This is a genomic window from Pseudomonas fluorescens, from assembly GCF_902497895.1.
In the GTDB taxonomy this organism is placed as follows: Bacteria; Pseudomonadota; Gammaproteobacteria; order Pseudomonadales; family Pseudomonadaceae; genus Aquipseudomonas; species Aquipseudomonas fluorescens_BP.
Genome location: NZ_CABVHQ010000021.1, coordinates 1 through 56,154, shown reverse-complemented (window position 1 = coordinate 56,154; position 56,154 = coordinate 1). Strand labels below are relative to the sequence as shown.

Annotated in this window: 51 protein-coding genes, 1 tRNA gene and 5 pseudogenes (1 of these 57 only partly in view); 30 read left to right on the top strand and 27 right to left on the bottom strand. The window is 56.0% G+C overall.

What is annotated here, in order from left to right; genetic code table 11:
• Window positions 1-2,505, bottom strand: the 5' portion of a protein-coding gene (locus F8N21_RS13020) for a cellulase family glycosylhydrolase (RefSeq protein ID WP_191624304.1). The gene continues 180 nt to the left of window position 1, outside the view; the window shows 2,505 of its 2,685 coding nt (coding positions 1-2,505); the start codon lies at window positions 2,503-2,505; the stop codon falls past the left edge of the window.
• Window positions 2,506-2,510: 5 nt separating this feature from the next.
• The gene (locus F8N21_RS13015; protein WP_150642527.1) at window positions 2,511-4,037 is read right to left on the bottom strand and encodes an O-antigen ligase family protein; all 1,527 of its coding nucleotides are present in this window, start codon (window positions 4,035-4,037) and stop codon (window positions 2,511-2,513) included.
• A gap of 92 nt (window positions 4,038-4,129) precedes the next feature.
• Here F8N21_RS13015 and F8N21_RS13010 point away from each other — a divergent pair, with 92 nt between their 5' ends.
• The 10 genes from F8N21_RS13010 to F8N21_RS12955 all read left to right on the top strand — a co-directional run bounded on the left by F8N21_RS13010 (window position 4,130) and on the right by F8N21_RS12955 (window position 15,244).
• Window positions 4,130-5,506 (top strand): oligosaccharide flippase family protein, encoded by a 1,377-nt coding sequence (locus tag F8N21_RS13010; RefSeq protein WP_150642526.1) that lies wholly within the window; start codon window positions 4,130-4,132, stop codon window positions 5,504-5,506.
• A 233-nt stretch (window positions 5,507-5,739) separates the two neighbouring features.
• Window positions 5,740-7,185: an FAD-dependent oxidoreductase gene (locus F8N21_RS13000; protein WP_150642524.1), complete on the top strand. Its 1,446-nt coding sequence runs from the start codon at window positions 5,740-5,742 to the stop codon at window positions 7,183-7,185.
• 119 nt (window positions 7,186-7,304) lie between these two features.
• Complete coding sequence (locus F8N21_RS12995) at window positions 7,305-8,396, top strand: glycosyltransferase family 4 protein (RefSeq protein WP_150642523.1); 1,092 nt, start codon at window positions 7,305-7,307, stop codon at window positions 8,394-8,396.
• A 93-nt stretch (window positions 8,397-8,489) separates the two neighbouring features.
• Window positions 8,490-9,446, top strand: coding sequence for a glycosyltransferase family 2 protein (locus F8N21_RS12990; protein ID WP_150642522.1), 957 nt, complete (start codon window positions 8,490-8,492; stop codon window positions 9,444-9,446).
• Between the two features lie 8 nt (window positions 9,447-9,454).
• Window positions 9,455-9,979 (top strand): serine O-acetyltransferase, encoded by a 525-nt coding sequence (locus F8N21_RS12985; protein WP_150642521.1) that lies wholly within the window; start codon window positions 9,455-9,457, stop codon window positions 9,977-9,979.
• Window positions 9,976-10,962: a glycosyltransferase family 2 protein gene (locus tag F8N21_RS12980; RefSeq protein ID WP_150642520.1), complete on the top strand. Its 987-nt coding sequence runs from the start codon at window positions 9,976-9,978 to the stop codon at window positions 10,960-10,962. The genes F8N21_RS12985 and F8N21_RS12980 overlap by 4 nt, the downstream gene beginning before the upstream one ends.
• A 7-nt stretch (window positions 10,963-10,969) precedes the next feature.
• Window positions 10,970-11,917: a DUF535 family protein gene (locus F8N21_RS12975; RefSeq protein WP_150642519.1), complete on the top strand. Its 948-nt coding sequence runs from the start codon at window positions 10,970-10,972 to the stop codon at window positions 11,915-11,917.
• 200 nt (window positions 11,918-12,117) lie between these two features.
• Window positions 12,118-13,320 (top strand): glycosyltransferase family 4 protein, encoded by a 1,203-nt coding sequence (locus F8N21_RS12965; protein ID WP_150642518.1) that lies wholly within the window; start codon window positions 12,118-12,120, stop codon window positions 13,318-13,320.
• On the top strand, window positions 13,317-14,504 hold the full coding sequence (locus F8N21_RS12960) for a glycosyltransferase family 2 protein (protein ID WP_150642517.1): 1,188 nt from the start codon (window positions 13,317-13,319) through the stop codon (window positions 14,502-14,504). The genes F8N21_RS12965 and F8N21_RS12960 overlap by 4 nt, the downstream gene beginning before the upstream one ends.
• Complete coding sequence (locus F8N21_RS12955) at window positions 14,504-15,244, top strand: WecB/TagA/CpsF family glycosyltransferase (protein WP_150642516.1); 741 nt, start codon at window positions 14,504-14,506, stop codon at window positions 15,242-15,244. Before F8N21_RS12960 ends, F8N21_RS12955 begins: the two co-directional genes overlap by 1 nt.
• A gap of 118 nt (window positions 15,245-15,362) precedes the next feature.
• Here F8N21_RS12955 and F8N21_RS12950 read toward each other — a convergent pair whose 3' ends face one another.
• Window positions 15,363-15,851 carry a hypothetical protein gene (locus tag F8N21_RS12950; RefSeq protein ID WP_150642515.1) on the bottom strand — a complete coding sequence of 163 codons (489 nt, stop codon included), beginning with the start codon at window positions 15,849-15,851 and terminating at the stop codon, window positions 15,363-15,365.
• A 529-nt stretch (window positions 15,852-16,380) separates the two neighbouring features.
• Between F8N21_RS12950 and F8N21_RS30865 the strand changes: the two are divergent.
• The 3 genes and pseudogenes from F8N21_RS30865 to F8N21_RS12940 form a co-directional block, all read left to right on the top strand.
• Window positions 16,381-16,584, top strand: a pseudogene (locus F8N21_RS30865) (IS3 family transposase); the annotation flags it as partial.
• A gap of 295 nt (window positions 16,585-16,879) precedes the next feature.
• On the top strand, window positions 16,880-18,022 hold the full coding sequence (locus F8N21_RS12945; protein ID WP_150642514.1) for a hypothetical protein: 1,143 nt from the start codon (window positions 16,880-16,882) through the stop codon (window positions 18,020-18,022).
• Window positions 18,023-18,099: 77 nt separating this feature from the next.
• Window positions 18,100-18,396: pseudogene (locus F8N21_RS12940) on the top strand (hypothetical protein); the annotation flags it as partial.
• 262 nt (window positions 18,397-18,658) lie between these two features.
• On the opposite strand, the gene F8N21_RS12935 reads toward F8N21_RS12940, so the two are convergent.
• The 3 genes and pseudogenes from F8N21_RS12935 to F8N21_RS12925 form a co-directional block, all read right to left on the bottom strand.
• Window positions 18,659-20,083, bottom strand: a complete 1,425-nt coding sequence (locus F8N21_RS12935) for an undecaprenyl-phosphate glucose phosphotransferase (protein ID WP_150642513.1) — start codon at window positions 20,081-20,083, stop codon at window positions 18,659-18,661.
• 113 nt (window positions 20,084-20,196) lie between these two features.
• Window positions 20,197-20,826 (bottom strand): tetratricopeptide repeat protein, encoded by a 630-nt coding sequence (locus tag F8N21_RS12930; RefSeq protein WP_150642512.1) that lies wholly within the window; start codon window positions 20,824-20,826, stop codon window positions 20,197-20,199.
• Window positions 20,827-21,042: 216 nt separating this feature from the next.
• Window positions 21,043-21,257, bottom strand: a pseudogene (locus F8N21_RS12925) (IS3 family transposase); the annotation flags it as partial.
• Window positions 21,258-21,743: 486 nt separating this feature from the next.
• Here F8N21_RS12925 and F8N21_RS12920 point away from each other — a divergent pair.
• Both F8N21_RS12920 and F8N21_RS12915 read left to right on the top strand, forming a co-directional pair.
• The gene (locus tag F8N21_RS12920; RefSeq protein WP_150642511.1) at window positions 21,744-24,575 is read left to right on the top strand and encodes an amino acid adenylation domain-containing protein; all 2,832 of its coding nucleotides are present in this window, start codon (window positions 21,744-21,746) and stop codon (window positions 24,573-24,575) included.
• Between the two features lie 51 nt (window positions 24,576-24,626).
• Window positions 24,627-25,739: an acyltransferase family protein gene (locus F8N21_RS12915; protein ID WP_150642510.1), complete on the top strand. Its 1,113-nt coding sequence runs from the start codon at window positions 24,627-24,629 to the stop codon at window positions 25,737-25,739.
• 206 nt (window positions 25,740-25,945) lie between these two features.
• Here the strand turns inward: F8N21_RS12915 and ychF are convergent.
• From ychF to F8N21_RS12875, 8 genes and pseudogenes are all read right to left on the bottom strand, one after another.
• Window positions 25,946-27,045 (bottom strand): annotated as a pseudogene (gene ychF, locus F8N21_RS12910) (redox-regulated ATPase YchF).
• A gap of 23 nt (window positions 27,046-27,068) precedes the next feature.
• On the bottom strand, window positions 27,069-27,653 hold the full coding sequence (gene pth, locus F8N21_RS12905; protein ID WP_150642509.1) for an aminoacyl-tRNA hydrolase: 585 nt from the start codon (window positions 27,651-27,653) through the stop codon (window positions 27,069-27,071).
• Window positions 27,654-27,822: 169 nt separating this feature from the next.
• Entirely contained in the window at window positions 27,823-28,428 is a 606-nt protein-coding gene (locus F8N21_RS12900) for a 50S ribosomal protein L25/general stress protein Ctc (RefSeq protein ID WP_150642508.1), read from the bottom strand.
• Between the two features lie 138 nt (window positions 28,429-28,566).
• Window positions 28,567-29,508, bottom strand: a complete 942-nt coding sequence (locus F8N21_RS12895; protein ID WP_003208392.1) for a ribose-phosphate pyrophosphokinase — start codon at window positions 29,506-29,508, stop codon at window positions 28,567-28,569.
• Between the two features lie 46 nt (window positions 29,509-29,554).
• Window positions 29,555-29,629 (bottom strand) — tRNA-Gln (locus F8N21_RS12890).
• A 37-nt stretch (window positions 29,630-29,666) separates the two neighbouring features.
• Window positions 29,667-30,518 carry a 4-(cytidine 5'-diphospho)-2-C-methyl-D-erythritol kinase gene (gene ispE, locus F8N21_RS12885; RefSeq protein WP_150642507.1) on the bottom strand — a complete coding sequence of 284 codons (852 nt, stop codon included), beginning with the start codon at window positions 30,516-30,518 and terminating at the stop codon, window positions 29,667-29,669.
• A complete protein-coding gene (gene lolB / locus F8N21_RS12880; RefSeq protein ID WP_150642506.1) occupies window positions 30,515-31,147 on the bottom strand; it encodes a lipoprotein insertase outer membrane protein LolB in 633 nt (210 codons plus the stop codon). Before lolB ends, ispE begins: the two co-directional genes overlap by 4 nt.
• Window positions 31,148-31,151: 4 nt before the next feature.
• Window positions 31,152-32,876: a tetratricopeptide repeat protein gene (locus F8N21_RS12875; RefSeq protein WP_150642505.1), complete on the bottom strand. Its 1,725-nt coding sequence runs from the start codon at window positions 32,874-32,876 to the stop codon at window positions 31,152-31,154.
• A 280-nt stretch (window positions 32,877-33,156) separates the two neighbouring features.
• Between F8N21_RS12875 and hemA the strand changes: the two genes are divergently transcribed.
• From hemA to F8N21_RS12845, 6 genes are all read left to right on the top strand, one after another.
• Window positions 33,157-34,446: a glutamyl-tRNA reductase gene (gene hemA / locus F8N21_RS12870; protein WP_150642504.1), complete on the top strand. Its 1,290-nt coding sequence runs from the start codon at window positions 33,157-33,159 to the stop codon at window positions 34,444-34,446.
• Complete coding sequence (gene prfA, locus F8N21_RS12865; RefSeq protein WP_150642503.1) at window positions 34,443-35,525, top strand: peptide chain release factor 1; 1,083 nt, start codon at window positions 34,443-34,445, stop codon at window positions 35,523-35,525. The genes hemA and prfA overlap by 4 nt, the downstream gene beginning before the upstream one ends.
• Window positions 35,526-36,356 carry a peptide chain release factor N(5)-glutamine methyltransferase gene (gene prmC, locus F8N21_RS12860; protein WP_150642502.1) on the top strand — a complete coding sequence of 277 codons (831 nt, stop codon included), beginning with the start codon at window positions 35,526-35,528 and terminating at the stop codon, window positions 36,354-36,356.
• Complete coding sequence (locus tag F8N21_RS12855) at window positions 36,350-37,105, top strand: molybdopterin-synthase adenylyltransferase MoeB (RefSeq protein WP_150642501.1); 756 nt, start codon at window positions 36,350-36,352, stop codon at window positions 37,103-37,105. Before prmC ends, F8N21_RS12855 begins: the two co-directional genes overlap by 7 nt.
• Window positions 37,098-37,889 carry a glutamate racemase gene (gene murI, locus F8N21_RS12850; RefSeq protein WP_150642500.1) on the top strand — a complete coding sequence of 264 codons (792 nt, stop codon included), beginning with the start codon at window positions 37,098-37,100 and terminating at the stop codon, window positions 37,887-37,889. Before F8N21_RS12855 ends, murI begins: the two co-directional genes overlap by 8 nt.
• Window positions 37,890-38,007: 118 nt before the next feature.
• Window positions 38,008-38,526, top strand: a complete 519-nt coding sequence (locus F8N21_RS12845) for an acyloxyacyl hydrolase (protein ID WP_150642499.1) — start codon at window positions 38,008-38,010, stop codon at window positions 38,524-38,526.
• 120 nt (window positions 38,527-38,646) lie between these two features.
• On the opposite strand, the gene F8N21_RS12840 is transcribed toward F8N21_RS12845, so the two are convergent.
• The 7 genes and pseudogenes from F8N21_RS12840 to F8N21_RS12810 all read right to left on the bottom strand — a co-directional run bounded on the left by F8N21_RS12840 (window position 38,647) and on the right by F8N21_RS12810 (window position 44,366).
• Entirely contained in the window at window positions 38,647-38,952 is a 306-nt protein-coding gene (locus F8N21_RS12840) for a YkgJ family cysteine cluster protein (RefSeq protein WP_150642498.1), read from the bottom strand.
• Between the two features lie 90 nt (window positions 38,953-39,042).
• The gene (locus tag F8N21_RS12835) at window positions 39,043-39,753 is read right to left on the bottom strand and encodes an SDR family NAD(P)-dependent oxidoreductase (RefSeq protein WP_150642497.1); all 711 of its coding nucleotides are present in this window, start codon (window positions 39,751-39,753) and stop codon (window positions 39,043-39,045) included.
• A gap of 18 nt (window positions 39,754-39,771) precedes the next feature.
• The gene (gene phrB, locus F8N21_RS12830; RefSeq protein ID WP_150642496.1) at window positions 39,772-41,217 is read right to left on the bottom strand and encodes a deoxyribodipyrimidine photo-lyase; all 1,446 of its coding nucleotides are present in this window, start codon (window positions 41,215-41,217) and stop codon (window positions 39,772-39,774) included.
• A gap of 18 nt (window positions 41,218-41,235) precedes the next feature.
• Window positions 41,236-42,174 carry a MerR family transcriptional regulator gene (locus F8N21_RS12825; RefSeq protein ID WP_150642495.1) on the bottom strand — a complete coding sequence of 313 codons (939 nt, stop codon included), beginning with the start codon at window positions 42,172-42,174 and terminating at the stop codon, window positions 41,236-41,238.
• A gap of 3 nt (window positions 42,175-42,177) precedes the next feature.
• On the bottom strand, window positions 42,178-43,143 hold the full coding sequence (locus tag F8N21_RS12820) for a YbgA family protein (protein ID WP_150642494.1): 966 nt from the start codon (window positions 43,141-43,143) through the stop codon (window positions 42,178-42,180).
• A gap of 113 nt (window positions 43,144-43,256) precedes the next feature.
• Window positions 43,257-43,383, bottom strand: a pseudogene (locus F8N21_RS30860) (TIGR02450 family Trp-rich protein); the annotation flags it as partial.
• Window positions 43,380-44,366, bottom strand: a complete 987-nt coding sequence (locus F8N21_RS12810; RefSeq protein ID WP_150642493.1) for an NAD(P)/FAD-dependent oxidoreductase — start codon at window positions 44,364-44,366, stop codon at window positions 43,380-43,382. The gene F8N21_RS12810 and the pseudogene F8N21_RS30860, both read right to left, overlap by 4 nt.
• A 209-nt stretch (window positions 44,367-44,575) precedes the next feature.
• Between F8N21_RS12810 and F8N21_RS12805 the strand changes: the two genes are divergently transcribed.
• Window positions 44,576-45,478, top strand: coding sequence for a TIGR01777 family oxidoreductase (locus F8N21_RS12805; RefSeq protein WP_150642492.1), 903 nt, complete (start codon window positions 44,576-44,578; stop codon window positions 45,476-45,478).
• An 11-nt stretch (window positions 45,479-45,489) separates the two neighbouring features.
• Window positions 45,490-46,512 carry a ferrochelatase gene (gene hemH, locus F8N21_RS12800; protein WP_150642491.1) on the top strand — a complete coding sequence of 341 codons (1,023 nt, stop codon included), beginning with the start codon at window positions 45,490-45,492 and terminating at the stop codon, window positions 46,510-46,512.
• 195 nt (window positions 46,513-46,707) lie between these two features.
• Here hemH and F8N21_RS12795 read toward each other — a convergent pair whose 3' ends face one another.
• Window positions 46,708-47,982, bottom strand: coding sequence for a uracil-xanthine permease family protein (locus F8N21_RS12795; RefSeq protein ID WP_150642490.1), 1,275 nt, complete (start codon window positions 47,980-47,982; stop codon window positions 46,708-46,710).
• A gap of 2 nt (window positions 47,983-47,984) precedes the next feature.
• Window positions 47,985-48,623 (bottom strand): uracil phosphoribosyltransferase, encoded by a 639-nt coding sequence (upp, locus tag F8N21_RS12790; protein ID WP_150642489.1) that lies wholly within the window; start codon window positions 48,621-48,623, stop codon window positions 47,985-47,987.
• Window positions 48,624-48,789: 166 nt separating this feature from the next.
• Between upp and F8N21_RS12785 the strand changes: the two genes are divergently transcribed.
• From F8N21_RS12785 to F8N21_RS12770, 4 genes are all read left to right on the top strand, one after another.
• Window positions 48,790-49,347, top strand: coding sequence for a hypoxanthine-guanine phosphoribosyltransferase (locus F8N21_RS12785; protein ID WP_150642488.1), 558 nt, complete (start codon window positions 48,790-48,792; stop codon window positions 49,345-49,347).
• 3 nt (window positions 49,348-49,350) lie between these two features.
• On the top strand, window positions 49,351-49,824 hold the full coding sequence (locus F8N21_RS12780; RefSeq protein ID WP_150642487.1) for a WbuC family cupin fold metalloprotein: 474 nt from the start codon (window positions 49,351-49,353) through the stop codon (window positions 49,822-49,824).
• Between the two features lie 53 nt (window positions 49,825-49,877).
• Window positions 49,878-50,363, top strand: coding sequence for a hypothetical protein (locus F8N21_RS12775; RefSeq protein WP_150642486.1), 486 nt, complete (start codon window positions 49,878-49,880; stop codon window positions 50,361-50,363).
• A 63-nt stretch (window positions 50,364-50,426) separates the two neighbouring features.
• The gene (locus F8N21_RS12770) at window positions 50,427-50,714 is read left to right on the top strand and encodes a PA4642 family protein (protein WP_150642485.1); all 288 of its coding nucleotides are present in this window, start codon (window positions 50,427-50,429) and stop codon (window positions 50,712-50,714) included.
• A gap of 190 nt (window positions 50,715-50,904) precedes the next feature.
• On the opposite strand, the gene mqo is transcribed toward F8N21_RS12770, so the two are convergent.
• Window positions 50,905-52,413 carry a malate dehydrogenase (quinone) gene (gene mqo / locus F8N21_RS12765; RefSeq protein ID WP_150642484.1) on the bottom strand — a complete coding sequence of 503 codons (1,509 nt, stop codon included), beginning with the start codon at window positions 52,411-52,413 and terminating at the stop codon, window positions 50,905-50,907.
• 740 nt (window positions 52,414-53,153) lie between these two features.
• Window positions 53,154-53,387 (bottom strand): hypothetical protein, encoded by a 234-nt coding sequence (locus tag F8N21_RS12760; RefSeq protein ID WP_150642483.1) that lies wholly within the window; start codon window positions 53,385-53,387, stop codon window positions 53,154-53,156.
• Window positions 53,388-53,748: 361 nt separating this feature from the next.
• On the opposite strand from F8N21_RS12760, the gene F8N21_RS12755 reads away from it, so the two are divergent.
• Window positions 53,749-54,333 carry a YajG family lipoprotein gene (locus F8N21_RS12755; RefSeq protein ID WP_150642482.1) on the top strand — a complete coding sequence of 195 codons (585 nt, stop codon included), beginning with the start codon at window positions 53,749-53,751 and terminating at the stop codon, window positions 54,331-54,333.
• Here F8N21_RS12755 and F8N21_RS31290 read toward each other — a convergent pair.
• Window positions 54,323-54,454: a hypothetical protein gene (locus F8N21_RS31290; RefSeq protein ID WP_263597299.1), complete on the bottom strand. Its 132-nt coding sequence runs from the start codon at window positions 54,452-54,454 to the stop codon at window positions 54,323-54,325. The genes F8N21_RS12755 and F8N21_RS31290 overlap by 11 nt on opposite strands.
• 12 nt (window positions 54,455-54,466) lie before the next feature.
• Window positions 54,467-54,673, bottom strand: coding sequence for a hypothetical protein (locus tag F8N21_RS12750; RefSeq protein ID WP_150642481.1), 207 nt, complete (start codon window positions 54,671-54,673; stop codon window positions 54,467-54,469).
• Between the two features lie 195 nt (window positions 54,674-54,868).
• Between F8N21_RS12750 and F8N21_RS12745 the strand changes: the two genes are divergently transcribed.
• Both F8N21_RS12745 and F8N21_RS12740 read left to right on the top strand, forming a co-directional pair.
• Window positions 54,869-55,156, top strand: a complete 288-nt coding sequence (locus F8N21_RS12745; RefSeq protein WP_191624302.1) for a hypothetical protein — start codon at window positions 54,869-54,871, stop codon at window positions 55,154-55,156.
• 349 nt (window positions 55,157-55,505) lie between these two features.
• Window positions 55,506-55,874 (top strand): DUF6124 family protein, encoded by a 369-nt coding sequence (locus F8N21_RS12740; RefSeq protein WP_150642479.1) that lies wholly within the window; start codon window positions 55,506-55,508, stop codon window positions 55,872-55,874.
• Window positions 55,875-56,154: the final 280 nt, after the last annotated feature.

Below are 56,154 nucleotides of genomic sequence, written 5' to 3'. Positions count from 1 at the left end.
AAGGGTGCCGTGGGTGAAAAGTGTCAAGCCTTGCGGTGCCTGGATTGTTAGCGTGCCTTCGAGGGGCTCAACATAAAAAGGTATTTTGTCGTCGTCTTTGGGGATGGCGCGGGTGCCCAGTGAAATCAGTAAATCCTGCGATCGGCCGACAGGCGCGTCGTCCAGACTTTGTACCACCACACTGGCATTGGCGGTCTTCACTTGAACCTGGATGTTGCCAAGACTGATCGACTCGCCGCCGATCCAGCCGGTTGCTGCCTGGGTGTGCGGCGTATCAATGGTGTAGATGCCTTGTTTCCAGTTGCGCTTTAGCTCTCCAGTGTCTGTCGTGGACTCGCTGGCATTGGCGTCCAGCAGCGACTGGTCAGGGTCCTGAAACACCTGAGCATTGCTCGAGATAATGCCCTGTTGCAACCAAGGCAGTTCCGGCGTCTGTGGCATGGCGATTTGCAGCTTGCCTTTCTCCATGGCTGTGCGCAGTAGAGCAGCGTTGGCCGGTGTTATAAGTTGGTTGAATAGAGTGCTTGGCGTCGGCGCGAAGACATAGGTCGTGTTTGCTTCGCGAACGTCTGCGCGGCGATAAAGCAAGGCGGCGGCAGGCAGGGTGGCCAGCATTGCAGGGTCGTTATAGGCGTGCCAGTTGTCGGCATTTATCCATCCGCCGGTTAGCGGCTCCTGGCTGTAGGCATATTGCATCAGCGCATCCCAGCCTTGGTGGCTGGCGGTGCCGGCCATGTAGAGTGGCAGCGAGTGGCGGTCGGGTGTCGGAAAGGGTTCAATGTTCCACTCGGTGACGGTCAGGGGTTTGCCTGCGACTTGGCCGGCAGCAATCCAGTTCAGTAAACCGTCGCTGGTAAGCGGGTTTTTCTCTAGCTGCCCAAGGCCCCCGTAGCTATGGACATCGATCAGGTCGCCGGCGGTAAGGGCCGGCAGGGAGCTTAGGCCATCGCCGCCCCAGCTACTGGTCGTGGCGATGGGTACCCTCACGCCTAATTTACGTAGGTGCTGAATCATGTCTACGTTGAAACGTCGCTCCAGATCGTTAAGGAACAGCTTGGCGGGGCCAGGCTCCCAAGAGCGCCAGGTTTGGCTTGTGGATAGATTGTGCTGTCTGGCAAAGGCCTCGGCCTCGGCCATGTAGACCTGGTTGTGCTTTGACACTTGTTTGTCTGGCAATAGGACGTTGCCAAAGTGCTGGGTGACGTCGTTTTCGTTGGTGATCAGTACGGCGGCGATCGCCGGATCGTCTTTATAGGCGAGGCCGGTATAGGTGTTTACATGGGTCAAATAGGCTTCGGTAAAGCGCTTCATCGCCTGCTGAATGGTGATATTTACATACGCATAGCCCTTGAGGTCGGCGTTGTTATGGTCATTTTTTGGCATTTCATCGAAGCCATAGATGTTGTCGTTTGCAGTGAGGGCTCGCTCGACGTGCATATCGAGCCATACGTAAATGCCCTCGTCTTTCAGGCACTTGATCCACCAGTCAATTTTTTTCAGCGAATCCGGGCTTAGTTGCTGGGTGTTATGTGTGAGGTTGCTGTCGCGAAAGATGTTTGGGCTCACCCATGGGGAGTCATGGTGGTGCAGTCGTACGAGATTGAAACCGAGTGCCGACAGGCGTTTCGCCTGCTGCTTGATGACATCGTCTGGCGTGCGGAACAGCGTATAGGACGTCAGGTTGGTGCCCCAGAAGCGCGCCGGGGTGTTGTCCGCGAATAGCAATTGCTCGCCGGATGCTTTGACGAAGCCGCGCTTGCCGGCTGGTCTTTCGTGAGCGTTAAGAAAGGACAGATCGACCGGCGAAGTATTCCAGTCGAGCTTGTCACTCGGCCAGCTCTTCGGGTCCACCAGCCCGAAGCGCTCGGTAGTGGTTGGGCCGAGCTCCACATCGCCAGACACGCTCAAGGTGGCTTTGAAATTTTGGCGGCCGGGTTTGATCGTGTTTTTGTAGAAAAAAGCACGCACTTCAGATCTATCACCTGGTTCAAAGTACACTCTCGCCAGTGCAGGCTCAAAACGCATTTCGAGGCGTCTCCCTTGTGCATTCCCCCACGACCAGCCGCGGTTGTCGGGTAGCAAAACCGGCTCACCCATTTCTCCAGCGAAAAGGGCAGGATCGAACTTGAAAACGATGCCCCCGCCCATCACGCCCGGCTTCATGCTGTGTGCATCCAGGGCAAAGTTCCAAGTCAACTTCTGCTGGTCTTCCTTCTGAACCTGCGCAGTCAAGTCGAAATCCAGCGGTTTGTTCTGGCCTGTCAGGGAGTAACTATAGGGGGTGTTCACTTTGAATGCGGTCGGAAAAGGCGTCCACGCCCAGTCGCTTCCCCAAAAGGTGAATGAAGAAGAAACTACAGGGCTGCCGCCGCGCACCAGCATTGGCAGGCCGCTGTGCTCATCCACGCTGGCGACCCAGTCCGACGCCCAGGTACTAAAAGGCCAAATAGCAAGGGACAGGAGAGCCAAGAGCAGCATCTGGGTGCGGCGAAAAAAAGTGGCCATGAGCATTACCGGGGTTGAAGGTTGACACTCGCAATGCTTGCAGTCTCAGTGTGCCTGAGCCTGCGCGCCATCTGAGCATAGGCCACGCCCAGTCCAGCCACCGACCAATACACCACGGGGATTACCGTGATACTGCTAACGGTAAAGATGATCACCAGTATCCCGGCCAGTGTCGCGAACAGCGCACGTCCGAGTCGGCGTGCCTCATCGTCTTTGTTGGGGAACGAACGCATCGCCGTGCGGATGCCGAGCAGCACAGTGGCGAAAAAACCCACGAATAGCGTCAATCCGATCAGGCCGATATTCAGCGCCAAGCCGATATAGGTATTCACGATATCGATGATGCCCTGGCCCTGAATCATGGACTGCATTTCAGGCGTGTTGCGGTAATCGAAAGAACCCAGCCAGGGGTTGCGCTGGATGACGATCACTGCATTGTCAATCAAGCGCTGCCGGTACGTGATGTTCTCTGTTTCCAGCGTGCCGATGAACGGCAGCAGCTCAAGCACTTTTTGCCCGCCGGGCACGATGGCCAGCAAGGGAAGGGCGAGCACTCCGGCGAGCGCCAGCAGTATCAGGCGTTTGAAGGCGCTACGGCCGGTGGCGATGAACACGGCGATGATGGTGGCAGCACCGATCCAGGGGCCACGCGACAGCGGTGCAAACAGGCCGGCGGCCAGCAAGAGGGCGCCGAGGCGTCGCTGCAGTCGGCTGCGTACACTCTCGCGCAGGAACAGATAAAAGCCGATGGCCACGCTGATGACGTAACCCAGTGCAATTGCCTGGCCGGTGGTGACGCTGGCGCGTAGTGAGCCACCACGGCTCAAGTAGCCGGACATTTCCCAGTTCATGCCCAGGGCGCTGATCAGCGCGCTGTACAGCAGCCAATGGTGGGCAAATTCGACGAGACCAATAAGCGCCAGCACCATGGCGGCGAGTACAAAGCCCAACAGAGCGTCCTTGAAGTCGCTGAGTTCCTTCAGTGCCCGGCTGGCGACGTAGTAAGGCAAAAAAACGTCGATGAACAGGTAGAGCGTCTGGCGCAAAGTGTCGGTCAGCGTGGTTTCGCGCAGGTAAAGCACGCTCGCCAGCAAGAGGTAGGCCGCTAGCAGTTTGTCAGGCCAGGAGCGTCCGAACGTCAGTGTGCTTGCTCGCCTGCATAGCGTGAAAAAAACCGGTAACAACACACACAATGTGAGCAGGCGAATATGGTCAAGTGCAAAAAAATAGTTCATCAGGCCGAAGCCGGGAATCTGCGCCGGGGCCGGTGGGATGAGAAACAGCAGAAGGAAAAACAGCGCCATGGGGTTGCGTTCGCGTTGTCGTGCGACGGTCAAAATGATAGCGGTAATGCCCGCATACACCCAGAAACTGTGCGAGACAAAGGCCAGTAGCGTCAATGCGAACCACAGATCGCGGCGGCGAGTGAAGTCGCTGGACGGGATCAGGTCTGCTGCTGGGCGGCGTGCAAAGGCAAAAACGACGCCGGCAAGAACCAGAATGACGATTAACGCGCGAAAGTGCTCAGGCATGGGTTGTTCTTATTCATTGGTGAGTGACGGCTAGTGGCATTTCCAATTGAGGCTATAGTCACTTGCATGCCATGGAGTCAGGGGTCGATGTTATGCCTTCAATTGAATTATCGCCATCGTTGAGCCTTCGCAGGCGAGCGATATTTGCTGTGGCATGGAATCTGAGTGCCCTTGTTGCGTCTCAAGCAATTCGCTTGGGCGGCAACCTGATAATGGCCCGCCTGCTGATGCCGGAAATGTTCGGCATCATGGTCATCGCCACCACCGTTTCGGTGGTTCTCCACTTGCTTTCCGATGTCGGTTTGCGCCAGAACATTATCCAGAGCCCGCGTGGCGACGATCCGGTGTTTCTCAATACTGCCTGGACGGTGCAGATCCTGCGTGGCGTTGTCCTTTTTGCTTCGACGCTTCTGATCGCGGGCTCCGCCTGGTTTGCGCAAGTCATCAATCTGTGGTCGGCCAGTTCCACCTATGCCGCACCGGAGTTGCCGCTCGTGTTGGCCTTTACCGGTTTCTCCGCGATCATCTATGGTTTCCAGTCGACTAAAATCGACGTGGCAGTTCGCGCTTTCCAGCAAAAGAAAGTGGTGCTCGCCGAGTTTGCGGCCCAGCTTGCCGGCCTGCTGGTGATGCTCGGCATCGGTTACTTCACCAGGTCTATCTGGTCGCTGGTGGCTGCAGGTCTGGTCTCGGCTATGGTCGGTACTGTTCTTGGGCATCTCTGGTTTCAGGGCCCGCCCAACCGTCTACAGTGGGACCGCGCTGCGCTCAAAGAGTTAGTCGTCTTCGGCCGTTGGATACTGTTGTCTTCGGCAGTGGGAGTATTGGCCATGTATGGTGATCGCATCTGGTTCGGCGGCAGCATGTCGGCCACCGAACTGGGGGTCTACTCCATTGCCGTACTGATTCTGGGGGCTGTTCAAACCGGAGTGCAAAAGTTGGCCGGGGCCGTGGCCCTGCCGGCCTTCAGCGAGGCCGCAAGGAGTAATGACACCGCGCGGCTCCGCGCTTTGTATTACCGCATTAGATTGATTGTCGATCTTGCCTTGCTGTTTGTCTGCGGACTGTTCCTGACCATCAGTCCACTCATCATTGGCTGGATGTACGATGAGCGTTATGCCGCTGCCGGACCCATGATGGCCATTCTTTCACTTTCTTTTTTCATATTACGTTTCACGGTGGCGCATCAAGTTTGGCTGGCCTTGGGGCTAACAAAGTACCAAGCCATGGATAACATTATTCGCATTATCTCGTTATGGGTGCTAGTGCCTCTGTTGCTGGCTATTGGCGGGGTGAATTATGCGATTTGGGGGGTTGCCCTGCATGCGCTTCCTACGCTTGTCCTGATTGTGTATGTCAATTGTCAAGTGGGTCTGTTCGATATCAAGCGTGAATTGGTGGTGCTGCCCATGTTGGGGGTAGGGGCTTTGTGTGGAGCGTTAGTGTTGAGCCTTGCCAAATGGCTTTGATTTGATCTCTGTCTCTTGTTCAACGTCGTGGAGCTTTGAATCGTGAGTGAACTTGATTTGAATACCTCTTTGATTGGTCGCAGAGGCCTTCTCCGGGCGTGCGCCCTATTGAGTGTGGGGGGGCTGACCTTTGGATTTTCCAGAGTCGTTGCCCGGCCTTCTGCTGTTAAATCCGAGTTTGTTGTTATCAATGGGTGGGTGTTGCCTGCCCAGCATTTTCGGTAAACGCGAGCATGATAAAAGATTACCAGTCACAGAAAGAGCTCCGCGAACTATATGACTTCTGCATCATAGGGGGTGGGCCGGCCGGCATCACGCTGGCGTTGCGTTTGGCCGGGTATGGTTGGCGCGTGATGCTTGCCGAGGGGGGCGGGCACGAATATTCGCAGCGCTCGCAAACTCTCTACAAGTGCTCATCGTCAGGCCTCAATGCCTACGTTGAGACAACGCGCTTGCGCTTTCTTGGCGGCACCTCCAATCACTGGGCCGGGCGTTGCCGACCCTTCGAGCCATCCGACTTTACCGTGCCCCCTCCCGGTAGCTTGCCCGGTTGGCCCATAGCGTTTTCCGAGATCGAGCGTAATCTGCCGGGGGCCATGGATATTTTGGATCTTCCGCTGGAGTCGGGCTTCAAGACCATTAATGCTGCTTTGCGCGGCGGCGAATTTGAAGCTGATCGTTTCTTGCTCAGTCCGCCGACGCGATTTGCACAAAAATATGCCAAGGATCTTCGCGAGACCGAGGGGCTTGATGTCTTCATCAATTGCAACTGCGTCGATCTTGAGTTTGATAACAAGACCGGCCGCATAGCGGCTGTAGTAGTGTCTGATTACGACCGGCTCCGAGAAAGAGTCAGAGCAAAATACTTCATTCTGGCGACGGGCGCGATCGAGAATGCCAGGCAACTGCTCAACAGTGAGTCCCTGGTAGCTGGCGGTATCGTAAGCAGGGATGGTTTCGTCGGTCGTTGTTTCATGGAACACCTGAATATCGATATGGGTACCTTCATTCTGAGTGAGGGGCAGAGTAGAGAGCCTCGACAGTTCTTCACTACCGATGCATTTGTGAAGGAGCACTGGTCAGGTAAGGGGAATGTGTCTGCTTCGCTGGTGTCCGAAGTGAAAACCTATGGGCGAACCGCCGCAATCAAGAGCTTTTTCGAGAATCTCACCTGTGAAATAGGCGGGGCGCATAAGATCGATTTTATTGCCAAGTTCAATTGTCCGGGGGATGGGGTAATTGGCACGTTGATTGAACAGTTTCCCAACCAGAAAAGCCGCATCTCGTTGCTCGAAGAACGGGATGAATTAGGGATGGGCAAGGTCAACATCAATTGGGAACTAAGCCCTGAGGACAGGCACACCATTAAGGCCATAGGGCTCGAAGTGGCAAAGCGTTTTGCCGAAACAGGGCTTGGCTTCGTCAAGTTGGATGAGAGCGTGTATGACATCTCTTTGCCACTGAAAGTGAGTCCCCATGCTCATCATATGGGGACCACGCGGATGGCGACTGCGCCCGAGTTTGGGGTGGTCGACGAAAACTGCAAAGTGTTCGGCACTGAAAATCTTTACGTCGCTGGAAGTAGTGTTTTTGCTACAGGCGGTGCCAGCAATCCCACCATGCCTATCCTTCAGTTGGCTCTGAGGTTGGCTGAACATTTGAATAATAATATAAGTTAGTGTTTTTGAGAGGCTGCCTTGGTGTGGTGGAGTAGTGGTTTTTCCTGTTTGATGTTCGTCTGGAGGTAGTTGGATAGCAAGGTAGTTGGCTTGTTTTCAGGGAGTTTGGAGGTGGTCTAATGAAAGTGACTTTTGTGTTGCCGGTGGTGGGCCTGTCTGGAGGGATTCGCGTCGTTGCAATTTACGCTAAGGCATTGTCTGAAATGGGGCATGATGTGACACTCGTTTCCCCGCCTGCATCTCCTGTTCCGCTACATAGGAAGATGAGAAGTTTTATCACGGGTGAGGGGTGGCCGATAAGCGAGAAAAGTCCATCTCATTTAGATGGTCTTGGTCTTGATCACCGGGTGATAGAAAGATACAGGCCTGTTTTGGATTCGGATGTTCCAGATGCAGATGTTGTAATTGCAACCTGGTGGGAAACGGCTGAGTGGGTGAGTTCTCTAGGTCAGGCCAAGGGTGTAAAAGTGTATTTTGTGCAGGGGCATGAAGTGTTTCCTGATTGCCCGGTGGATAGGGTTATGGCGACGTATAAAATGCCTTTGCATAAGATAACCATTTCGAAGTGGTTGGCTGATGTCATGAGCGTGGAGTATGGCGACTCTGATGTTAGCGTGGTGGGGAATAGTGTCGATCATCAGCAATTCTTTTCCGCGCCGAGGGGAAAACAGCGTTGCCCAACCATCGGGTTTTTATATCATGAAGCGCCATTTAAGGGGCTTGATGTTGCGCTTCAGGTAGTTTCTTTGCTCGAGAAGAAATTTTCAAAACTTCGAGTTATAGTCTTTGGAAATGCCCCTCCTAGTGGTTTTTTCAAGCTGCCAGCGAATTTTGAATTTTATCTTTCTCCCGATCAAGATCGTATTCGAGATTTATATGCGCAATGTGATGTCTGGCTCGCAGCAAGCCGGAGTGAAGGCTTTAATTTAACGGCGATGGAAGCGATGGCATGTAGGGCGCCGGTAGTTTCAACGCGTACGGGTTGGCCGTTAGAAGCAATATCTTGCTTTAAGAACGGCGTGCTGGCCGATATTGATGATGCTGTCGCCTTGGCCCGTGGTGTTGAACGGCTATTGACTTTAGACGAGCTGGGGTGGCGTGCGGTTTCAGAGAGGGCATGTCAAACAGTGGCTTCAAGTTCTTGGGAGAACTCTGCAAAATTATTTGAAACGGCGCTTAATAATGCGTGTGTGAGGAGTTCGGCTGAATAGCGGTCATTTGAAGCGGAGCTTGAATGATGTTGATTTATAAATTATTTTGTAATTCGGCAATGAGAGTTCAGCACTTTTGGGGGGGGCAATCTAATGATTAGTGCACCCCTTGATGTACTGGTAGTTAACTACAATACAGCGACTCTGCTGCAGCCCATGTTTAACGCATTGCACGAGTCAACTACTGCGGATCGAACGCGCTATTTAGTGGTGGACAATGCCTCTGTCGATAACTCGCTGGAGTGCCTGGCAACGGTTTGTCCAGAGGCATTTCTGCTTGCCAATGAAAATAATGTTGGTTTTGGTCGTGCCAACAATCAACTGGTTGAACACCTGCAGGGCAAGTACGCGTTGCTCCTCAATACCGATGCCTTCGTTGCTGCCGATACCCTGAGCAAGACCCTCGACTACATGGAGGCTCACCCTGATTGCGGTGTCCTCGGCGTTCGGTTGGTTGGGCGAGAGGGTGATTTGCAGCCCTCCTGTCGCTATTTTCCGACTCCGTTGAATGTCTTTGTCGCGCGTACAGGGCTCGGGCGCTTTTTCCCTGGGGTGAAAATGGTCGACGACATGGCCTGGGATCATGCCTCGGTGCGTGAGTGCGACTGGTTGCCTGGGTGCTATTACCTGATCCGCCGTGAAGTAATCGACCAGATTGGCTTGTTCGATCCGCGCTACTTTCTTTACTACGAGGAGGTCGATCACTGTAAACGCGTTAAACAGGCCGGGTGGAAGGTGGTTTACTACCCGCATACCACGGTGGTGCATATCGGCGGTGAAAGTGCCAAGTCGGTTGTCGAACTCAATGTGGTCAGTCGACAGATAACCACGTTACAAATCGAAAGCGAGCTTTTGTACTTCCGCAAGCACCACGGTCTACTTGGTTTGGCCTCACATATGTTACTGGTGAGCATGGGTGATCTGATTCTGGCGCTCAAGGCTCTATTGAAAGGCCGCGGCTGGGCCGCCATAGGGGCGTGTTGGCAGCATGCTCGTGATACCTGGGCGTTGCTGCGCGATACCAAATTCGCTAGCCAACCAACACGGTAGGTCAACTTATGTTCGAAAATATACGTGCGGACTTGCGTGCACACGCTGGTGATTGGGCTGCTCAGGGGTTCTGGGTGATGCTGGTTTATCGCTTTGGGCGCTGGCGCTACGGTGTGCGCCCAGCATTGTTGCGCAAGTTGCTCTCCTTTATATACAAAGTACTCTTCAAATTGGTCCAGATCGTGACGGGTGTCGAGCTGCCGTGCGAGGTGGTGATCGGGCGCAACTTCGTCATTGATCATTTCGGCGGTATCGTGATCAGTGGTTATGCGCAGTTCGGCGATGATTGCCGTGTCCGCAATGGCGTGGTCGTGGGGCTAAAGAATGTGGATGAGCCGAGTGCCCCGGTGATGGGTAACAATGTTGATATCGGTGCAGGGGCCAAGGTGCTGGGCAATATCCGCATTGGTAACAATGTCGTGATTGGTGCCAATGCCGTGGTGCTGACAGATGTACCGGACGACTCGGTGGCAGTGGGCGTGCCTGCGACTATCAAGAAGAGGCAGCGCGCAGAAGCAAGGGAATGCTCATGAACCCCAAGGCCACTGGTATTGGGGTCGTTGTTATTGGTCGCAATGAAGGCCTACGGCTTGAGCGTTGCCTGGCTACGCTGGTCGGTGCGGCAGAGAAGGTTGTTTATGTCGACTCTGGATCAACGGACGGTTCAGTGCAGATGGCACAGAGGCTTGGGGTCGAGGTGGTCGAGTTGGACATGGCGGTTCCCTTTACGGCTGCGCGCGCGCGCAATGAAGGGTTTGCCAGCGCGCAACGCTTGCTACCGGCGATGCGTTATGTGCAGTTTGTCGATGGTGATTGCGAGGTTGTCAGTGGCTGGCTGCCCCAGGCACAAGCCTTTCTTGATGCGCAGCCTACGGTTGCGGTGGTCTGTGGACGGCGCCGGGAACGTTTTCCACAGCGCTCGATTTATAACTTGCTGTGTGATCTCGAATGGGATACGCCGATAGGTGAGGCCAAGGCTTGTGGTGGCGATGCGCTGATGCGGGCTGACGCCTTCGCCGCAGTGTCCGGGTTTCGAGCGGATCTTATTGCCGGGGAAGAGCCTGAGTTGTGTGTGCGTCTGCGTGCGTCTGGATGGAAGGTCTGGCGTCTGGTTGAGGAAATGACCTTGCACGATGCGGCCATGACCCGATTCGGCCAATGGTGGCAGCGTACCCTGCGTGGTGGCCATGCCTTTGCCGAGGGCGCATTTTTGCATGGGGCCGCACCGGAGCAACATTGGCTACGTGAGTCGCGCCGTGCTTGGCTCTGGGGCTTGGGTGTCCCGCTGGCGACTATTATCGCGAGTTTGATGCTGGGATGGTTTGGGCTGCTTCTGCTGCTGGTCTATCCACTCCAGGTGGTGCGCTTGGCTCGCCGGGGCGATAGATCAGCGCGCGAAAACTGGCTGCAGGCTTTCTTTCTGGTGCTGGGAAAATTTCCCGAGATGCTCGGGCAAGTCAAGTTTCTGTTGAACAGATTCGGCGCCGGCAAGACGGTGTTGATCGAATACAAGTGAGACGACTATGAATTATCGGCTGATATTAAGAAGCGCGTTTTTTTTGCATGCAGGGTATTCTTTTAGAGCGTTGAATAACAAACTTAGATTGCTCATTTTAATGGCAAGAAACTGGTCCGAGCTCAAGTTGTTTTTGTGGCGTATGACCAATGCCTTGGGCAAGACCCGTTTTGAGCAGTTGGGAAGTGATTGTCTTGGTGTTGTTCATTGGCCGTACATCAGTAGGTGCTGGAGATCTCAGGACAGACTTAGTGTCTTGGCCTCGCATTACGAAGTGGTCACAAAAAGCTGTCCGCGTTTATTACTTCTGGGACGAAATGACAGCTTGATGTTGAGTGACCTGTCGGCGTGCTCTGTTGGTTGTTCCTTGGTTCTGGACCGTCCGGTATGGTTTATGCGGGAAGGAGAGTTGGTGCTGAATTTGTTTCAGGGTGATTTACGTATTGCATCAATAGCCTTTACCTTGTGTCGTACGGAGGTTGAGTTATGTATTTTTATCGGTGCAGTTCAAGGGATACACAAAGGCGTGGAGAGTGACAGGTCTTTGGATATTTATAGAGGGCTGACAAAAGATTTTGAAGGCCTGCGGCCAAGAAGTTTTCTGATCGAAGCTATTAAATATATTGCAAGAAATGTGGGTGTTGAAAAGATTTATGCAATAGGGGATGGATATCGTCATCATCGTCATCCGTATTTTGGGGCTCAAAAAGCTCAAGACCTGGCGGCTAATTATGATGTCATATGGTTGGAGCATGGAGCGATTCCGTCAGAGCGCGAAGACTTTTTTGAAATTCCCATGGCCCTGTCCAAGAAGGCGCTTGATGATATTCCTTCAAAAAAACGCGCCATGTACCGCAGGCGTTATGAGCTTCTTGATGATGTTTTTAAAAAAACAGACAGGGTATTAAGAGGCAGTCATGCAGCGAATACAAGCACTCATCAGGTCGATATTTGATTATAGAGAGAGTATGCCTTTCGTACCGTTTTTTATTTGGCCTTCTGAGAGGTTGCGAGTCTGCAAGGCATTTGGTTTGGTCTATAGTGAGGTCGGGGCGGAGCAAACGCCGTGGTGCTTGTTGACGCTCCTGATAACTGCACTGCTGTGGGAGTACCTACAGTAATAATTCACCGCAACGACATCTAAGCCTGGTTCCTATGCGTATCGCTTATTTCATCAATCAATACCCCAAGGTCAGCCATAGCTTCATTCGTCGCGAGATTTTGGCGTTAGAGCGTCAGGGCTTTGCGGTGCAGCGCATTGCTCTGCGTGGCTGGGACGCTGAGTTGGTGGATGCCGAGGACGTGTCCGAACGCAATAAAACCTGTTATGTGTTGCAGGGCGGAGTCAAAGGGCTGTTAGTGCCTGTGCTACAGGTGCTGCGCGCCCAGCCGCGACGCTTTTTTTCGGCGCTGCGGCTGGCGCTGCGCATGGGCCTGCGTGCCGATCGCCCGTGGCCGTACCATTTGATCTATTTGTCCGAGGCGTGCCGCTTGCTGCCTTGGTTGCAGGCGTTCGGCGCCGAGCATGTGCATGCGCATTTCGGCACTAACTCAACCGAGGTGGTGATGCTGGCCAACGCACTCGGCGGGCCAACGTACAGTTTTACCGTGCATGGCCCGGAAGAATTCGACAAACCGCAGTTTATTCATTTGGGCGAGAAAGTCCGGCGTGCGGCTTTTGTCGCGGCTATCAGCTCTTATGGGCGCAGCCAGCTGTTTCGCTGGGTGGCGCATGCGCACTGGGCAAAGGTAAAGGTGGTGCATTGCGGCCTGGAGCTGGCGTTTCACGATGTGCCGGCAGTTGCCGTGCCGTCCGTGCCGCGGTTGGTTTGCGTGGGTCGCTTGTGTGAGCAAAAGGGCCAACTGTTGTTGCTTGAGGCTGCCCGCATCCTGGCAGCGCAAGCCGTGGCGTTCGAGATAGTGCTGGCCGGCGATGGGGAAATGCGTGCGGAAATCGAAGCCCTGATTGCCCTGCATGGCTTGCAGGCGCGGGTACGAATTACCGGCTGGATTAGCAGCGAGCAGGTGCGGGTGGAAATTCTTGCGGCGCGCGCCCTGGTGTTGCCGAGCTTCGCCGAGGGCTTGCCGGTGGTAATCATGGAAGCCATGGCCTTGCGTCGGCCAGTGCTGACGACCTGTGTGGCGGGCATTCCCGAGTTAGTGCGTCAGGGTGAGAACGGTTGGTTGTTCCCCGCTGGAGCGGTGGATGAGTTGGCGGCGGCGCTGGCGGACTGCCTCGCGCAACCTGCCGAGGTTTTGCAGCGGATGGGCGAGGCGGCTTATCAGCGAGTGCTGGAGCGACACGATATCGATACCGAAGCGGCCAAGTTGGCTAACTTATTTAGGGCGCAAGCATGATCACGTTACTTAATTGGCTGCTCAGCGCACTCCTGGTACTCATCTGCTTGCCGGTGTTGGTGCTGTTTGTGCAGGTGCTGCTGGCCTGCCTGCCTGCGAGGTCACTCCCGTCGGCGCAAGGATTACGTCCGCGGGTCGCGGTGTTGGTGCCGGCACACAATGAATCCTCGATCATAATCGCGACGCTAAATAGCATTCGGCCGCAGCTGCTAGAGGGCGATCGCCTGTTGGTGGTGGCGGACAACTGTTCTGACGACACGGCCGCGCTGGCCCGCACGGCGGGCGCCGAGGTGGTGGAACGCAGCAATAATCAGCAGGGTGGCAAGGGTTATGCGCTGGACTTTGGGGTGCGTCATCTGGCGGGCGTTGCGCCGGACGTCATGATCATTGTCGATGCCGATTGCCAGGTGGGTGAGGGCTCTATTGAGCGTTTGGCAATGTGTTGCATCGACTCAGGGCGGCCAACGCAAGCACTTAATTTAATGCGTGCTCCAGCAGGTGCCGGGCTGAAAGTGAGGCTTGCTGAGTTTGCATGGTGTCTGAAGAATCTGGTTCGGCCGCGAGGTTGGGCTCGGCTTGGTTTGCCCTGTCAGTTAATGGGCACGGGAATGGCTTTCGCCTGGCGGGATCTGGCTTTGATCGATTTAGCCAGTGGCCACATCGTCGAAGATTTGAAGATGGGCTTCGATTTCTGCCGCAACGGCAAACCGCCTTTGTTTTGCCCTGATGCTCTGGTGACCAGCTATTTTCCGCGCAGTGATGAAGGCTTGAGCACCCAGCGTACGCGCTGGGAACATGGTCATCTAGGGGTCATCCTTGGTGATGCGCCAAAGTTGTTTGCAGAGTCGATTGGCCGGCGTAACTGGAACCTCCTGGCTATGACGCTGGATTTATTGGTCCCTCCGTTGGCCTTATTGGCTTTAGCGTTAGGGGCTGTTTTTAGTCTGTCATGGTTGGTATTTATGCTGTGCGCAGCTTTGGCTCCAGCATTGATCGCTTCTGCCGGGGTGGTAATATTGAATGTGACTGTCTTGCTGGCGTGGAGTCAATTTGGTCGCGGGATGATCTCTTTTTCAGCCTTGTTATATGCGCCGTTCTACGCGGTGAAGAAAATACCCCTGTATCTAGGCTTTTTGCTTAAGCGCCAGGTTGAGTGGGTGCGTTCGAAGCGAGATGACAGCTAATGCGCGCTTTTACTTGGCAGCACAACTGGCAAACGATTATCCAGAAACTCAGGGTGGTCAGTGATCTCGGTGATGAACAAGGATTGATTGATGCTTTATCCAAGCCTGAGACGGCGACAGTGCTTGGATTCGTCAATGCCCATGCCATGAACCTGGTGGCGGGCAACGCCGATTACTATAACTCGCTGTCGGCTGCCGACGTGTTATTACGGGATGGTTCCGGCATGGCCATCCTGTTTCGCCGGTTCGGCTTAGTGCCGGGTCTAAATATGAATGGCACGGATTTTATCCCAAAATTATTGGCCGCGTTCAAGGGCCGGCGCGTGGCTTTCTGGGGTACTGAAGAGCCCTTTCTAGCGAATGCGGTGCAGCGTAGCGAAGCGCTATTTGCGGTAAATGTAGTTTCTGCTCACCATGGTTTTGCTGAGGTGGATGCCTACATAAACCTTGCCCGGCAACTGCAGCCAGAATTGGTTGTGCTGGGCATGGGCATGCCCAAGCAAGAAGCCGTTGCTGCCAGGCTGGCTGCCAGCGGCGTGCCCTGTCTGATAGTGTGCGGCGGGGCGATCCTGGATTTTCTCGGCGGCAAGGTTACTCGGGCTCCGCAATGGGTGCGTCGTCTCGGTTGTGAGTGGGTATTCAGGTTGATGAGTGAGCCAAAGCGATTATTCAGTCGCTATGTGGTTGGTAATCCAATGTTCTTGTTGCGCATGCTGATCTGCAGAGATGCGCCTGTTTAGGGAAACTGGTGAAATACAGCGATCCCGTTGCACGAGTTTCCCATGAAGCAGATGACCTTCGCCGACACCGAGTATGCAGCGATCCGACCATGAAGGAGGTGCTGTACGAAATCACCACCTACACTTTCCGTCGATTGGCGAACACAATAAAACCAAACAACGCGGAAGAAAATAACCATGCTGCCGCAGGAAGCGGTACAGCACTCTGTTGCTTGATATAAGAATCGGCTGTCCCAGCCAGGCCTATACCTTGGACATGCGGTCCAACACCTGGAAGATTTGCCAGTGCAGCTTGGCTGTCGAAGGAAACACCCACCCCCGAGTCAGAATGATAAGCAATACTGCTAAATAGGGCAGGTTGGCCATCATCGGAATCGAAGTAGATATCGCTGATCGACAAAGGCACGCCAAGGCTGTTTTTTAAAGTAAACAGCGCGCCACCCGCGTGCTCTTCTATCAGCATGCCGAGTTGAGCCCCTGACTTTTTGCCAGAGTTGCTCATGCAACTAGAGTCATAGGCCAAACTGGCCGCCTGAGCACTAAAAGCAGACGCACCATTCAGGAGTATTAACAACAAAGTGGATTTAATGAAACGTGTCTTATGCATAAACACCGCTCCCTGCACAGAGGAATATTCTTTTGTTGGATGAAAGAATTTTTATCAGGTTAAAGTGAGCATAGTAGGCACATGGCTATTACGTCAATAGTCCGTCATCGCCATAGATAAAAATAGAAAATCAGGTCAGATCCGTCAAAATAACGTCACAATAAACAAGTCAGTCATAAATCAAGTGGACTCTATCCGCCGGAAATAGCTTCAGGATTTGGCGGCATTAGCCCGCAACAGGACGGCCTCAAGGATCAGGGGCACCATAAGCCCGCATCGCCTTTGGCCTTTCCGCTCAGCGTGAAACGGCATGCGGGCGGATCGAGAGGGATAGCCCCGTCGGGGTCTATCAGCGCCTGGCCAGCACTCGAAGAATGCACAGTGAGGATTCAGGGCTACAGCCGCGGCCTACCCAACGCTGCAATCTGCTCACGTTTGCCTCGATTGCATCGAGTCCGAGTAAAACTCACCCCATTTTGTGTTCTTTGGGCCGCGATCAGGTGTCCGTCATGTCTTTCAAGGCAGCTGCTACCGCCATAGCCGCTTCGTAACCCTGGCGCAGCGACATCGCGGCGAGAATCAAGAGGTGCTGACCAAGCATCATGCGTTGTACCAGCAAGCTCATATTGAACACTCGCATCGCTGGTTAGACGCGATCCGGAATTGGCACCCCATCGATGCCGTCAAACTCAACCCGGAGAGGGAGCAACCGGCGCTGAAAATGAGGGCATAAAAAACACGGCTGATGCGGCAACTACCTTGCAAAACGCCGAAGTAGCATCTTTACTCGATCTGGGTGAAGGGCGCGTTACTGGATGTTGCCAAGCAATCTTGATTCTATGGAGAGGATTGCGAATTTTTCGCAAGAAAGAACGTTTAATGTGAATTCAAAATGGGGGACTATATATGTGCGCGAACTATGGCTTGCTACAGCCCTTGAAAAACGTGCTTGGCTATCGAACTTCAACTGCGTGCATTTATTTCGTTGATTTGCAATCTCAAATAACCTCTCCCTGGCTAATAAACAAATGAAAGAATCTGTAGCAACACTGATTCGTAAACTCATATCTCCTTCAATACGATTTGAGCTAAGAAAAGCTGCCGCTTGGCTACGAGACATATTTGGACGAGCGTGTTTTTGGCGCTGGGAAATCGCCAGATTCAGACTGCGCAAAGATAGTCCTTACGACATCCTCTATGTCGGCAGGAAAGCACAGCGGGAATTGGTGAAGGTTATCATGGGTGCGGAATTTCAAGTGGCTGACAGCAAATTGGAACTGGATAAACCAAGCCGGACGGTATTTGTCAGTGAAATGCCAACCCTGGGTGCATTGTATGTGCCTCAGTGTCTAAGTGCTATCGTGCCGCTGAGTAGATCAATCGATGAGATCACAGCGAAATACAATACCGAGTTACGTCGGAATCTACGCAAGAACCGACTACGCTACCGTATGAAACAGGCGCTGAGTGATGACGAGATTGAAAGTGCAGATCGAGAAATGCTTCAACCTTATGCCACAGCAAGGCATGGCACAGCCGCCTCTCAAATTGAATTGCATGAGGTTCAAAGGGTGGCAAAAATTTCCGGTCGACTCGATCTAGTACTGTTGGAGGGCGAGGTTGTGGCATGCCATCTTGGGTGCGTAATTACCCGTGCAGGAAAGCGCTACTGGAGCACAATCCGTTTCGGCTATCCTGAAGCTGTGTTTTCAGATACTAAAAGGCTACGCGAAATCAACTCAATCACCACCTTCATGGCACTTGAGTGGGCGATAGAAAATGGTTTTGACTATTATGATATCGGGTCTTGTCTGGCACGCCCGGACGATGGACTTCTTGAGTGGAAAAGAAGACGCGGAGGTGATGTTGATACGCTGGGTAACCACGGTTATATGTTTGTTCGACTGCCTAAAGTGGGCGCCGCTCAATTTCTTTGGGAGACACCTCTATTTGCTGTTGAAGGCAAAAATTTGACACTTCATCTTGGGCTGCCGGACGGGCCGAGTGATGAGGAAGTCGCGAGTCGATACCGTGAAATGGGTTTTGGTGGACTATTCAAAATATATCTCCATTGTGCCAAAAAGCCTGGAGAGATGCTTCTCGAAACCTTACGTAGCCGCTATGCTCATCTGAAGTCGCCCCCCATCATGGAAAGTATCCCATCCAACTGAATAGGTTTCTAATTTGAAAAAATACAGTTTTACGTGTTTAGCCATGAACGGTATTTCTGTATAACCACTTGTTTCCAGGTTTTCACATTCTCGATCCTGCGACAACTGATGTTCCGACCATCGTGGCGACCTGCGCTGGGGCAAGAACCGTGGGGGGGATTGAGGGGAGTCGTCTCATACATGGTGTTAATGTACTTCAGTCAAGTGGTTCGCTGCTGATTTTGCAGCCTCCTAATCGTTTCCTCTGTTTTTTCAAATATCTAACGGATCGCGATCACCAACATTTTGGGTTTGTGGTCGGTACCCAAGAGGGAGATGGTTTTAGTATCGACCCCGATGAAGTTGCGCGTACTCTAGATCTATTTCCGTTATAGAGAGGCGCTGAACACTTCACCGGTTCGCGCGGTGCACCACCTTCAAGCCAATGCCATCAGTCCGACGACCTTATTTTGCTTTTCCCAAGCTGGTTTCAGCCTCTTTAACCGATTAACCGGGCAATTCCATATTACAGGCAGATTTACCCCGCCACGCGTGCAAATCCCGCTTGACCAACACTAGCTTGGTCAGCCCGAACAGGCTGAACAACTGTAGGCGATCCCTCGGAGCTTGAGATCGCCCCGGCACTCAAAAGGCTGGCTAGTAGGCACGCTTGCCGGTGAAGGCAAGCAGCGTTCGCAGCAGAATGACGAAATCGAGCCAGAGCGACCAGTTGTTGATGTACTCAATGTCAGACTCAACACGCTGAGCCATCTGCTCTATATCTCTCGTTTCACCGCGAAAGCCACGCACCTGAGCCAGGCCTGTGATGCCTGGCTTGATATTGTGACGCGCAAAGTAGTCTGCGATGCCGTGCGAGTACTGCGCATCGTGTTGAATAGCGTGCGGGCGCGGCCCCACCAGGGACATTTCCCCCATTAAAACATTGAACAACTGTGGTAGCTCATCCAGGCTAGTTCGCCGAATAAAGGCTCCAACCCTGGTCTTGCGCGGATCATTCTTTTCTGCCTGCTTGACGACGCCGTCTTCTAGCTGATGGACGACCATGCTTCTGAACTTCCAGATACGAAAAACTCCCCCACTCCACCCCATGCGCTTCTGTCGAAAGAACACCGGCCCAGGGCTATCGATCTTGATGGCAATCGCTATAGCCATCAGCAATGGCGCCGCAAAAAGCAAGATGAGAAAGGCCAAGACCTTGTCCTCAAGATTCTTCAGAAACAGACGCATCCCCATCAGCGGAGTTTCAGACAAGGTCAGCACGGGAATACCGGCAATTTCACGAACGCTGTGATTGATTAATCGCAGAGAAAAAATGTCAGGTACCCAATTAATACTAATGTGCTTATCAAGCAGTTTTAAGTAAACATCCTTAATGATTTCCGAGCCATCCAGAGGCGTAACGAAATATACTGTACGAATGGAATGTCGCACAACTAATTCATCGAGGTCGGAGATATTGCCCAGTATCGACAAACGCTGCGCGCTTTCTGAGCCCTCCTTGCCCTGATCATCGTCCGCCCCAATCAATACACAACCGACCACCCGTTCACCTAGCCAGGGATTATTGCTTATTTTTTTGTGAAGGAAGTTAGCCAGCCCCCCTGAGCCAATAATAAGAGCGTTTTCCAAGTGAGCTGGGTGGGTCAAGAATTTCTTCTGCACTTCGCGTATCGCGAGGTGCAAAAGCAACTGAGCGAAATATCCAACAACAAATAACTGCCCCACCAATAAGCGCGAGTACTGTTCGCTTTGTTTGGTAAGAAAGGCCATGACAACGAGAAAACCAAAAGTGGCAGACCACGCCTTGAAAAGTTTAAAGGCTTTGACGGCAAATCCTACATTGCTTCGGTAAATGGCATAATGGTCGTACACGATGGCCAACGCCCCAAGTAGCAACAGGAGCATGATGACATAATCCGGCGTTATAAAGCCGATATGATAATCGATCAAATACCACGCGACGCCTGTTACAGCAACAAAGTCGAGACCGGCCTGAATAGCGTTACTGGTACTGCTTCGTCGCTGGAGTATGGAACGGCTACTGCTGGGCTCGAATATCATAATCAGACCTCATTGAATTGAGACGCCAAAACGCTTACCTGCCAGCCAACAAAAAAGGTAATAAAAACAGGATTATTTATTAACTGATCAGCCCTCAGCGGTGCATCGCAGCTTCAATCATACGCATCACATTGACAGCTCTCCTGGTGCCAGCAACACACTGGCGAGCAAATAAAAGTCTCGCAGACCCATTCGCAATGGACTCTTGTTTCCATAATAACCCCCTGGATAAGCTTCGCTATAGATCCACGTCTGGCGCTCCAGCGAAACGATAAAAGAACCAAGGAAAGATTCTCACCCATATGCTGGAACACTCTTAAAGTCTCGCGTAGATTTGAGGCAACATCCCCGCACTCGCAAAGCCTGAAGATGCCGATGTTGCACAACGGAGTAACAGCATCCAACTTCATGGTATCAGTATCACTCGGGGCAAGAGCCTGGTCCAATCGACCGGCAGCCAGCGGCATGCGCCCCAATTTTACCTGGACTTCAAGATGCTGAGGATCATGATCAACAACCTTGTTCAGCAAACCGAACTGTTTTTTCCAGTCCCCCAGCTGCTCACCAAAGCACCATCCCTGCGATTGCGAGCCAAAGCACCGACTACGCCGTTGGAACCAGGAATAAACCATCTGCTTAGGCCCCTCACACTCAATGATGGCGCGATTCACTTCAAAACTATCCTCGCTAGAGAGCGTTGACGTCACCGGCAAGCTACTCATACGCGTGATAAGACCACCCATGATCACCCAGCCCTGGACTCACTTCGACGTGGGTTTCACTAGCACGCCATTCATCCAGGAGCTCCTCTGCGATCGATCAGTCATTTTTAGCCACGCTTCACAGCTCACGCCAGGCGCCCCAAGACGGGTAGCGTCAATCCACCTCTGGCTTTTACTCGACGTGTACTATTACTGTAGCAGCACTATGCAATCAGTCACTGAATCACCCCGGATTTTCTAGACACTTTCCAAGCTCAATAAATGTCGCTTTTCAACCTCTACCGGGGATAGCTGGTTGTTGAGCCCGTGCCGGCGTTTTGGGTTGCAAAATATCTCGATGGAATCGAACACGTCACCGCGAGCTTCCTGCCGGGTGCCTGGATATTGCGCCTGATCCGCTCCCGTTTCAGCAGCTTGAAGAAGCGTTCTGCTGCGGCATTGTCGTGGCAGTGTTGGACGACCGCCAAGGCCAGCGCTCGACGCTGGTGAACAGTCGCGACCGGCCGGAATCGACCCAGGCTGTGTGGAAACGCAGGCATCGCTTTGAAGTCTGCGTTGCTACGTGAAGACTACAAACGGTTGGGTCATGGGCAGACCTGAAATTTGCGTAGGAACGCGATGTTCGTTGTTTTTCTGACTGTCAAACCTTCTCTAAAACGTTTTCACACAGCTTCGACCCGCAGCGGCCACTGAAGAAAAATAAATCTGTCCCCATTTCCGGACTCGCGCTGGCGCCGCCGCCAACTCTGCACTAACGTTCAATCACTCGGCCTGAACCACTCAATGGGTCTCAACGCTCCATGTTCTTCGCTAGGAAGTTCCGCGGAACTACGCTGCATTTTTGTGCCTCGGCGACCGAGAAATTCTGCGTCATCTCAATCAGGATTTTCGGGTCACGACGTTAACCTCGTATAGATCATGCGGAGTATACAAACAACATGCAGGATGCCCGCCCAAACCCAACGCTTCACCTGGAATATTGTGTCGAACGTCCGATATTCATGGACTTCTTACAACATGCGAGACGCTCGCCTGATGCAATTGCGGTAATCTCTCAAGACGCGACGTGTAGCTATCGTCAGCTTGAAGAGATAAGCCGGGGCATTGCTTCCTTCTTGATAGGAAATGGCGCTACCGAATCCGACCGGGTTGTTATTGTTTCGAGTCGCTGTGCAGGGTTGGTCTATGCAATGCTCGGCGCCTCGCGTGCCGGATTGACGTTCACAGTTGCCGACATTGCATATCCACCTGCGCGCGTAGGGCAAATCATTCGAGCGCTTCAGCCTTCCTTTGTTCTGCTATGCGGTGAGGCTACAGCCGACCTCAATCTCGAGCATCTTGAGCCAGGGGCAGAGAGTTCTTATCCACAGATCGTTAGAGTCCCGGAAATTCCCACCGAATCACTGCATGAGTTCGCCTTTGATCAAAAGACTTTGCCAGAAGTTAACCCTTGTAATCCAGCATATATCACATTCACATCGGGCAGCACCGGCGAACCGAAGGGGATTGTGACAAATCATGCGCCTCTGGTGCATTTTATCGAGTGGCATACCCAGCGTCATTCGTTATCAAAAAACGATTGCTTTTCCTTGCTTTCCGGGCTTGGTCATGACCCTGTATACAGGGACGTATTTACGCCTCTCTCCATGGGTGCAAAAGTTATCATTCCTGCACAGTCGACTGTCATAGATCCTTCAGCTTTGGTGGCGTGGATACATAAACATGGAATATCCATTATTCACCTTACACCCCCACTGGGAAAACTTATTGAAACTGGAGCAAAACTTAATGGACTAAGATTCAACGATCTGCGCTATCTGTTTTGGGGCGGAGATGCATTAAGCAGTACGCTATACGAACAAATGCGTGTTGTTGCACCCAATGCCGTTAGCGTAAACTTTTACGGCACGACGGAAACTCCGCAGGCAATGGCTTACCATCATGTCGACCCTGAAGCCGATAATACCAAAATTCCGCTTGGGAAAGGAATTGAAGGTGCACAACTGCTGGTCGTGGATGACGCTAATCAGTTGGTATGCGAAGGAGAGGTCGGAGAAATTCTTATACGCAGTCCCTATTTGTCGCTGGGTTACTGGAGTGACATAGCGCAAACCCGGGACAAGTTTGTGGCCAATCCATTTACCCATGTCGAGAACGACATTTGTTATAGAACCGGCGACCTTGGCACTTATCTTTCAGATGGCAGTGTCAGCTTTCTAGGGCGCGGCGATAATCAGGTCAAGATTCGCGGCCATCGAATTGAACTCACTGAAATCGAAGGCGCAATATCACGACATCCGCGGATCAGGCAGTGCGTTGTTTTGGGCGTCAATGAGCGTTCGAGCGTAAGGCTGGTTGCTTATTGCGTTTCAACAAAGCCTGTTTCATCTGTTGAATTGCGTGAACATATCAGCAATGAACTCCCTGAGTATATGGTGCCGGCGTTGTTCGTTTTTCTGGACACTATTGCACTTACACCGAATGGAAAGATTGATAAGCGGGCGCTGCCTCCGATTGTCGGTAACACGGATGAGGCATCAGTCAATTCGAGCCAGGATCTATCGCCGCTCGCGCTCAAGCTGGCGGATGCATGGTCTGAAATACTCGAAGTCACGCACATCGATGCAAATTTATCGTTCGTGGAGCTGGGTGGGGATTCACTCTCGTTTGTTCAGGCTTCAATGGTACTTGAAGAACTTATTGGGCATCTGCCAGATCAATGGGAGATAACACCAATACGTGAACTTTGTGAGCTAACCAATAAAGCCACGTCTTCAACGTTGTCAATTCGGGCAATGGAGATTCCGGTATTTTTACGGGTAATATCTATACTGTTTATTGTTGTCGGCCATTTTCACCTTTTTTCAAAATGGCCAGTTTCAGGCGAGACGACGGTATTGTTTGTAGTGTCCGGAATCAGCCTGGCAAGATTTCAACTTCAAGCCATAAATGAACGCGGCAACGTGCGTACGCTTGTCAAATCCATTATCAGTATCGCGGCACCGACAATACTCTACACTATGTTGATTCAAACGCTGTTTGACAGGATTCATTGGCAAACATTATTGCTGATTTCGAATTGGTTTTCACCGTATCTCGCAGGTGGCTTTGCCTATTGGTACATTGAAGTTCTCTTGCAAATGATAATAATCATTGGGTTCGCCCTGTCGTTCGAGCGCGTCAGAAAAATAATAAAGTCGAACCCGTTTCGTTATCTTGTCATTGTGTCATGCGTATTGGTAGTGGCTGACATTCTAATGAGTAAGTATTTGTTTGATGCTACAGCGCTCTATAACAGAGTGCCACAACACTATCTTGCGATCATGGTGCTCGGAATGGCAATTCACTATGCCAATTCAAGAATCCAGAAGTTGGTCGTCAGTGCGGTTGCTATCATTATGATGGGCGGGCAAGATATTCTAGCAGTCTTCGGGCGTGAATTGCCCGGATTCGACATGAGGGAAAATATTGATATAACCGTGCCTGCCGTTCTCGCGGTGATTTGGATCAGGTCTATTCCCGTACCCGCCATTATCGCGCGGGGACTTGCATTAATAGCGTCGTCAACGTTGTATATTTATTTGACGCATTTTCAGTTTAAGTCCCTGGCCCGTCACATCTATGACGAGCCGGCGCTCGCGGTAGCCATTGCCATAGCCGGTGGCATTGGGGTTGGTTACGCCTGGAACAAGGGCGTTCGAATTGTTGTAATGCGCTGGAATGGAGGAGGGAAAAGGAGCAGTTCGGATAGGATTGAGCGAGTGGCGTGACCTGTGATTATTCCCGATCGACATCTGTAGCAAGAGGAAGGAGAGACAGGAATGAGTGGAGTCACCACTGACAATAAACATCGCCTCGCCCTGGTTGACGCATTACGATGCTTTGCAGCCCTTTGGGTGGTTCTGTTTCATTTATCCGAGGGAAATCACATTCCAACCCTCTTGGCAGCAATTCCGGACTGGTTGAGATATATAGTCTTTGACGCTGGTCATTTGGGCGTGCCTGTCTTTTTCGTATTAAGCGGAATCGTCATGGCGGCTACAACATTTCTCGTGCCGATGAACACTGCGAACGCTGCGAATTTTGTCGCGCGCCGTTTGGTGCGCCTTGCCCCTCCATACTATGTCGCCGTTGCACTTGGTGTGTTGGTGATTGCCGTAAAACATATGTCTGGGCAGAACGAGATTGAAATTCCCAGTATCACGGACATTCTCGGACACTTGATGTTTCTTCAAGGTTTCCTTGGCATCGAAAACATCATAACGGTGTTCTGGACACTTTGTATCGAGGTGCAGTTTTACATCGCATTTGCCGTGCTACTTTGGCTAGCCGATCAAGCCAGAGGCGGCGAGGCTTTACAAATGCGAAGTGTTTCGATTTGGGTCAGTGCATTATTGGCGCTACTTTGGCCCACCGGGCTTATTCATTCGATAGGTTGGCAGGGTGGATTTATCGCGTTCTGGTTCAGCTTCATGGCAGGGGTTCTGTGTGCTCAGACCCTTACAGGCACGAAGCAAAGCCGATATATTGCCGTTGGGTACTGCGCATTAGTTCTCCTCATCGGTGTTGCAAGCAAAAATTCATTTACAGTTGCTGTCGGATTGACGGGTCTTTCGTTTTGTTTTCTGGTTATCAGCTCCGCCACTCTTGGTTTCTTGTCCAGCTATCCTGTGCAAAAGATTGGCTTGATTTCCTACAGCCTGTATTTATTCCATTCACCAGTGATTGGTACTTTCATGCGCCTTTTCCGGCGTTTAATGCCGACTGGCATTGCTTCGGACGTACTAGCTACTATCCTTGCAGTGGCGGCCTGCATCGTATTCGCAGCCATCGCATACATGCTTGTCGAACGCCCCGCAATCGCATGGACCAGGCGCATCAAGTTTAAACGCACTGATGCCGCCGTGTTCAATCAGGACGTAAATCCAAGCTAATTCTCGTTATGGTGCGTTCACGCTTTTGCTCCCGCCACACCCGGTTTCTTAAACCGGCTTCAGACGTCATACCCGGTAGCGTACCCAGCAATATCTCAGATCGTAATGGCGGAGGAGGGTGATCCCAAGACGCAAAAATCCCCGTATCAGCGAGTGATTACGGGGATTTTTCGTCTATCGAGATCCGTGTAAATCCACGGTCACTGTTACACGTTGAAACGGAAGTGCATCACGTCGCCATCCTTGACGATGTAATCCTTGCCTTCCAGGCGCCACTTACCGGCTTCTTTGGTACCGGCTTCGCCCTTGTACTGAATGAAGTCGTTGTAGGCGATGACTTCGGCGCGGATGAAGCCTTTTTCGAAGTCGGTGTGGATCACGCCGGCCGCTTGTGGTGCGGTAGCACCGACTTTTACGGTCCAGGCGCGGACTTCTTCGACACCGGCGGTGAAGTAGGTCTGCAGGTGCAGCATCTCGTAGCGGCGCGGATCATGCGGTTCAGGCCGGGTTCCTCGAGGCCCAGGGCCTCGAGGAACATGTCTTTTTCTTCACCGTCGTCGAGTTCGGCGATTTCCGCTTCGATCTTGTTGCAGACCGGCACCACGATCGCGCCTTCTTCTTCGGCAATGGCCTTGACCACGTCCAGCAGCGGATTGTTTTCGAAGCCGTCTTCAGCGACGTTGGCGATGTACATCACAGGTTTGGTGGTCAGCAGGTGGAAACCGCGGATCACTGCCTTCTCGTCGGCGTTCATGCTCTTCATCAGGCTGCGCGCAGGCTTGCCGATGGTGAAGTGAGCGATCAACTGCTCCAGCAGGCCTTTCTGGACGACTGCGTCCTTGTCACCGCCCTTGGCATTGCGGGTGACTTTCTGCAGTTGCTTTTCGCAGCTGTCGAGGTCGGCGAAGATCAGCTCGAGGTCGATGATTTCGATGTCGCGTTTCGGGTCGACGCTATTGGAGACGTGGATCACGTTCTCGTCTTCGAAGCAGCGGACCACGTGGGCGATGGCATCGGTTTCGCGGATGTTGGCCAGGAACTTGTTGCCCAGGCCTTCACCTTTCGAGGCTCCGGCAACCAGCCCGGCGATGTCGACGAATTCCATGGTGGTCGGCAGCACGCGCTTGGGATTGACGATAGCCGCCAACGCGTCCAGACGCTTGTCCGGCATCGGCACGATACCGGTGTTCGGTTCGATGGTACAGAAGGGGAAGTTCTCGGCCGCGATACCGGATTTGGTCAGGGCGTTGAACAGGGTGGACTTGCCGACGTTAGGCAGGCCGACGATGCCGCAATTGAATCCCATGGTGTTTCCCCGAGGAGTTAGAGTCAGGCCTTCTGGCTGTGCAGGTTTTTCATCGCGCGGTTCCATTCCCCGGCGAAGATATCCGGCAGCACGCCGAGGGCAAAATCGATGCTGGCATCGAGTTTTTCCTGTTCGGCGCGTGGCGCACGACCCAGGACAAAATTTGAAACCATACTGGCAACGCCCGGGTGGCCAATGCCAAGCCGCAAGCGGTGAAAGGTATTCTGATTGCCCAGCTGCGCGATAATGTCGCGCAACCCGTTGTGACCGCCATGGCCGCCGCCTTGTTTGAGCTTGGCAACGCCGGGTGGCAGGTCGAGTTCGTCGTGCGCCACCAGTATCTCTTCCGGCTTTATGCGAAAAAAGCCGGCGAGTGCCGCTACGGCCTGGCCGCTGCGGTTCATGTAGGTGGTGGGAATCAACAGACGAATATCCTGACCCTGGTGCGAGAAGCGCCCGGTCAGGCCGAAATATTTGCGATCGGCCACCAGGTTGATGCCCTGTGCTTGCGCGATGCGCTCAACAAAAAGGGCCCCTGCGTTATGCCGGGTCTGTTCGTATTCAGCGCCTGGATTTCCCAGGCCAACGATCAGTTTGATGGCAGTCACGATAGGGGCCCTTCCTAGGAGTGGTGGATAACGTCGCCGCAAGCAGATGGTGCGGCGAAAGTGGACGAAAAGTGCTCATTTACCATTATGTAAACTCCGCGTTCTCGCCCGCTTTCTCGCTACGCTCTAGTCCGCGATGTTTCCAGTCACTCCGGCGTACAGAGTGAAATTACTCTGCAGCGCCTTCTTCAGCAGCTTCTTCTGGAGCAACACGTGGAGCGTGAACGTTGGCAACAGCCAGGTCGTTACCGTGAGCCAGAGCAACAAACTCAACGCCTTTAGGGGCTTTGAGGTCAGACAGGTGAATGATCGAGCCGACTTCCATTTCAGCCAGGTCGACTTCGATGAATTCAGGCAGGTCTTTCGGCAAGCAGGAAACTTCGATCTCGGAAACAACGTGCGAAACTTCGCCGCCTTTCTTGATCGGGGCTTCTTCACCAACGAAGTGTACAGGCACGATAGCGGTCAGTTTCTGGCCAGCTACAACGCGTACGAAGTCAGCGTGCATCACGTGGCCTTTGGCCGGGTGACGTTGCAGAGCTTTGATGATTACGTTTTGCTTGGTGCCGCCAACGTTCAGCTCGATGATGTGGCTGTAAGCCGCTTCGTTTTCGAGCAGTTTGGCAACTTCTTTGGCCAGCATGCTGATGGATTCAGGGGCTTTTTCGCCACCGTAAACTACAGCTGGAACCAGGCTTGCGAGACGACGCAGGCGGCGGCTCGCACCTTTCCCCAGGTCGGAACGCACTTCAGCATTCAGAGTAAAATCGTTCATGTTGTATCTCCAAAATAACCACATTCGCCCCAGCGGTTGCGACCAGCGCTAAAGGCGATATGGGCAAAAAAGCCCCGCCCCAACAGACTGTTGGGGCGGGGCGCTTTTCGTCGGCGGGATGCAGCCAAGGTTTGACCCTTAACGGAACATCGCGCTGATCGATTCTTCGTTGCTGATGCGGCGGACCGCTTCGGCAACTACCGGTGCGATATCCAGTTGACGGATACGCGAACAGGCTTGAGCAGCAGCGGACAACGGGATGGTGTTGGTCACCACCAGTTCGTCCAGCATTGAGTTCTCGATGTTCTCGATCGCCCGGCCCGACAGCACAGGGTGTGTGCAGTAGGCAAAGACTTTTGCTGCACCGTGCTCTTTCAAGGCTTTTGCCGCGTGGCACAAGGTGCCTGCGGTATCGACCATGTCATCGACCAGAATACAGGTACGCCCTTCGACATCACCGATGATATGCATCACTTCAGAGTGATTGGCTTTCTCACGGCGCTTGTCGATGATCCCGAGATCCACGCCCAGGGATTTGGCAACTGCACGTGCACGCACGACGCCGCCAATGTCCGGGGACACGATCATCAGGTTTTCGAAGCGTTGGTCTTCGATGTCATCCACCAGAACGGGGGAGCCGTAGATGTTATCTACCGGAATATCGAAGAATCCCTGGATCTGGTCAGCATGCAGATCAACCGTGAGAACACGATCGATGCCGACTACGGTAAGCATGTCAGCGACGACTTTCGCGCTGATAGCCACACGTGCGGAACGCGGACGGCGATCCTGACGGGCATAACCAAAGTAGGGGATTACAGCTGTGATTCGAGTCGCTGAGGAGCGGCGGAAGGCATCAGCCATCACGACGAGTTCCATCAGGTTATCGTTGGTCGGAGCGCAAGTCGGCTGAATAATGAAGACATCTTTACCGCGGACGTTTTCATTGATCTCGGCGGTAATTTCGCCGTCGGAGAATTTACCGACAGAGATGTCACCGAGAGGGATATGCAGCTGACGTACAACACGCCGAGCCAGATCGGGGTTAGCATTCCCCGTAAAGACCATCATCTTGGACACGCGCAGTACCTGAAGGCTGAGGGTAACCTGGATGAGTATTAGAAAATGGCAGGGGCGGCTGGATTCGAACCAACGCATGGCAGGATCAAAACCTGCTGCCTTACCGCTTGGCGACGCCCCTGTATCTGTTGCAACGAGTGCCCAGCACTCGGTTCCTTTTAGAGCAGACTTTGCAGCTTGCGATGCAACATCGAAACGTTGCTTCCCTTTGCTACAAACCCTGTAAGGGTCTCTGTAAGAAGGGCCGAGACTTTATCAGCTTCAGCTTTGCTTGGGAAGCCCCCAAACACACAACTTCCAGTGCCGGTTAATTTTGCTTCGGTAAATTTACCTAACAAATTCAAAGCGTTACGTACATCTGGGTAACGCCTTGCTACAACCGGTAAGCAGTCATTTCGACTGTTTCCCTTGGGAACGGGGCGCACTTTAATGGGAGAAGAGTTACGTGTCAACAACGGATCTGAAAAAATTTCTGCTGTACTTACAGAGACTTGCGGCACCAGCACGAGATACCACGGTTCTTCGGGGTCTACAGGGGTGAGTTTTTCCCCGACGCCCTCAGCAAAAGCGGCGTGTCCACGCACGAAAACCGGGACGTCGGCGCCTAGTGTCAGGCCCAGGGCGGCCAGTCGATCTTCATCCCAGCCCAGTTGCCAAAGATGATTGAGGCCGAGCAGGGTGGTCGCTGCATTGGAACTGCCGCCACCGATTCCGCCGCCCATGGGCAGGATTTTTTCGATCCAGATATCGATTCCAAGCGTGGAGCCGGATTGTTCCTGAAGTTTTTTTGCCGCGCGCACGATCAGATTGCTGTCGTGGGGGACGCCTTCGAATTCAGTGTGCAACCTGATGACGCCATCATCGCGAACGGCAAAGGTCAGTTCATCGGCGTAATCGAGAAACTGAAACAGCGTTTGCAGTTCGTGATAGCCGTCTTCGCGGCGACCGAGGATGTGCAGCATCAGGTTGAGTTTTGCCGGAGCGGGCAAAGTCAGGCGGGTTGCCGTCATTTCATTGCCCCGAGTTGCCCCAGCTTGCGCGGTTGCCAGTCCTTGATCACCAGCGTGACGTCGAGGTCGGGGCCGTGCAGCTTGATCCGCTCGGGCAGCCAGAAGCCGCTCTGTTGCGCGTAGCTCAGGTATTCGACCTTCCAGCCATCCTGGTCGAGGTTGGCCAGGCGGCTGTTGGCATCGAGGTTCAGACGGCTTCTGCTGTCAGGCGCGGGAAGGCCGCGGACCCACCAGACCAGATGCGAGACCGGCAGCTTCCAGCCCAGTTGCTCTTCCAGCAGGGCTTCGGGTGTGGGTGCTTCATAGCGTCCCTGGTTGGCGACTTCCAGTGATACCTGGCCGGGGCGACCGGTCAGGCGTGCTGCTCCGCGACCCAGCGGGCCGGACAGGCGGATGTCGTAGTAATCCTGACGTTGCAGCCAGAACAAGGTACCGCTGCCCGAATCTTTCGGGGCGCGAATGCCGACCTTGCCGCTGATCTGCCAGCCATCGAGGCTGCTCAGTTGCTGTTTGTGTATGCGCCATTGCGCGGCGTTGCCATGCCCCTCCACAGACTCGCGGGGGCCCAGGCCTGCGCAACCGGCGAGCAGGGCAATGAAGCTGAATACGATAACGTGGCGCAAAAACATAATCTTAAAGAGTCTCGGAACCGGTCAGGCGCTTGATGGTGCTGCGCAGAATAGGGCTGTCGGGCTGATCCTTGAGGAACTTGCCCCAGATTTGCCTGGCTTCGCGTTGTTTACCGTTGGCCCACAGGACTTCACCCAGGTGCGCGGCGACTTCCTGATCGGGGAAGCGCTCAAGGGCCTGACGCAGAAGACGTTCGGCCTCATCGAGATTGCCCAGGCGGAAATTCACCCAGCCGAGGCTGTCGAGTACCGCCGGATCTTCCGGAGTCAGCTGATGAGCCTGCTCGATCAGCGCCTTGGCCTCGGCATAACGCGTCGTACGGTCGGACAAGGTGTAGCCCAGGGCGTTCAATGCCATGGCGTTGTCCGGATCACGCTGGATGATCAGGCGCAGGTCTTTTTCCATCTGTGCCAGGTCGTTGCGCTTCTCCGCCTGCATGGCGCGGGTATACAGCAGGTTCAGATCGTCCGGGTATTGCTGCAAGGCTTGTTGCAGGACTTTCCAGGCTAGATTGCCCTGCTTGTTGGCTGACAGGGTCTCGGCTTCGATCAGGTACAACTGAATCGCGTAATCGGGCTGAGTATCGCGGGCAGAGGTCAGACGGCTTTGGGCCTCATTGGTGCGACCGTGGCTGATCAGAATGTCGGCCTGGCGCAGTTGCGCCGGCAGGTAGTCATTGCCCGGGCCGACCTTGGCGTATTCGATCAGCGCGCCTTGCGGGTCGTTGCGCTCTTCGGCGATCCGCCCGAGGTTCAGGTGCGCCGAATCGACGTGGCTTTCCCGGGCGACCAAGTCTTCCAGATAGCCCTTGGCCTCTTCCCAGACCTTGGCTTCCAGGCAGACCAGGGCCAGGGAGTAACGCAAATCGTCATCTTCCGGGTATTGCTGGACCAGGCTGGAGAATTCGACCTTGGCGTCGTCCATGCGGTCCTGCTCGACCAGCATGCGCGCGTAGGTCAGGCGCAGGCGTTTGTCGTCCGGATACTTGCGGATGCTTTTTTCCAGCAGTGGCAGGGCTTCCGGTCCGCGATTCAACGCTTGCAGCAGGCGTGCACGCAGCAGCAGCGGCGCGACCTCGCCTTCTTCCGGCGGATTGTCTTCGAGCAGGCTCAATGCGCCCTCGGAATCACCGTCCTGTTGCAGCATCAAGGCCTTGCCGAAGATCAACTGACCGTTGTTCGGGTATTTCTGCAACAAACGGTCAAAACTTTTCATCAGACCGTTGCGGGTTTCTTGATCGGTATCCGCGGCAGACAAGGCGAGAAAGTCGAAATGAGTGTCGCCTTTGCCTTGCAGGACTTTCTCCATATAGACCATGGAGTCGTCGTAGCGCCCGCTACGTGCTAGCTGAATGGCCGCCGCGCGTTGTGCCTCCAGGTCGTCCGGGGCGTTTTTCGCCCAGATCAGCGCGGTATCCAGCGCGGCCTGATCGGCGCCCAGGTATTCGGCGATGCGAAAGGCCCGCTCGGAGATCCCGGGATCCTGAGTATTGATGGCCTGGGTCACGTAGTTGTCCAGGGCAATGTCGTAACGATTGCGCTGGCCAGCCAGTTCCGCGCTCAGCAGGCTGAAGATTGTGTCTTCGCTGAACGAACTGTAGACCTTGGGCTTTTCAGGCGCCGGCATGCTGTCTTCAACCGGCGGCGTACTGTCTGGTGACACGGGTACCAAGGCCTGGCAGCCGCCGAGCAAGACAAAAGCGAGGAGCAACGTGGAAGATCTATTCATATAAGAAGGAGGACGACTAACCTGCGGTCGGATCATCATGACACAAGCCTTCGGTCAAACATAACCGGGGCCAGGCAATTCATATTGACAGACGTTTGAACGCTTTATGTAGGAGCTGGCGGAGCCTGCGATCTTTCGATCTGGATCTTCGAAGGGCCTTAAAATGCCAACAGATCGCAGCCTTTGGCAGCTCCTACAGGGGATTCGGTGCGGCAGTGGTTGTTCTGGATCTGGCGAAGTAGGACAATTGTCGGCTTCTCGATATCATCAGCGACCTTGAATGGCCTTCCTTGCACTCGGTATTAACCACAAGACTGCTTCAGTAGACGTCCGCGAGCGCGTGGCCTTTACCCCTGAGCAGTTGGTTGAGGCCTTGCAGCAGCTCTGCCGCCTCACCGACAGCCGCGAAGCTGCGATCCTCTCCACCTGCAATCGCAGTGAACTGTATATAGAACAGGATCACCTTTCGTCTGACTCCGTGCTGCGCTGGCTGGCCGATTATCACCATTTGAACGTCGACGAGCTGCGCGCCAGCGCTTATGTGCATGAAGATGATGCGGCAGTTCGTCACATGATGCGGGTGGCCTCGGGGCTGGATTCGCTGGTGCTCGGCGAGCCGCAGATTCTCGGTCAGATGAAGTCGGCCTATGCCGTGGCACGCGAGGCCGGCACCATCGGGCCGCTGCTCGGACGCTTGTTCCAGGCTACGTTCAACGCGGCCAAACAGGTGCGCACCGACACCGCCATTGGTGAAAACCCGGTGTCGGTGGCCTTTGCCGCCGTCAGCCTGGCCAAGCAGATTTTCAGTGACTTGCAACGCAGCCAGGCGCTGTTGATCGGTGCCGGCGAAACCATCACCCTGGTCGCCCGGCACCTGCATGAGCTGGGCGTCAGGCGCATAGTGGTGGCCAATCGGACCCTGGAGCGCGCGAGCATTCTGGCTGAGCAGTTCGGTGCCCACGCGGTGCTGCTCTCGGATATTCCCGCAGAACTGGTGCGCAGCGATATCGTCATCAGCTCCACCGCCAGCCAGTTGCCGATTCTCGGCAAGGGCGCGGTCGAGAGTGCATTGAAGCTGCGCAAGCACAAACCAATCTTCATGGTCGACATCGCTGTACCCCGCGATATCGAGCCGGAAGTCGGCGAACTGGACGACGTTTACCTGTACAGCGTCGACGATCTTCACGAAGTGGTCGCCGAAAACCTCAAGAGCCGTCAGGGCGCTGCGCAAGCGGCTGAAGAGATGGTCTCCATCGGCGCCGACGACTTCATGGTGCGCCTGCGTGAACTGGCAGCGGTGGATGTGCTCAAGGCCTACCGCCAGCAGAGCGAACGCCTGCGTGATGAAGAGCTGCTCAAGGCCCAGCGCATGCTCGCCAATGGCGGCAACGCCGAAGACGTGCTGGTGCAATTGGCCCGCGGCCTGACCAATAAATTGCTGCATGCCCCGAGCGTGCAGTTGAAAAAGCTGACTGCCGAAGGCCGCCTCGATGCCCTGGCCATGGCCCAGGAACTTTTTGCCCTCGGTGAGGGCCCTTCGGATAGCCCTTCGGATAAAAAACCGCAATGAAAGCGTCACTGCTCAATAAGCTGGACATCCTCCAGGACCGTTTCGAGGAACTGACCGCCTTGCTCGGCGATGGCGAAGTCATTTCCGATCAGCACAAATTTCGCACCTATTCCAAGGAATACGCGGAAGTTGAACCGATTGTCAGCACCTACAGCCAGCTGCTCAAGGTCCAGGCCGACCTCGAAGGCGCCCAGGCGTTGCTCAAGGACAGCGATCCGGACATGCGTGAGATGGCCGTGGAGGAAGTGCGCGAAGCCAAAGAGCGGCTGATCGAGCTCGAAGGCGATCTGCAACGCATGCTGTTGCCCAAGGATCCCAATGACGGGCGCAACGTGTTCCTCGAGATTCGTGCCGGCACCGGTGGCGACGAGGCGGCGATTTTTTCCGGCGATCTGTTCCGCATGTATTCGCGCTACGCCGAGCGTCGCGGCTGGAAGGTGGAAATTCTCTCGGAGAACATCGGCGAGCACGGTGGCTATAAAGAAGTCATTGCCCGAGTCGAAGGCGACAACGTCTACGGCAAGCTGAAATTCGAATCCGGTGCCCATCGTGTGCAACGGGTTCCGGCCACTGAATCCCAGGGCCGTATCCACACCTCGGCCTGTACCGTGGCGGTACTGCCTGAGCCGGATGAACAGGAAGCGATCGAGATCAACTCGGCGGATCTGCGGGTCGATACCTATCGCTCCTCGGGTGCCGGTGGCCAGCACGTCAACAAGACCGACTCGGCGATCCGTATCACTCACCTGCCTTCGGGGATCGTGGTCGAGTGTCAGGAAGAGCGTTCCCAGCACAAGAACCGCGCACGGGCCATGTCCTGGCTGTCGGCCAAGTTGAACGACCAGCAGACCAGCGCCGCGGCCAATGCCATCGCCAGCGAGCGCAAGTTGCTGGTGGGTTCGGGGGATCGCTCCGAGCGGATCCGCACCTATAACTTCGCTCAGGGCCGGGTGACCGATCACCGGGTCAACCTGACCCTGTATTCCCTCGATGAAATTCTCGCGGGTGGCGTCGATGCGGTAATCGAACCATTGCTGGCCGAGTTTCAAGCGGATCAACTGGCAGCAATAGGTGAGTAAATGACGATTATTGCCAGCCTGTTGCGCGCTGCCGACCTGCCTGATTCGCCCACGGCCCGGCTGGATGCCGAGTTGTTGCTGGCGGCCGCCCTGGGCAAGTCCCGCAGCTTTCTGCACACTTGGCCAGAACGGATTGTCAGCAGCGAAGCCGCGCAGACCTTTGCCGGCTATTTGCAGCGCCGCCGCAGTGGCGAGCCGGTGGCCTACATCCTCGGTCAGCAGGGTTTCTGGAAGCTCGACCTGGAGGTCGCACCCCATACGCTGATCCCGCGGCCGGACACCGAGCTGCTGGTGGAGGCCGCGCTGGAATTGTTACCGGCAACGCCCGCCAAGGTCCTCGACCTGGGCACCGGCAGCGGCGCGATCGCCCTGGCCCTGGCCAGCGAGCGTCCGGCCTGGCATGTCACAGCGGTGGATCGGGTGCTCGAAGCCGTGGCTCTGGCCGAGCGCAATCGCCAGCGTCTGCATTTGCACAACGCGACGGTCCTGAGCAGCCATTGGTTCAGCGCGCTGACAGGTCATCGTTATCAGCTGATTATCAGTAATCCGCCCTACATTGCCGATGCCGATCCGCATCTGGTGGCAGGCGACGTGCGTTTCGAGCCAGCCAGTGCGTTGGTGGCCGGTTCCGACGGGCTGGATGATCTGCGCTTGATCATCGCCGAGGCACCGCAACACCTTGAAGCCGGCGGCTGGTTGATGCTTGAGCACGGCTACGATCAGGCGGTTGCGGTGCGTGATCTGCTGCTGACTCAGGGCTTTGAACAGGTCCACAGTCGCCTGGACCTGGGCGGCCATGAACGCATCAGCCTAGGGTGCCTGCCGTGCTGAATGATCAAGAGCTATTGCGCTATAGCCGGCAGATTCTGTTGCAACACGTCGACATTGACGGTCAGCTGCGCCTGAAGAACAGTCGTGTGTTGATCGTCGGTCTGGGTGGTCTCGGTTCGCCAGTGGCCTTGTACCTGGCGGCGGCGGGGGTCGGCGAGCTGCATCTGGCGGATTTCGACAGCGTCGACCTGACCAACCTGCAACGGCAGATCATTCATGACACCGACAGCGTTGGCCTGAGTAAGGTCGACTCGGCGATTCATCGCCTGACGGCAATCAATCCCGAGATCCAGCTGATCGCCCATCGCGCAGCCCTGGATGAAAATTCTCTGGCCGCGGTCGTGGCCACTGTCGATCTGGTTCTCGATTGTTCCGATAATTTCTCGACCCGCGAAGCGGTCAATGCCGCCTGTGTGCTGGCCGGCAAACCCTTGGTCAGCGGCGCAGCGATTCGCCTGGAAGGGCAGCTTTCGGTGTTTGACCCGCGTCGCCCCGAAAGTCCTTGCTACCACTGCCTGTACGGGCACGGCAGCGAGGCCGAACTGACCTGCAGCGAAGCCGGAGTGCTGGGTCCGCTGGTGGGCCTGGTCGGGAGCCTGCAAGCCCTTGAGGCGTTGAAACTGCTGGTCGGTTTTGGCGAGCCGCTAGTGGGTCGGTTGCTGTTGATCGATGCCTTGGGTACGCGTTTTCGCGAATTGCGCGTCAAACGTGATCCAGGCTGCAGCGTCTGTGGACCCAAACATGCGTGAAGCGCCGATCGGCGTGTTCGACTCCGGTGTCGGCGGGCTGTCGGTGCTGGGGGAAATCCAGCGTTTGCTGCCCAATGAGTCGCTGCTGTACGTCGCCGATTGCGGCAATATTCCCTACGGTGAAAAGACCCCGGAATTCATTCGTCAGCGCTGTAGCGTAATGGCCGAGTTCTTTGCACAACGGGGCGCCAAGGCATTGGTGTTGGCCTGCAACACGGCAACGGTGGCGGGCGTTGCCGACCTGCGTCGCGATTACCCGCAGTGGCCCATCGTCGGCATGGAGCCAGCGGTCAAGCCGGCAGCCGCAGCGACCCGCAGTGGCGTGGTCGGCGTGCTGGCGACCACCGGGACCTTGCAGAGCGCCAAGTTCGCTGCCTTGCTCGACCGTTTTGCCACCGATGTGCGGGTCATCACTCAACCGTGCCCGGGGCTGGTTGAGCTGATTGAAACGGGTGACCTGCACAGTCCGGCCTTGCGTCAGTTGTTGCACAGTTACCTCGAACCACTGCTGGCCGCAGGGTGCGACACTATCATTCTCGGCTGCACCCACTATCCCTTCCTCAAACCGTTGCTCAAGCAGATGATCGCCGACGATATCAGCCTGATCGATACCGGTGCCGCTGTTGCCCGGCAACTTCAACGCTTGCTGACCGCGCGTGAATTGCTCGCCCGTGGCCCATCCCGCCAAGCGCAATTCTGGACCAGTGCCAGTCCCGAGCACTTGCGAAATATCCTGCCTCTGCTATGGAGTGGGTCTGGCGTGGTGCAAGACTTCCTTTTGTAAAAAAACCTTGGAACAACCCTCAAAAGCGCTGAACTTCTGCGTGAGCGGCGACTTCTATAGCTAGTCTGTTGAGTAGTACAAGAACAATATAAAAAACGTTCGTGAAAGGATGTTTCTCATGAAACGACTATTTTGTCTGGCCGTCATTGCGGTCGCCATGCTGGGGCACAGCTTTTCGGCACAGGCTGCGGGCGTCGAGTTCGCAGTGGGCCAGACCGGCGAGTCGACGATGACCTACCGCCTGGGAATGCAGTTCGATTGGGACAAGAGTTGGCTACAGAGTAGTGTCGGCCGTCTGACGGGCTACTGGGACGGTGCCTACACCTTTTGGGATGGTGACAAAACCTCCAGTAATCACAGCCTGTCGTTTTCGCCGGTATTTGTGTATGAATTCGCCGGTGAAACCGTCAAACCTTATATCGAATTAGGCGTGGGCATTGCGCTGTTTGCCGAAACCGAGGTGGAGAGCAAAAACCTGGGGTCGGCCTTCCAGTTCGAAGATCGCATCGGTTTCGGCCTGCGCTTTGCCGGTGGGCATGAGGTTGGTGTTCGCGCGACACACTACTCAAACGCCGGTTTCACCAGCCCTAACGACGGTATAGAAAGTTACGCGCTGCATTACACAATGGCGTTGTAAGCTCTTAATGTGGGAGCGAGCTTGCTCGCGATGACGGATGGACTGACAACACAGTGCTGAATGTTGAAGCGCTATCGCGAGCAAGCTCGCTCCCACATTGGTACTCGGGTAACTTTGACTTCAGCGATACGCCGTCGCAATCCCCAGGCGTTCGTTGATGCATTCTGGCGCGCCCATCTCGAACTCCCGACAGATCAGCGGGCGTTTCTCGTAGATGGTGCACATCATGCTGTTGCGATCCAGTGCGGCGCACCAGCCGTCATCCAGGCGCAGCATGACTTCCCCACCCCAATCGTCCGTGTCGATAAAACGTTCGGGCACGCCGGTGTCGGTGATCAGCATGACTTCCAGTTGGCAGCAGCAGGCCGCGCATGTGGAGCAGGTGACGGCCGGTTCGGCGATCTCGATGAGGGGAATAGTGGTCATAGCCATGCAGTGTAAGGCAGTGAGCCACTGTTGTGTGAAAGGCCTGACGGACGCAGTCACACGCCCTGTGCTTGCCGATCAGCGCTGCGGCTACTTCGGCAGCGGCCAGAACCCGGCCATGCTCAAGGCCGCAAAAGCGATTTTCGGCGGGCGACTCCGGATTTCCTCGAGAACATGTCGTGCGGCCTTGTCCAGCGGCCAGTTTTGCGGCATGGGCAAGTCATTTTCATCAATAAAGGGAGTATCGATGAAGCCCGGGCTCAGTACGGTGACATCAATACCTTGCGGTGCCAGATCGATGCGCAGCGATTCGAACAGCGAGCGCAGGCCGGTATTGCAAGCGCCATTATCGGCAGTTTGCGGCAGCTGCAGCCAGGTCACTGAGCTGGCGATGCCCACCAGATGCGGTTTGTTCCCGGCCCGTAACAGGGGCAGGGAGGCTTCGATGCAATAACTGCTGGCCAGTAGGTTGGTGCGCACCACATGTTCGATGATTGAGCTATCGTGCTGCCTGGCATCGACGTATTCACAGGTGCCGGCATTGAGGATCAAACTGTCGAGCGAGCCCCAGGCCTCGCTGATGCGTTCACTGATCTCCCGCACCTGCTGGCTGTTGGTGAGGTCGCCAGGGACCAACAGCACCTGCCCCGGAAAACGCATGGACAGCGCTTGCAGTGGTGCAACAGCACGTGCACTGAGGGCAAGGTGCGCCCCTGACTTGAGCAGTTCCTCGGCCAGCGCGGCGCCGATTCCGCTGGCGGCGCCGGTCAACCAGATACGACGTGGAGGTGTACGCCTCATCCCATTCTCCTTTCAAAATCATTCATGCCCGGCTCCCACAGCCTGTCGCGACGGCAGACTCTTGAACGCGGTCAGTGCCCGTTGACGAGACTGGTTCAGATCGACCATCGGCGGTGGGTAGTCGGGCGCGCCGAATAACCCACCCCTGGCAGCCGGGTTGTGGATATCTTTGTTGTTCAGTTCGGTCAGTTCCGGCAGCCAGTGCTTGATGAACAGCCCTTGCGCATCGAACTTTTCCGACTGGCTCAGCGGGTTGAAAATACGGAAGTACGGCGCCGAATCGGTGCCGGTGGACGAACTCCATTGCCAGCCGCCGTTGTTGGCTGCCAGATCGCCGTCAATCAGGTGGCGCATGAAAAAACGCTCGCCTTCACGCCAGTCGATCAGCAGGTTCTTGGTCAGAAACATCGCCACGACCATCCGCAACCGGTTGTGCATCCAGCCGGTTTCCAGCAATTGGCGCATGGCTGCGTCGATGATGGGCAAGCCGGTCCGTCCCTGCTGCCAGGCGGCCAGCTCATCAGGGGCATCGCGCCAGGCCAGGGCTTCGGTTTCCGGGCGAAATGCGCGGTGCCGGGAAACTCTGGGGTAACCCACCAGAATATGTTTATAGAACTCGCGCCAGAGCAGCTCATTGATCCAGGTCACGGCGCCTTCATTTCCGCTTTCAAACTCACCCTGGTTGCTGTGCAAGGCGGCGTGCAAGCACTGGCGTGGCGAGATCACTCCTGCGGCCAGATACGCGGACAATTGGCTGGTGCCAGGCTTGGCCGGAAAGTCCCGCTCGCTTTTGTAGTAGTCAATCTGCTGCTCGGCAAAACTCTCCAGGCGCCGCCGTGCCTCGGTTTCACCCGCAGACCAGAGCTGGCGCAAGGTCTCGCCGGGAGGCGCGAAGCCTGCTACCCCGGATGGCACCGGATCGCTGCTGATGGCCGGCGGCAACTGGACGTTGGGCGCGCTGATCAGGCGTGGGAGCGCACTGTGCAGGCGGGCGTAGCAGATTTTGCGGAACTGGCTGAAGACCTGGAAATAGCTGCCGGTCTTGCTCAGCACGCTGCCAGGCTTGAACAGCAATTGATCGAGGTAACGGTGAAAGCCGATGCCATGGGCCTGCAGTACTTTATCGACGGCCACATCACGCTGGCTTTCATGAATGCCGTATTCCTCGTTGGCGTGAACCGCTTCGATCCCGTGTTGCCGGCATAGCTCGAGCACTACCAATGGCACCTGTTCCCAGGTACTGGCATGGCGAATCAGCAAGGGGATATTCAGTTCACCCAGGGCTTTGCTCAATTCATGCAGATTGCGCAGCCAGAAGTCGACCTTGCACGGAGCGTCGTCGTGGGCCAGCCATTGCTTCGGACTCAGCACATACACCGCTACCGTCGGGCCGCTCGCCGCTGCGGCCGAGAGGGCAGTGTTGTCATGTACGCGCAGATCGCTGCGCAGCCAGATCAAGTGCATGGTCATTCCAGAAAAACCTTAAATAAGCCCACGTTGAACCAGTCCTTGGTGAGCCGACAAAGGATCTTCGGCCAGGAACAAGTCAGCTATTTCTGCGGTTTTCACGGCCAGCTCGGGGTAGTGAATGCACACCGTTGGTCCGGCAATGATTTTTGGGCAACTGACGCTATTCAGAAGTTTCGCCAGTTGGCTCAAATTTATCGCTTTGCTCGAATAAAGCAGTACGCCACGGGCTTGCAAGTGATCGACGGCTAACGCCAGTTCGCCAGCGGGCAGCGGCCAGTCGAAGACTTCCACGGGACAATCGGCGCTGCTCACCAGCCAGGCGGTAAGCCACAGATAGGGCTCCAGCGGCAGGTCCGAGTGGTTGATCAGCAGCAGCGGCGCTGTGCGTAACTGGCGATTGTTATGGTAGATCCGCGCGCCGAACTTGCTGCGCAGCCAGGAATAGAAAAACACCCGTTCCATTTGCGTGCCGAACTGGCCCTGCCAACGCTGCTCGAGGTCGGCCAGCAGCGGCATCAGCAGTTGTTCGCACAAGGTTCGCGGCGGGTAGAGTGACATGGCCTGGTTGAAGGCGTCGTCGATCTGGCGCTCGGCCAACTGGCTGATCGCCTGCAGCAGGCTGCGGCGCAAGGTCTGCCAATCGTTGTCGGCAGGTTCGACGGATGCCTGCGCAGAGTCCAGCAGTTGCTTGACCTGACTGACCGTAACGCCGCGGTTGAGCCAGGTGAGGATCATCAAAATGCGCTGCACATGTTCGCTGGAGAACAACCGGTGCCCTTTGGGTGTGCGTTGCGGCACGATCAAGCCATAGCGACGCTCCCAGGCCCGCAAGGTGACCGCATTGACGCCGGTCTGGCGGGCAACTTCGCGAATCGGCAGCCAGCCGTCTTCCAGCGCCTGTTGGAAGTCGGCCCCGGGCTCGTCGTTGGCGGGAGTGTCGGGCTGGGTCATGGACTAGATCGCATTGCGCAGGCTGAGGTTTTCCGGGTGCGGTTGCAGGTATACCTGCTGCGCGACATACGGATCGGGGTGCAGTCGCAGGTGGTGCTTGAGCAGCGTCAAGGGCACCACCAACGGTACGATGCCGCGAAGGTACTGGCGGATGACCTGCTGCATTTCCTGCTTGTCTTCAGCGCTGATGGTTTGCTTGAGGTAGCCACTGAGGTGTTGCAGAACATTGGTGTGGGTACGGCGGGTGGCACATTTTTTCAGCGCCGCCATCAGCTCGCTGAAATACCGTGGACCGAGCAGGGCGGGGTCGGATTTGCCCATGTGACCGAGCAAGTTGCCCAGGGTTTTGTATTGCACCGGGTTATGGGCCATGAGCAGGTATTTGTAGCGCGAATGAAATTCGGTCAGTCGGCGGCGGCTCAAACCCTCCTTGAGCAGCTGCTGCCAGGCGGCATAGGCGAAAACCCGAGTCAGAAAGTTTTCCCGCAGTACCGGATCATTCAGGCGGCCGTCTTCTTCTACCGGCAGGTCAGGATGCAGCGCGCAAAACGTCCGGGCATAGATCCCGCGACCGCCGCCATCAATCGGCATGCCGTTGTCCTGGTAGACCTTGACCCGGTGCAGGCCACAGGAGGGCGACTTCTGCATGAAGATGTAGCCGCAGATGTCATGCAGTTCGCCGGCCATTTTTGCAGCGTAATCAACCAAGGGTTGAGTGACGTTGAGCTCGTGATGAACCGTGCCGATGGCCTCCGGGTGCTGCGGATTACCCACCAGGCGGATCGGCTCGCGAGGAATACCGAGGCCGATAGCGACTTCCGGGCAGACCGCAATGCAGTCGAAATAATCTGTCAGGGTGCGACTGCACAGGTGCGATTGCTTGTGCCCACCGTTGTAACGGACTTCGGCGCCCATCAGGCAGGCGCTGATAGCGATTTTCGGTCGGGTCGCAGTAACGTCACCGGACATGAGGGGCCTCTGATCTATACCTGTACAGATATCTTTACCCGTACAACTTCAATGCATCATAGATTCAAGAGTGTACAAGTCAAATTATTTGTATAGGTTTTTTTAGAGGGATTCAATTCCATTACCGTGCCTTCCTCATCGAGGAACGGTTCGGTCACTGGAAAATGTTTTTTCGGGGTTTTGCGGGCGGGCTGCTGTCCATTTCGACAGCAGCAATTTGTTCGGGTTGATGCGCTTCACTGCAGGTGTTCATGCAAACGGCGGGCGGCGTCCTGGCCGCTGAGCCAAGCCCCTTCGACACGTCCGGACAGGCACCAGTCACCACACACATACAGGCCCAGATCGGCATCGGCCAGGGCGCCCCAGGCATGAGTGCCGGCCGGCCGGGCATAGAGCCAGCGGTGGGCGAGACTGAAGCTCGGAGCGGGCATGGCGCTGTGCAGCAACTCGGCGAAAGCGCCGTGCAGTTGCTCGATCACAGCCTCTTTCGGCAGATCGATATGCTGCCGGCTCCACGTGCTGGTGGCGTGCAGGACCCAGGTGTCCAGGGTGGTGTCGCGGCCTGGTTTGCTGCGGTTGCGAGCCAGCCAGTCGAGTGGGCTGTCCTGCACGAAGCAGCCTTCCATCGGAGTATCCAGTGGTGTTTCGAAGGCCAGGGCGACGGCCCAGGTCGGCTCCATTTTCACGCTGGCAGCGGCACCCGCCAGTTTTGGCGCGGCCGCCAGCAGGGCGGTGGCCTGAGGGGCTGGAGTGGCGATCACTACATGGCTGAATGGGCCGTGGGTGAAACCTTCGGCATCTTGCAGATGCCAATGCTGCTCGCCACGGTAGACCTCGGTGATACGGCAGCCGAAATGCACTTCCATGTCGCCGATCAGGGCGCGAGTGATGGCGCTCATGCGTGGCGTCCCGACCCAGCGAGTCTGCTCGTCAGGGGAAAGGGTGAGCTGGCCGCCGTGGAAATTATAGAGCTGCGGAGTCCATTCGGCGACCCAGCCCTTGGTTTGCCAGCGCTGGACTTCGGTGACGAAGCGCCGGTCACGGGCGGTGAAATACTGCGCCCCCAGGTCCAGCACGCCAGCGTCACTGCGCTTGCTCGCCATGCGTCCGCCGCTGCCATGACTTTTATCGAAAAGTTGTATCTCATGCCCGAGGTCGCGAAGTGCCTGGGCCGCTGAGAGTCCGGCGATGCCGGTGCCGATGATTGCGATAGGTACAGTCATAGGGGCCTCGTTTACCTTCTGTACAGACTACGCCGTGGTTTAAACCTGTACAATATTGTTTTTTGGTATAGCTTTTTGCGTGCGTGGTCTTGCAAGCTGTTCCAGGTAGGTTGTCCTATTGTTAACCATAGAGCCTGCCCGATTCAAAAGCTCCCTGCTTATAAAAATAGACTAGTGGACAGGGTAAAACGCCACGCGAGGAAGTTGTCATGCACATATTGCTGACCGGCGGTACTGGTTTGATAGGACGTCAGCTCTGCCAACACTGGTTGACTCAAGGTCATCGCTTGACTGTATGGAGTCGTCGACCGGATCAGGTGGCCAAACTCTGCGGGACCCAGGTTCGCGGAATCGGCCGCCTCGAAGAGTTTGGCAGCGAGCCGGTCGACGCGGTGATCAATCTCGCCGGTGCACCTATTGCCAGTCGACCCTGGACCCACAAGCGCAAGGCGTTGCTCTGGAGCAGCCGGATCAGCCTGACTGAAACCCTGCTCGCCTGGCTTGGTAGCCGTGAACAAAAACCACAGCTGCTGATTTCCGGTTCGGCGGTGGGCTGGTATGGCGATGGTGGCGAGCGTGAGCTGACCGAGGAATCGCCGCCGATCAATGAAGATTTCGCCAGCCAGCTGTGCATTGCCTGGGAGGAAACCGCGCAACGCGCCGAGGCCATGGGCATCCGCGTGGTGCTGATTCGTACCGGGCTGGTGCTGGCCGCCGAGGGCGGCTTTTTGTCGCGGCTGTTAATACCCTTCAAACTCGGGCTGGGCGGGCCTATCGGCAATGGTCGGCAATGGATGCCGTGGATTCATATCAAGGATCAAATCGCCCTGATTGATTTTCTTCTGAATCAGAAAGACGCACGCGGTCCTTATAATGCCTGCGCGCCCCAGCCGGTGCGCAATCGCGAGTTTGCCAAGACCCTGGGCAGCGTATTGCACCGACCGGCGATAGTGCCGGTGCCGACCCTGGTTTTGCGGGTTGGCCTGGGTGAGTTGTCACTGTTGCTGCTGGGGGGCCAGCGGGCCACGCCGACGCGTTTGTTGGCGGCCGGTTTTACTTTTCAGTTCACTGATTTACGTGCGGCTCTGGACGATTTATCCAGCCGCCTTTGAAAGGACGTTGCATGACCGATCACGCGTTGCTCCTGGTCAACCTGGGTTCGCCGGCCTCCACTTCGGTGGCGGACGTACGTAGCTATCTCAATCAATTTCTGATGGACCCATACGTCATCGACTTGCCTTGGCCGGTGCGGCGTTTGCTGGTCTCGCTGATTCTGATCAAGCGCCCTGAGCAGTCGGCCCATGCCTACGCATCGATCTGGTGGGAGGAGGGCTCGCCGCTGGTGGTTCTCAGCCGGCGTCTGCAGCAGGCAATGACTGAGCAATGGACTCAGGGCCCAGTGGAGCTGGCGATGCGTTACGGCGAGCCGTCGATTGAGTCGACGCTCACCCGTCTGGCCGCCCAAGGCTACAAGAAAGTCACCATAGCGCCGCTCTACCCGCAGTTTGCCGACAGCACCGTGACCACGGTGATCGAAGAGGTCAAGCGGGTGATACGGGGAAAGCAGCTGGATATTCAGTTTTCGCTGCTGCGGCCGTTCTATGACCAGCCGGAATACCTGGACGCGTTAGTGGCCAGTGCCAAGCCGCATCTGCAGCAGGATTTCGATCACCTGCTGCTGAGTTTCCATGGCCTGCCGGAACGGCATCTGAAGAAGCTCAATCCCGGTCATAGTTTCGACGGCGGGGCCGATTGCTGTCGCGATGCACCGCCAGAGGTCGTCGCGACCTGTTATCGCGGCCAGTGCCTGCGAACGGCCCGGGCCTTTGCCGAGCGCCTGGGGTTGCCAGAGGATAAGTGGTCGGTATCGTTCCAGTCGCGGCTGGGCCGGGCGAAATGGATCGAACCCTACACCGAAGCGCGACTCGAGGAGCTGGCAGCGCAAGGCGTGAAGAAGATTCTGGTGATGTGCCCGGCTTTCGTCGCCGACTGCATCGAGACCCTGGAAGAGATTGGTGATCGCGGGCGTGAGCAGTTCCGTGAAGCGGGGGGCGAGGAGTTAATACTGGTGCCCTGTCTGAATGACAACCCCGAGTGGGCGGTGGCGTTGAATACGCTGTGCGAGCGGGCGCCGAGAGCCTTGTAAATACAGAACCTGTGGTGAGGAGGGCTTGTCGGAACGCAGCATCGCCCCGTTCGGCTGCGCAGCAGTCGTAAAACCAGTGGTTGCGGTGTGCCTGACGAAATGTGATTGCAGGTTTTAGGGCCGCTTCGCGACCCAGCGGGGGCAAGCCCCCTCGCCACAGCAAGCCCCCTGCCACAGGGGACCTGCTTGGGTCAGTTACAGCAACGACTCATCCGCCTTCTTGTGCTTCCAGCTGTCATTGCCGGGCAGCAGCAGATTCAGGCCGATCGCCACCACCGCGCACAAGGCGATGCCTTTGAGGCCGAAGTCATCCGGGCCAGTCCCGGTACCCACCAGCACGCCGCCAATCCCGAACACCAGGGTCACCGACACAATCACCAGATTGCGCGCTTCGCCCAGATCGATTTTGTGGCGAATCATGGTGTTCATCCCCACCGCGGCGATCGAGCCGAACAACAGACAGAGAATCCCACCCATTACCGGCACTGGAATGCTCTGCAGCAGTGCACCGAACTTGCCGACAAACGCCAGGCTGATGGCGAAAATCGCCGCCCATGTCATGATTTTCGGGTTGTAGTTCTTGGTCAGCATCACCGCGCCAGTCACTTCGGCATAGGTGGTGTTGGGTGGGCCGCCGAGCAGTCCGGCAGCGGTGGTGGCGATGCCATCGCCAAACAGGGTGCGGTGCAGACCGGGTTTCTTCAGGTAATCACGCCCCGTCACGCTACCGACCGCGATCACCCCACCGATATGCTCGATGGCTGGCGCCAGCGCCACCGGAACGATAAACAGAATCGCCTGCCAGTTGAACTCCGGAGCGGTGAAGTGCGGGAGCGCGAACCATGGTGCAGCGGCAATCTTCGCGGTATCGACCACACCGAAGAAGAACGCCATGCCGAAACCCACCAGCACCCCGGAAATGATCGGCACCAGGCGGAAAATCCCTTTGCCGAAGACGGCGACGATCAAGGTGGTCAGCAGCGCCGGCATCGAGATCAGCATGGCGGTCTGGTAGGGGATCAGCTCAGTGCCGTCGCCGGCCTTGCCCATCGCCATATTGGCGGCAATCGGCGCCATGGCCAGGCCGATGGAGATAATCACCGGGCCGATCACCACGGGTGGCAGCAGGCGGTCGATGAAACCGGTGCCCTTGATCTTCACCGCCAGGCCCAGAAAGGTATAAACGAAACCGGCCGCCATCACTCCACCCATCGTCGCAGCGAGGCCGAACTGGCCCTTGGCGAGAATGATCGGGGTAATGAAGGCAAAGCTCGAAGCCAGGAACACCGGCACCTGACGCCCGGTGACCAGTTGAAACAGCAGAGTCCCCAGGCCCGCCGTGAACAGCGCGACGTTGGGGTCGAGGCCGGTAATCAGCGGCATCAACACCAACGCGCCAAACGCCACGAACAGCATCTGCGCACCCGATAAAATCGTGCGCCAGAGCGGGTCGTTGAACTCGTCCCGCATGCTCACGCGTCCTTCTGCTTGGTACCGAAAATCTTGTCGCCGGCATCACCCAGGCCAGGAATGATGTAACCGTGTTCGTTCAGGCGCTCATCGATGGACGCGGTGTAGATGGTCACGTCCGGGTGAGCTTTGTCGACGGCAGCGATGCCTTCGGGAGCGGCGACCAGTACCATGGCGCGGATATCCTTGCAGCCGGCCTTTTTCAGCAAATCAATGGTGGCGACCATCGAACCGCCAGTGGCGAGCATCGGATCGATGATCATGGCCAGGCGTTCGTCGATTTCCGGAACCAGTTTCTCCAGGTAGGTATGGGCTTCCAGGGTTTCCTCGTTGCGGGCCACGCCCACGGCGCTGACCTTGGCGCCCGGAATCAGGCTGAGCACACCTTCAAGCATGCCGATGCCGGCGCGCAGGATCGGCACCACGGTAATTTTCTTGCCGGCGATTTTTTCAACGGACACGGTACCGGCCCAACCCTCGATGTCGTAACTCTCGAGTGGCAGGTCTTTGGTTGCCTCGTAGGTGAGCAGGGCACCGACTTCCTGAGCGAGCTCACGGAAGTTCTTCGTGCTAATGTCGGCGCGGCGCATAAGGCCGAGCTTGTGGCGGATCAGCGGATGGCGGATCTCACGGATGGGCATGGGGAATGGCTCCGGCGGCGGGCAAAAAAAACCGGCCTAGATTAATCTATCCGAGGGTGTTGTCCTATAGACATGCTGTACGTTAGTCCACAAAGGCTTGATCTGGCTGCGCCGGATGCGTACCTTTGCCCGCTTTTCCGAATCCGCCACCCCCCTGGAGAGCGCCATGTCCGCTGATCTCGAGCATATCCGTCAAATCATGCGAGAGGCTGACTGCCTGTACACCGAAGCTGAAGTCGAGGCGGCCATCGCCCGTGTCGGTGCACAAATCAACGATCAACTGGCCGAGCGCAATCCAGTGGTTTTCTGCGTGATGAACGGAGGGCTGATTTTCACCGGCAAACTGCTGACCCATTTGAACTTCCCGCTGGAAGCGTCCTACCTGCACGCGACCCGCTACCGCAATGAAACCAGCGGCGGCGACCTGTTCTGGAAAGCCAAGCCGGAAGTTTCGTTCATTGACCGTGACGTACTGATCATCGACGACATCCTCGATGAAGGTCATACCCTGGGCGCGATCATCGACTTCTGCAAACACGCCGGCGCCCGTGCGGTGCACACCGCCGTGCTGATCGACAAGGATCACGACCGCAAGGCTCGCCCTGATCTGAAAGCAGACTTCGTCGGCCTGCCGTGCATCGACCGCTACATTTTCGGCTACGGCATGGACTACAAAGGCTACTGGCGCAATGCGAACGGCATTTTCGCCGTCAAAGGAATGTAAGACATGGCAACCCCGAGCTTTCTCGACCAATCTTTATTCAGTGAACTGGCCGAGAAAGCCGCGGCCAACCCCCGTGGCCGGCAGCACCACAACTTCCACCAGATGGAAGAGCCGTGCCACCGGATGGCGGTGGGCTTGCAACCTTCCACCTACATCCCGCCCCATCGGCACCTGAGTGCCGACAAGGCCGAAACCCTGCTGGTCCTCAAAGGCCGCCTCGGCCTGCTGATTTTCGACGAGTCGGGTCAGGTACTGAGCAAGCGCGTGTTACAGGCGGGCGGCGATTGCCCGGGCGTGGACTTGCCGCCAGGGGTGTTCCACGGCCTGGTCGTGCTGGAAGCCGACAGCCTGATGTTCGAATGCAAATCCGGACCTTACCGGCCGGTAGGCGAAGGCGAGCTGGCGCATTGGGCGCCGCGCGAAGGCGAGACAGGTGTGGCCGAATATCAGGCCTGGATGCGCGCGCAGTTCGATTGATTGCTGCGCTGTGCCCCATGCTAGAGTGCTCGGCCATGTGTCCGGAGCCTGTCATGAACCTTTTGATTCGCAGTTGCGCTGCTGTGTTACTGACACTCTGCCTGCCGCTGGCGGCCGCGCCAGCGCCGATGCACGGGCAGTTCCTGCCGCCAGACGATCTGACCCTGCGTGACACTCAGCCTGAGCACCAGCAGCTGCTGCAGGTCACCGAATACTCGGTGGTGGTCGGCAGCCAGCGTCAATCCAATCAGCAGCCGATCCCGGTGACGTCACCGGTGTTGATCCGTTTGAAGGGCAAGCCGCTGAACAAGGGCGCAGCAATCAATCAGGTGCTGGTCAATTTCGATGGCGAAAGTAAAAGCCTGAAGAAGCCGGTGTTCGACGAAAAAACCAGGACCTTGACCCTGTATTACCCGATGGCCCAGTACCGGGTGATCATCGATCTGCTGCGCAATGACACGGTCTATTGCCAGTTCCTCAGCTACGCCAACGGGCATGTCTGGGCCGATTTGCACACCGGGGCCGTACGCGCGCGTTGAGCGCAGAGGCTGGCGGGGGGTAAACTGCCCGCCCCGTGAAACGTCTGCGAGCTGGAGTCGGCAATGCGTAAAGATAAGAAACAAGTGATTGGTGACGAGATCGGCGATGCGCAGATCAAATTGTTCCTCGATTTCGAACCGGTTGACGCCACATCGCCGTCCCTGCACAAACTGATCAAGGCCTACCGTGGCCTGCGTATCGACGATTTCGAGCGCTTTCTGGGGTTCTTTGTCGAAGCCGGTTACGACTTGAATGGCAAGGACGAGCAGGGCAAGGATTTTGTCGCATTGATCCAGGATCAGCGTCATGCCGACGAATACATCGAGTTGATCAACAAGGCTCGCGGCTGACAGAAGCAAGATCAAAAGATCGCAGCCTGCGGCAGCTCCTACAGGGGGTTGCATGCACGCCCAACATCGCGGGTGTACTCGGTCGGCGTAGGAGCTGCCGCAGGCTGCGATCTTTTTCTTATGGTCGGCGAAGATCTAAAAAAACGCCCCGCTCTCAAGGAGAACGGGGCGTTTTTTATGGGCGAAGACTTCAAGCGTAGCTTTGGGTCTCGCTGCTTGGCTCAACCAGTTCCAGGCTGAGATTGTTCTGCGTATTGAGTTTGCGGTACAGCGCAGCGTCGGTTTCCAGGACCTTTTCCCGAGCCGGGAAGATTTCCTTGAGTTTGGTCGCCCAAACGCCTTTGGTTTTTTCCGGGAAGCAACGTTCGATCAACTCAAGCATGATCGAAACGGTCACCGAGGCACCCGGCGAGGCACCGAGCAGGGCGGCCAGCGAACCGTCCTTGGATGCAACCAGTTCGGTACCGAACTGCAGAACGCCGCCTTTCTTCGGATCCTTCTTGATGATCTGCACGCGCTGACCGGCCACTTCCAGGCGCCAGTCTTCAGCCTTGGCTTCAGGGTAGAAGCGACGCAGCGATTCCAGACGTTGTTCCATCGACTGCATCACTTCGCTGACCAGGTACTTGGTCAGGTCCATGTTGTTTTTGGCCACGGCCAGCATCGGGCCGATGTTGCCGGCGCGAACCGACATCGGCAGGTCCATGAACGAGCCGTGCTTGAGGAACTTGGTGGTGAAGCCGGCGTAAGGTCCGAACAGCAGGGACTTCTTGCCATCGACGACACGGGTGTCCAGGTGCGGCACCGACATCGGTGGCGAACCTACCGCAGCCTGGCTGTACACCTTGGCCTGGTGGTGCTTGACCACTTCCGGGTTGTCGCAACGCAGCCATTGGCCACTGATCGGGAAACCGCCGAAGCCTTTGCTTTCTTCGATACCCGAGGCTTGCAGCAATGGCAGCGCAGCCCCACCGGCACCGAGGAAGACGAACTTGGCGTCGACATCACGGGAGTTGCCGGTATTCACGTCCTTGATGCTGACGGTCCAGCCGCCGTTGTTACGCTTGAGGCCGGTGACACGCTTGCAGTACTTGACCTGGGCATCGGGTGCGCTGGTCAGGTGCTGGAGCAACTGGTTGGTCAGGTTGCCGAAGTTGACGTCGGTCCCATTGATCACGCGGGTGGCGGCGACGATTTCGTCAGCCGGACGCCCCGGCATCATCAATGGCATCCACTCCGCCATTTTTGCCTTGTCTTCGGTGTATTCCATGTCCGCGAAGGCGTGATGCCTATGCAGCTTCTCGAAGCGCTTTTTCAGGAACGAAACGCCGTCCTCACCCTGCACAAAGCTCAGGTGCGGCACCGGGGCGATGAAGGTTTTCGAGGAGCCGAAGGTGCTTTTTTTGGTCAGATAGGACCAAAACTGCTTCGACACCTCGAACTGGGTGTTGATGTGCACGGCTTTCTTGATATCGACGGAGCCGTCCGCGGCCTGTGGCGTGTAGTTCAGCTCACACAGCCCGGCGTGACCGGTACCGGCGTTATTCCACGGGTTGGAACTCTCCGCGGCACCCGAATCCATCAGCTCGACGACTTCCAGCTTGATCGCGGGGTCGAGCTCTTTGAGCAGTACAGCGAGGGTGGCACTCATGATGCCCGCCCCAACCAATACCACGTCGACTGCTTCGTTATGCGCCATTTAACGCGTCTCCAAAATCTGCAGCACCAAATTGACGGCATAGCTGCCAGGAGTTACGGGGCATGCTTCAAATAAAGCCCCAGGTCACCCATGGCCAGGATCGCCATGTCCGAATCTTCGCAATTTTTTGCAACTTCGACGGACGCTACCAACCGGCCTAAAGTTTGTATGAACTCACTTTAGCGCGCCGCAGGCAATTCGACTTATGGTCAAGACGTCCGTTTGTGCAACCAAATCCGTAGCGGACAGGCTTCAGGCTCCAGTTCTTGAGGAGTGCTCGGCCCCGTGTAGTTGGGCTGTTGTAGACGCTAATAGTGCATTTTCAGACGCAAAACTATTCATTTGCTCGCCACACTCTTGTGAAGTTGTGAAAACCGTTTTTTCACGCTCTTTTGAAGACGTGAACCTCAAAAAAGGGCTGCCCCAGCCTGGCACCGGGCCCGAGGATCAATGCCGTCATGGGATACATGACCGGCAAAACGGGCAAAAAACTCAGTGGCCGAGCGCAATGGCAGCTCTGGCAGATTCGCGAAAAGTGGTGGTTTGCAGGATAAACAGCAAGCGCGCCAGCTTCACTCGATCTGTGTGGGCGGCTCTCTGTGGGCAATGCGGGGAGCTAATGCAAGCGCATTAGCGATGCTGCGAGGCCCGATCAGGAGACGTCCTTATAATCGGGGCAAGATTGTAGCGAAGAAATGCACAGAAATGGTCTTGTTAAATGACTTTTATTAGCCGTTTGGTCAGCTGGTCAACGCGAATTGCGCTGGTGAGCGGGGAATGCGCGGGTTGATCCGGGCGTTGGCAGGCAGTGGTCGCTGCAACCAATTGAGGCGGATTTCTTCAATTTCGACCCAGCCGTCGCCGATCGGCGCCAGGTGGCACTGCCGCAATGCCTGACAGCAACCCTTGCGGTCGAGCAAGGCAAAGCTGCGGTATTGCCGGCGTGGAGTGAACAAGGACCAGAGAAAGCGCATGGCGAAGTACCTGCTGGATGACTGACTGAAGATTGCCAGCCAGGCATGACACACCGATGTAAAAGCTGTGACGGCTGTGTGACAGGAACCCGCCCGCAACGCCCGGGTCAGACATTTGAGCAAGTGTTGCGTAAGGGTAGTGGCCTGTGTGGCTAGTTCTGTTAGTCAACTTCGTTGCCGAGCCCATATCCTGCGTTGCTGTTCCTCGCCATAGCGGGCTATGACTCGTCACAGCGCCTTGGCTATGGACTTCTGGCATCCGAATTTGAGCTAACGAACTAGCCGTACAGGCCACTAGTTCACAGCACTGGCCCACCGCTATACTGCGCGCCTGTTTGTGCCTGATTCTGGAGAGATGAGCATGTTGCAACGCCTGTTGTTCGGTTTGATCACTGTGACCAGCTTGACGCTGGTCGGCTGCGCCCACAGCCCGCAACAACTCAGCCCGCAACCGAAACTCATGGCCCAGCTCGCCCCTGTGGGCCAGGGCCAGCCGGTGGTGGTGAAAGTGGTTGACGGTCGTCCGTCGCCAACCTTGGGGACCCGTGGCGGTCTGTACCCTGAAACCAGCGCCATCAGCGTCGCCAGCGCCGACATCGTGCCCAAACTGCAAGCCCAGGCCGAAGCCGCCGTGCGCCTGCTGGGTTTCACCCCAAGCCCGAATGCGCTGAACGCTCCGCAAGTGACCGTGACCCTGGTCGAGCTGAAGTATCAGTCGCCTAAACAAGGCATGTACGTGACCGAAGCGACTATCGGCGCGACCTTCCGCTCCGATGTGTCGAATGCCAGCCGTCGCTACAGCGGCCGTTACGGCGCGTCCCTGGACCAGCGCTTCGGCATGGCGCCGAACCAGGAAACCAACACCAAGCTGGTCAGCGATGTGTTGAGCGATGCCCTGACCCGGCTGTTCAAGGACCCGACCATTGGTCAAATCCTCAGCCAATAATGTTGGCTTTGTGTAGGAGCTGCCGAAGGCTGCGATCTTTTGACTTTTGATCTTCGCCCTTGTCGGCACGCTGCTCAAACTGAAAAAGCCCGACTTCATCACTGAAGCCGGGCTTTTTCATGGCTGAATGAATTCAGGCGGCTTCGACATAGAAGTCGAGCATGCTGACGCCGGTCAGCAAATCGGTCTCCGGCAGATCAGCATGCTGATGGCCACCGAGGGCGCAATACACCAGCCAATGGCGGTCCTGGACGTTGAAGGCCAAGCCTCCGATCAGAGCTTCCTGCTCATCGCTGGGGGAGATCAGATAAAGGCGATCCTGGTTTTCTGCATGCAGCATGACAAACTCCGTGTCGGTATCGAGGGGCAACAGACTGGCTTGTTTGGATGACGAAAGCGTGACCGGGTAAATTAATCGGCGAATCGCGCGCTCTTTGGTCGAATAGGGCGGGGCATGCGTCAGGGCTTTCGGTAGAATCCGCGCCGCGGGTGCTTGTTTGATGGCCCCTATGGCATGTTTTACTCGAGGTTGATGATGTCACTGCAACTGATCTGGTCCATGTTCAACGCCCACCCGGCGAAACTGATTAACGTCCTCGCCTTGTTGTTTGCCTGCCCTGGCGGTTGGCTGCTGCACGCGACCCGTCGTCGAGAGCAACGCACCCTGGCCAACCTCGAGGCGCAAAGCCAGAAGCGCAGCATCGACCAGCCCATCCTGCTGCTGGACGTTGCGACTCTGCGCAAGAACCGGTTTTTCTACTGCTTCGGCTTCGCCTGCCTGGGCTTGGCACTGGCGGTGTCGTGGGTCAGTACCTGGATCTGAGCCGGCAATCATGGTCGTGGGGCGTGAGGGTCACGTCTCACTGACTACAACGCCTTGCGTCGCTGCCTACAAATCCTCCAGAATTCGCCGGCTTGTGCACCTAGGTCCCACGCCACTAAGGTTCTCCTGTCGCTGCTCATCAGCGATCGGGTTTAGTCGCCCGTGGTTACGTGAAGGTGCATTGCACTCCAGACAGTCAGGTATTCCCCATCCCTGTACTCAATGGTGGCTGTGCGCAGGGCGCCTTCGGGCGCGCCGGTTTCACGTCTCCCCGGTCGACTAACCTGCGTACAGCTGCCACCCTTCGTTTAGTCGCGAGCCGGTGGCAGCTCCATTAAGGAGACTGTCCATGTTTAAAGTAACTCCCAACCCACCCGAAACCCTCAGCGTTTCGCCCTACGAAGCCTTCGATTCAAGAAAACTCCACGAAGCCGCACACCGAGCCCTCGATCACTACCTGACGCCGCCATCGCCCAAGCCGCCGTCCAGTGACGACCGTCCACCCCAATTCTTCACCGTCGCCCCGGACATCAACGCCGAAGCCTTGATGGCCCATACCTACGAAACCTTCTGCTCAGCCAGCACCCTGACCCTGGATCTTTCCGATGATCTGGAAGGCAAACAGCGCAACCTCGCCCTGGCGATCTATAGCCTGATGGAGTTGGGGTTGTTGTTGGTCGAAAGAATGATGGATCGGGAGTGTGCGGTGAAGGTGTAGGCAGGGCTGATCAGCATCAATGCGAGGAACGCTTCAGATTGTTTGCCTGGCTTGAAATCCACCCCTCACCCTAGCCCTCTCCCCAGAGGGCATAGGTATCTACGCATCTTTTAAGGGCTGCCGAATACTGTGGCGAGGGGGCTTGTCGGAACGCCGCACCGCCCCGCTCGGCTGCGCAGCAGTCGTAAAACCGGCGGATGCGTTCTACCTGGAAAACCGCGATTGCCGGTTTTAGGGCCGCTTCGCGACCCAGCGGGGGCAAGCCCCCTCGCCACAGGTA

Excerpts from the sequence above, each read along its gene's own strand:
- F8N21_RS12920 (WP_150642511.1), top strand. The coding sequence starts at position 21,744 with ATGCAGGATGCCCGCCCAAACCCAACGCTTCACCTGGAATATTGTGTC.
- upp (WP_150642489.1), bottom strand. The coding sequence starts at position 48,623 with ATGCCCATCCGTGAGATCCGCCATCCGCTGATCCGCCACAAGCTCGGC.
- ispE (WP_150642507.1), bottom strand. The coding sequence starts at position 30,518 with ATGACGGCAACCCGCCTGACTTTGCCCGCTCCGGCAAAACTCAACCTG.
- hemH (WP_150642491.1), top strand. The coding sequence starts at position 45,490 with ATGACCGATCACGCGTTGCTCCTGGTCAACCTGGGTTCGCCGGCCTCC.
- mqo (WP_150642484.1), bottom strand. The coding sequence starts at position 52,413 with ATGGCGCATAACGAAGCAGTCGACGTGGTATTGGTTGGGGCGGGCATC.
- F8N21_RS12760 (WP_150642483.1), bottom strand. The coding sequence starts at position 53,387 with ATGCGCTTTCTCTGGTCCTTGTTCACTCCACGCCGGCAATACCGCAGC.
- phrB (WP_150642496.1), bottom strand. The coding sequence starts at position 41,217 with ATGCACTTGATCTGGCTGCGCAGCGATCTGCGCGTACATGACAACACT.
- F8N21_RS12980 (WP_150642520.1), top strand. The coding sequence starts at position 9,976 with ATGAACCCCAAGGCCACTGGTATTGGGGTCGTTGTTATTGGTCGCAAT.
- F8N21_RS12775 (WP_150642486.1), top strand. The coding sequence starts at position 49,878 with ATGAACCTTTTGATTCGCAGTTGCGCTGCTGTGTTACTGACACTCTGC.
- F8N21_RS31290 (WP_263597299.1), bottom strand. The coding sequence starts at position 54,454 with ATGAAAAAGCCCGGCTTCAGTGATGAAGTCGGGCTTTTTCAGTTTGAG.
- F8N21_RS13010 (WP_150642526.1), top strand. The coding sequence starts at position 4,130 with ATGCCTTCAATTGAATTATCGCCATCGTTGAGCCTTCGCAGGCGAGCG.
- F8N21_RS12845 (WP_150642499.1), top strand. The coding sequence starts at position 38,008 with ATGAAACGACTATTTTGTCTGGCCGTCATTGCGGTCGCCATGCTGGGG.
- F8N21_RS12795 (WP_150642490.1), bottom strand. The coding sequence starts at position 47,982 with ATGCGGGACGAGTTCAACGACCCGCTCTGGCGCACGATTTTATCGGGT.
- F8N21_RS13000 (WP_150642524.1), top strand. The coding sequence starts at position 5,740 with ATGATAAAAGATTACCAGTCACAGAAAGAGCTCCGCGAACTATATGAC.
- F8N21_RS12820 (WP_150642494.1), bottom strand. The coding sequence starts at position 43,143 with ATGTCCGGTGACGTTACTGCGACCCGACCGAAAATCGCTATCAGCGCC.
- F8N21_RS12915 (WP_150642510.1), top strand. The coding sequence starts at position 24,627 with ATGAGTGGAGTCACCACTGACAATAAACATCGCCTCGCCCTGGTTGAC.
- F8N21_RS12740 (WP_150642479.1), top strand. The coding sequence starts at position 55,506 with ATGTTTAAAGTAACTCCCAACCCACCCGAAACCCTCAGCGTTTCGCCC.
- F8N21_RS12935 (WP_150642513.1), bottom strand. The coding sequence starts at position 20,083 with ATGATATTCGAGCCCAGCAGTAGCCGTTCCATACTCCAGCGACGAAGC.
- F8N21_RS12900 (WP_150642508.1), bottom strand. The coding sequence starts at position 28,428 with ATGAACGATTTTACTCTGAATGCTGAAGTGCGTTCCGACCTGGGGAAA.
- prfA (WP_150642503.1), top strand. The coding sequence starts at position 34,443 with ATGAAAGCGTCACTGCTCAATAAGCTGGACATCCTCCAGGACCGTTTC.
- F8N21_RS12930 (WP_150642512.1), bottom strand. The coding sequence starts at position 20,826 with ATGGGTGGTCTTATCACGCGTATGAGTAGCTTGCCGGTGACGTCAACG.
- F8N21_RS12960 (WP_150642517.1), top strand. The coding sequence starts at position 13,317 with ATGATCACGTTACTTAATTGGCTGCTCAGCGCACTCCTGGTACTCATC.
- lolB (WP_150642506.1), bottom strand. The coding sequence starts at position 31,147 with ATGTTTTTGCGCCACGTTATCGTATTCAGCTTCATTGCCCTGCTCGCC.
- prmC (WP_150642502.1), top strand. The coding sequence starts at position 35,526 with ATGACGATTATTGCCAGCCTGTTGCGCGCTGCCGACCTGCCTGATTCG.
- hemA (WP_150642504.1), top strand. The coding sequence starts at position 33,157 with ATGGCCTTCCTTGCACTCGGTATTAACCACAAGACTGCTTCAGTAGAC.
- F8N21_RS12810 (WP_150642493.1), bottom strand. The coding sequence starts at position 44,366 with ATGACTGTACCTATCGCAATCATCGGCACCGGCATCGCCGGACTCTCA.
- F8N21_RS12745 (WP_191624302.1), top strand. The coding sequence starts at position 54,869 with ATGTCACTGCAACTGATCTGGTCCATGTTCAACGCCCACCCGGCGAAA.
- F8N21_RS12825 (WP_150642495.1), bottom strand. The coding sequence starts at position 42,174 with ATGACCCAGCCCGACACTCCCGCCAACGACGAGCCCGGGGCCGACTTC.
- F8N21_RS12985 (WP_150642521.1), top strand. The coding sequence starts at position 9,455 with ATGTTCGAAAATATACGTGCGGACTTGCGTGCACACGCTGGTGATTGG.
- F8N21_RS12965 (WP_150642518.1), top strand. The coding sequence starts at position 12,118 with ATGCGTATCGCTTATTTCATCAATCAATACCCCAAGGTCAGCCATAGC.
- F8N21_RS12755 (WP_150642482.1), top strand. The coding sequence starts at position 53,749 with ATGTTGCAACGCCTGTTGTTCGGTTTGATCACTGTGACCAGCTTGACG.
- F8N21_RS12945 (WP_150642514.1), top strand. The coding sequence starts at position 16,880 with ATGAAAGAATCTGTAGCAACACTGATTCGTAAACTCATATCTCCTTCA.
- F8N21_RS13015 (WP_150642527.1), bottom strand. The coding sequence starts at position 4,037 with ATGCCTGAGCACTTTCGCGCGTTAATCGTCATTCTGGTTCTTGCCGGC.
- F8N21_RS12990 (WP_150642522.1), top strand. The coding sequence starts at position 8,490 with ATGATTAGTGCACCCCTTGATGTACTGGTAGTTAACTACAATACAGCG.
- F8N21_RS12995 (WP_150642523.1), top strand. The coding sequence starts at position 7,305 with ATGAAAGTGACTTTTGTGTTGCCGGTGGTGGGCCTGTCTGGAGGGATT.
- F8N21_RS12770 (WP_150642485.1), top strand. The coding sequence starts at position 50,427 with ATGCGTAAAGATAAGAAACAAGTGATTGGTGACGAGATCGGCGATGCG.
- F8N21_RS12975 (WP_150642519.1), top strand. The coding sequence starts at position 10,970 with ATGAATTATCGGCTGATATTAAGAAGCGCGTTTTTTTTGCATGCAGGG.
- F8N21_RS12840 (WP_150642498.1), bottom strand. The coding sequence starts at position 38,952 with ATGACCACTATTCCCCTCATCGAGATCGCCGAACCGGCCGTCACCTGC.
- F8N21_RS12780 (WP_150642487.1), top strand. The coding sequence starts at position 49,351 with ATGGCAACCCCGAGCTTTCTCGACCAATCTTTATTCAGTGAACTGGCC.
- murI (WP_150642500.1), top strand. The coding sequence starts at position 37,098 with ATGCGTGAAGCGCCGATCGGCGTGTTCGACTCCGGTGTCGGCGGGCTG.
- F8N21_RS12785 (WP_150642488.1), top strand. The coding sequence starts at position 48,790 with ATGTCCGCTGATCTCGAGCATATCCGTCAAATCATGCGAGAGGCTGAC.
- F8N21_RS12835 (WP_150642497.1), bottom strand. The coding sequence starts at position 39,753 with ATGAGGCGTACACCTCCACGTCGTATCTGGTTGACCGGCGCCGCCAGC.
- F8N21_RS12955 (WP_150642516.1), top strand. The coding sequence starts at position 14,504 with ATGCGCGCTTTTACTTGGCAGCACAACTGGCAAACGATTATCCAGAAA.
- F8N21_RS12950 (WP_150642515.1), bottom strand. The coding sequence starts at position 15,851 with ATGCATAAGACACGTTTCATTAAATCCACTTTGTTGTTAATACTCCTG.
- F8N21_RS12875 (WP_150642505.1), bottom strand. The coding sequence starts at position 32,876 with ATGAATAGATCTTCCACGTTGCTCCTCGCTTTTGTCTTGCTCGGCGGC.
- F8N21_RS12750 (WP_150642481.1), bottom strand. The coding sequence starts at position 54,673 with ATGCTGCATGCAGAAAACCAGGATCGCCTTTATCTGATCTCCCCCAGC.
- F8N21_RS12805 (WP_150642492.1), top strand. The coding sequence starts at position 44,576 with ATGCACATATTGCTGACCGGCGGTACTGGTTTGATAGGACGTCAGCTC.